A 56,621-nucleotide genomic window follows, 5' to 3' on the forward strand; every position below is an offset into this window, starting at 1 on the left:
GTTATCCAGGACAAAACTCATGCGCGCCCCTCCTCGATGAGCGCCTTGATATTCACGCCACGCACCGGATCGGCTAACATGAATGCCTTAAGCTTTTCCGCTGCCGCAACTTTGTCCTTCACCCTCGCGCCTATGCTGGGCACCAGATCCGCAATAGCTTCTCCACGATTGGTGATGGTAAAGCTCTTGCCGGATTTGACCTGCCGCAGTAATTCAGGGAGCTTGGTTTTCGCTTCATACGAACCAATTTCAATCTTCATGATCTTCTCCTGCAATGTGGATTTACTCTATAGACCAGTATATAGACCAGCCTGATAAAAAAGCAAGTGGGGATTGCCTAAATGTCAATAGTCAAGTCTGACCCTGTTCTTCTGCTGTTCGTCCTATTTTTATTCTTAATTTTTATTCTGCTTAGATGAAAAATATAAAGCTATTGTGGGGATCACTACAAAAATAAGCGGTGGAATAGTCCAGAACCATATATCAACTTCACTACGATAAACAGGGCTTGCCCCTATGATATTCTCAAATATAATATCTGGAATTGCTGAGAGAAAAATAAATAAATACGCTCCTAAGTTATAGCCAATATATGTACCTATCAAGTAAACCTCTACCACAAAAGATGAAGATATAATTCCCCATGCTTTCCAGCTACTAAGTCCTTTCCTCATCAATATGACGGTCAATATTATTCCCCATACAGGAAAGGCAAGCTCTATAAAGCTGAACATTACAGATATTATTATTAATATTTTATCCATGCTTACTTTCCCGTGCGTTGCCTGATCGCTTCGTAAAGTATCACAGCAGTTGCGGCTGAAAGATTTAGTGAATCTGTCTCGCCTTTCATCGGGATCATGACCTTCATATCCGCCGCGTTCAGCAGTGCGTTATGCAGGCCTTCATGCTCGCTTCCCATCACGATGGCGCAGGCTTTGTTCAGGTCAGCGTCAAAGTAGATCGTTTCTGCATCGGGCGTGGCTGCTATCATGCTTATCTTCTTATCTTTAAGCCATTGGATTGTTTCTTCAGTTGTTGATTCGACTACCGCTACGGTAAAGAGGGCGCCCGTGCTTGCCCTGACGACATTCGGGTTATAGATATCAGTGCTCTTTCCGCATACGATAACGCCGTCAACTCCTGCTGCATCAGCAGAGCGCAGTATCGCTCCGAGGTTGCCGGGTTTTTCCGCACCTTCGACAACGATTAAGAGGGGAGGATTACTTAACGAAATATCACCAAATTTCTTTTTATCTTGACGTGCAACTGCAAGAATGCCGGATGAACCTTCTCTGTAGACCATCTTTTGAAATACCTTTGCGGTAACAGGTATAAGCTCAGCGCCTTTGTTTAAAGCAGCCTCAACTATTCTGCCTGCCTCATCATCTCTAAAGTGCTCTTCACAATAAAATAGTCTGTAGAGCGCAGTGCCGCCTTTGATAGCGAGTTGTAACTCTCTTGCGCCTTCGATGAGAAATAGCCCGGTCTCTTCACGGTGCTTTCTTTCATTCAGCTTAACAGCATCCATGACCTTCGGGTTCTTCAGGCTCGTTATGATCTCCATTACTTTGATGACCACCTTGCATAGCATCCGCAGGGCAGAAGCCTTCCTGATCCTGACTCAGTGATAATCATCTCCGCGCCTGATGATATCCCTCCAGCTTTTTTCATCATATCATCCACAAGGTTTTGCAATACTATCGGAGTGAATCCGGAAGAGTGGCAGCTCAGCAAAACAAATAGAGGGTTGTCGCTTAATATCTCCCTACAGTCGCGCAGCAGTTTCGGCAGGTCATCCTCTATCTTCCAGACCTCTCCTTTATTCCCGCGTCCGAATGATGGAGGGTCAAGTATGATAGCGTCATATCTCTTGCCCCTGCGGATCTCTTTGCTGATGAACTTTGTCACATCATCAACTATCCAGCGTATTGAACGATCGCCTAAACCTGAAAGAGCCGCATTCTCTCTTCCCCAATCCACAATACCTTTGGCAGCGTCTAAATGACAGACATTCGCGCCTGCTGACGCGGCAGCCAGCGTGCTTCCGCCTGTGTATGCAAAAAGGTTCAATACATTGATTTCTCTATCTGCTCTTTTTATATTTTCTGTAATCCATTTCCAGCTATCTTTCTGCTCAGGGAAAATTCCGAGATGTCCGAAGCCTGTGGGCTTTATGATGAATCTGTAGCCTTCATATTCTATCTCCCACTTTTCAGGCAGGCGGCGGTTGAACTTCCACTTGCCTCCTCCTGACGAACTCCTGATATAGACGGCATCTGCCTCATTCCATTTATTTTCAGGCAGTGAAGGCAGCCAGACAGATTGTGGAGAGGGACGGACCAGCAGGTGTTGGCCAACGCGCTCCAGCTTGTTGCCGCTGCCCGAATCAAGGAGCTGATAGTCAGAATGTTCTGATAGTTTTTTCATTTTATAATTATAACAATTTAATTTATTTACTATGTTAATATTTCTTGCAGTATAAATTCTTAAGGTAAAGGACACAGTTATGCCGGATAAGATACATAAAAAGACGCTTGTCAATGTGCTGGGAGTCGTGTATGTCCACTATAAATCAAGTGACAACGGCGACATCTACTTGACCAGGTTTGCGAGAGAGCATGAGGAGCATCTGGATATACGGAACTGGTATGAAAAGGGGTGGTTCAATAAATACAAAACAAGACTCAAAGGCACAGGTTCTGTATTCAAGCTCCCTACAAAAAAAGTGAACGGCAAGAGCATTGACCTTGTTGTCAAGAATTGCCGTGTAGGCGAGGATGTGCCTTTTAATACTCATACACTGCAGGAATTCTGCGACGCTGAATTCAACAGCCCGTGGGAGGAGTTCTCTCTTGTCATGGAGATGCGTGAAGGCAGATTCGGCCCGCAAGATTTGAAGATAAAGACCCAGCATCCGCTTGCGATATATGTGCCGCCGGAAAAGATGCAGATATGGCAGAGCGGGAGGTCCAAGGCAAAGATAAACCGGATAAGGGCGAAACACCCCGGCATTGACCTCGACATATTAAAACAGTACAAACTTATTTATGGATGGATAGAGGGCTACAATATCCCTGAAATCTTTGAGCATATAGATGTCAGCCATGATGAGCTTATTCATCATATTAAAGCGCTTGATGCGGCGGTTACCGCGGACCTTAATAAGAAGGGATATCTGGTAGCTGACATGAAGCCCGAGCATATCATAATCAGCGTAAATGATACTGAACTGATCAAGGACATGGGAAAGGCAAAGGATCAGATTGAGCGGCTTTATGATCTTGTCAGCATCAAGAACTATTCAGTGGTTGACTATGAACTTCTTTTACCTACTCCTGAACATGAGGCTGAAGTAAAACAATTCAGAAGGCATTCCTATCTTGATGACCAGAGGGACCGTTTTACCCCGACGCCTCTGCCTGTGCATCTGTCGAAGATGGAGGTAATGGGAGTGCCTTATATTTACGGCCATGCGGAGAGCACCGGAGGGCATCTCTGGGTTGTCGGCAGCAATGCCCGTCTCTTCGACTATTTTCTGCCGGAAAGGTGGAGGAAGACCCCGTCCATAAGATTGTCCGATACACAGGAAGTTTATTATACGCTTACAAAGGACAATATACATCTTGTATGGGAGACCTCAAGGGTCGGCGAGATGCCGAGAGAAGATGAGGAAGGATACAACCCCAAGATACGCGAGTTCGGCATAAACAGCCCGTTTGAAGAGTTTGCCATTGCCCATGAATTGAATAAGCTCGGCATACCCTGTGTCTATGTGAGGGCTATCTATATGACAGGCAGCTCAAAGATAGAGTCATCATCAGACACGAGGCGCTATGAATCTCACAAGAATATTTTCGACCCTGAAGGCAATCCTGTTTTGCAGGAAGACCGTAATTACATCACCATCCGCGGTTATTATAACGGCCCTGACGATTGGGTGGCAGAGCAGACAGGCCCGTTATTTGAGCCTATAGATCTGAGAAAAGCTTCTGTAAAGGGCATTCTTAATGAAGCGCAATGCAGGGTGCTTCTGGAACAGGTCAAAGACGATCTCTGGAACGTGAACTATGACGGGTCATTATTAAAACTTGATGACCTGCTGCTCGCCATCAATGATAAGGGAGAGGTTGTTAAAGGAGCATCAGGCAGCACGTTAGTCCTCATCTGCAATTTCGAACATATATGGAAGCGCAAGTGAGGCCTGAGTTCAATCACAAAGTGCGCTTTTAGTTACGGTATTGACTTACAGAAGTATGGTGCTATACTTGAAATATCCTTAAGTTGAAGTGGATGTACCGGATACACAATGATTCATCCTTATCATAATAAACTGTCAAGCATAAAGGAGGAAAATTATGAAACTGAGGAATTTTGCAGCAGTGTTGTGCGCCACTTTTTTAATAGCCGCTTTTTTCGCCTTCGGATCACAGGCTGAGGAGAAGAAGGCCGGCAACACACTGAAGGGGACGGTACAGGACGCTTCAGGACAAAAGATCGGGAACGCATCTGTCTACCTTATCCCTTCGGCTGATGTTGAGGCGATGGGAAAGACCGCGCTTGAAGTGAAGCAGAACTCTCCCAATGATGAGCCTCTTGAGGATAACCTCTCCGCGAATATCGACAAGTATATAAACGGTTCCACTGACAAAAAGGGCCGTTTCACAATAACCGGTATTCCGGACGGCAAGTACTTTATCTTTGTCATGCCTTCCGAGAAGACATACCTTCCGGGCGGAGACAAGTCGAACGAGGCCATGACAACTGCCGATTTTGCCGGCAAAGATATAACTATCCTTGTCTCCGGCAGTGTCCCGGAAAACGCGGTTTATGTAGGATCATCAAAGTGCATCACCTGCCATTCCGCGTTTAAGACCGAGAAGAAGACCCTTCACAAACTCGGCATAAGCGTTATAGGAAAGCCGGGCAAGCTTCAGGACTATTCAAGGTTCCCGAACTTCAATGACGGGCTGAACAGGCTCATCGCCGGCACAAAGTTCTACTTCTACGGTTTTGATAAGGAGAGGGGCTTTGACAAATATATGATCTCTGAAAAGATGCCCGAGGATACCGCTTCAGTAAACTTTACGGCAACTTTCTTTAAAGACAGCGACGGCATGCTTAAATTCAGAACCGAGAATATGAAGGATGCTTCAGACACGGCAAGGACATATACGGTCGAGATGACCTACGGCGGCGGCCTCTACAAACAGAGATACCTCTACAGGTCAGGCGATTATCTCTTCCCATTTGTCCAGTTCAATTCAAATGGGGACGAGAGTTTTGCCGACAGGACGAGAAAACCCTTCAGGGATTACCACGCCGACTGGCTCTTTAACGCGGAGACTATGAAGCTGACCGACCCTCCGAAGAAGAAATCTTTTGAAGTGGAGTGCGCTTCCTGCCACTTCACAGGGTACAGCCTCACGCCGACTGTCGCGGGCGACTATGTTGCCGGCGCTGTGAACGACCCCAACGGCGAAGCTGACATTGACGGCGACGGGACGCCGAACGAGCTGAATATAGGCTGCGAGGTCTGCCATGGGCCCGGCTCAGAGCACGTAAAGGCCCCGAAGGCGAAAAAGGCATCAACCATTGTAAGCCCGCGCAAGCTTGCGCCTGAACGGGCTTCGGTTATCTGCGAGCAGTGCCACAGCAGGCCGCAGGGGAACCTGAAGAACGACCAGCCGGTAAGCAAGGACAATAAGATGATGACTCCTGGAACGAGCAGGAACGAGTTTCTCGTCAACTTCACGAGCAGGGAAGACGCCTCGCAGAAAGATTTCTGGCCTGACGGCATCCACTCCAAGTCCCACCACCAGCAGGGTACGGACTTCATTAAGTCTAAAAAGTACAGGAACGGAAACCACATCATGATATGTGTTGACTGCCATGATCCTCACGGAGTCACTGAGGTTAAACACCAGTTGAAGGCAGAGGTGAGAGATGAAAACAACTCTCTCTGCACCGGCTGTCATAAGGATAAATCTGACATAAAGGCGCACACCAAAGACAAGGTGAAAGAAGAGCACAGCAACATCTACTGCATCGACTGCCATAACACAAAGACGATGGTGACAGGCGCGGGCTTTGGAAAGGGCCTTGTGCGTAAGGACGGAAAGAATTACTGGGTCAATGACATTACGTCACATATCTTCGATGTGCCGAGGAAGGACAACGCCGGGGTTAAAGGCATAGACCCTGGAAAAGCAATGCCGGTTCCGTACACCAATGCCTGCGGCGAATGCCATGATGTAGAAGGGCTATAAACTTTTTAAATTCGGGAAGGGGCGGGGAAACCCGCTCCTTTTTCTTTTAAGCCTGTTCCGTCTTCTTCATGACGCAGAGGTTCTTGCCTATCTCAAGCTCTTTCTTCTTTGCTTCGTCAGGTGAAATGATGCCGAGGTTCGCCTTTCTCATCTCCTGATAGCTTTCAGGATTTTTCGGCAGGCTCTCCAGGATGTACATTATGAACTCTCTGTCATCCGTAAGGCTGAAGAGCTTGCTGTCGCGTCTTGCTTCGCCCAATGTGAGCGAGACGATATTGCTTTCGCCCTGCTCCTTGATGGAGTCAGCATGTGACGGCAGGATGATTATATCGTCGCCAAGACTTTTGAGCTTATTAAAGAGCGTATTGTAAAGCATGCCTGCCCATTCCTCAGCCTTGCCACCAAGGTCAGGGCGCCCCATGTCAGTCTTCATTATCGTATCGCCTGTGAAAAGATATTTGCCGTTTAAGAGCAGGCTTGTTATCCCGGGAGTGTGGCCGGGCGTGTGTATCGCAAAGAAATTGTTATCACCTGATATTATCTCCATGCCGTCTGTAAGCGGCTCGAATTTAAATGTCGCTCCTTCGGCATCTATGGGATTCATGAAGAACTTCGCCCCGGCCTTTTGCGCAAGATCCCTTGCGCCTGATATATGGTCTGCGTGAAGGTGAGTGTCAATTACATGCGTGATCTTTGCGCCCAGCGAATCAGCGAAGGCGATTATCTTTTCAATATGCCTTCCCGGGTCTATGACAACTGCCTCATTGCCGGAGACTGTCATATGACACATGCAGCCTCTTGAAGTCCTGTATATCTGATAAATGACCGGCGCGTCCGATGCCTTGTGTATCTCGTAGTATTCGCTCCACGCGTCCATGCCGCCCTCAAGGTTCACGGCATTGAAGCCTTTCCCGGTAAGAAGTTCCGCCTCATAAAGCGATGAATCGCCGTGCGCGCAGACCGCGATTATCTCCTTGTCTTTCGGAAAACGATTCAAGTGGCGGGTTTCTTCACCGACAAAATCTATCTGAGGTATATTCAGCACAGGGAAATCTTCCTTGCCCTCAATCCGCCATGCCTTGAATTCGTCTTCATTCCTGAGGTCAAAGAGAAACTCGACCTTCAGTTCATCAAGGCGCTTCTTAAGCTCAGCAGGGGATATGCTCTTCGTATCTGACATCGCATGCTCCTTTTCTCAAGTGTTAAAATTGTTGGTTTCTTTTCTTATTATATATCAGTGATGATGCGCTTGAGCTTTTCAGAATGATGAAGTGACGCCGCCTTAACCAGTTGTTCCGCTGCCGATAAGAGGCAGTATCTTCTCAACCTTGAAATGCACGAGATGCTTCGGGCCTTTTGCCTTGTCCTCCTCAGGCGTGAGGCTGCCTCTCGTCATCTTTGCAATGAGCGGTGACTCTGTCTCTTCCTTTATCTTCTTCAGGTAAAGCCTGATCCCGCTGTAACCGGGCGCGCTTTCGTGAAAGAGGAACATGGCATATGGATTGGATTGAAGATTATGGTGTGTCAGCTTCTGACGCATTAAGAAGGCGATGGTGCCGTCATCAAAAACATGCGGACGGCCGTAGATGGCTGCATTTACCTTTCCATCTGAATCAGCGGTAGAAAATACTCCTGTGCCCTTTGCATTTTCAAAATAGTTCTTCAGATCCATTTATATCACTCCTTTTAAGTATTTCATTCTTCTTTCTTCAGGCATTTTTTCTATTGCGTACCTGAGCATGGTGCGCGGCATTATCTTCAGATGGCTCTTGAGAAATCTTTCCGCGGCCTTTGTATCTCTCTTCCATATCTCACGCAGCATCCAGCCTGTCGCCTTATGTATCAGGTCTTCTTTATCCTGAAGAAGGAGTTCTGCCAGCTTCAGCGAGTCATCAAAATCATTCTCCCTGATGAAATAAAATGTTGCCATGACAGCGATCCTCCGCTTCCACAGGCTCTTTGATCTTGCAAGGTCATAGAGTATCTTTCTGTCGCGGTCATACAAATGACTGCCGATTATATTCGGTGAAGAAAGGTCTATCAGATCCCAGTTGTTTATATGCTTCGAATTTTTCAGGTAAAGCTTGAAGATATTTTCCCTGACCGCCTCATCTGATATTTTGTATAACGCTACAAGAGAGAGCAGGGCGAATAACCGCTCTTCGTGAAATTCTGATGACAGGAGTTTTACGCAATCATCGATCGTTATCCCGCGATGCTTATTTACCATTTTCCGAATCACCGGCACTCGCAACCCGAGGAATTTATCGCCTTCCGCGTATTCACCCTTGCCGGTCTTAAAATATCTCTGCGAATGCTCAGCGATGATCTTATCCCCGCAACAGCGTAATTCCTGCTGTATCTTTTTGACTGTCTCTGCGCTCATGGTTATCTCTTTGATGGCTGTGTTCTTAGCGGTCTTGAGGGATTATAACATGGGGTAATATCTGATTTTTTGTTCTTGCTAAATAAATCTTTTGTTTGATATGATTAAGCATGCTCGACAGAATAACTATAAATCCTGATATTTGCGAAGGCAAGCCTGTCATCAGAAATCTCCGCATCACTGTAGATTTTATCCTGAAACTCTTGGGCGATGCTTATGATGCTGATGAAATCGTCAAGAACTATCCGGAGCTTGAGAAGGAAGACGTATATCAAGCCGCAAAATACGGGGCATGGTTAGCCAGCGAGAAGACTATTGCCATTGCATGAAAATTTTGGCTGACCTGCATATCTCGCCCGAAACAGTTTTTTTCCTCAAAAGCCTTGGCCACGATACAGTCCGCGTAAATGAAATAATGCCGCCGACTTCCTCTGACAAAGAAATCGTTCAAGCTGCCATAACCAACAATAGAGTAGTTCTCACACAGGATCTGGATTTTTCAGAGATAATTGCTCTCTCCGGCAAAACCAAGCCTTCGCTCATTTCATTGAGGTTGTCTTCTTCACGCATCGAACATGTGAATTCTGTTTTGGATAAAATATTGCCCATGGTTATCTCTTTTATGGCTGTGTTCTTAGCGGTCTTGAGGAATTATAACATTAGGGGGTGAGTTTGGAGTTTTTGCATTTTTAATACTACATAACAATTTTATGACCACATACATTACACTTATAATCTATAAATTCTCCAAGATTAAATTTCGGTGAGAAATTTTCAGTATTTGTTCCAAAATATATTCTATTAGTATTTGTTGAGTCACATGGAACAGAATAATGAGTACACGCTGCAGAGGATGATCTAATATCAGTAAAACCTTTAAACATTTCAGAGTCTTTAGGTGGCTGCGATGGTGATTTATCTTCTACATATGTTCCATTACACCCATTATTTCTACACTTTGTGTCCATAACTTCCTCCTTTCATTAGAAAAACTTCAAAGTCTTCATCAATATAATATTTGCCTTGTTTGATTTTGATATCAGGTTTATTCCATTTTTCTTTTGACCAATTAATATGAGCTATGAATCTTAAAGGGTCAGAATTCTCAGCATTTATTATGAAATGTATTTTTATCATTCCTTCTTCATAATGCTTTGAGGGCACTCCTCTTTCTTCTGGGTTCATTATCCAAACATTCCAGAATATGTCATCTTCAATTTGATTTTCCGCTATCCAACTCATTAATGTATCATCCGGCAAGAATCCATAAAATCTTTTATTAACATTGTACACAGCTTCCTTTGTTTCATTAATGGCAAAGAAAATATCTAAGAAGTAAAATGATTTTGGAATAATATCAACCGGACTGTAATCTGGTAAATTATTTATTTCTCCAGACCATTTAACTTTTGAAGGGTGGTAGTATCTAGTGGGAGAAACCTCTCCGCTTCCATCTTCTGTTAAAAACTCGATTTTCTCTATCATAGCCTGCGCTTTCTTGGCAGTAGCATTGCCCTTATTATAAACATATAATCTTACGCTAAGGCCTGGCTTGAATAATGATAGTTCTTTGCCTTTATAAAGTTTAACTCCACGGTATGGATTAAACTTTAACTCATGAGTGTAAGGATAGCCTTTGTTTTCTTTATAAAAGAGTTTTAACTTAGGTTTTATCCAGAACTCTTTCGCACTAAATAAAAGAGCAATAAATGCAGTAATCGCGGTAAAAATCCCTCCAACAGCTCCAATTAATGAGGCATATTTATTAAGTATATCTAAATAAGTATTTTCTGATTCAAGCTCATCTATTTCCTTAGTAAGTGCTGTAGGTTCAGATGTATTAGGTGAAAGTGTTGTGATTTTAGATTCAACGGTATGAACAGAAAATACAAAAATGATTACTAAAATAAACGTTGTAATATTTTTCATATGCATTTCTCCTCAATTAACACAAACGCAATATTTGCTTTTGTCTCACATCAAAACCGACTAATGATAATACTTATATCTGTCAAAGACAAGCATTTTTTTACTTTTGCATTTTTTTACTTTTAGGAACTTTGTGAGAGTTATAAGACTCCTGTGATACAATAACTTCAAATGTCCAAATTAGGAATAAGCATATACAACATACTACTTGCTCTGTGGGTAAGGAGAGATTGCGATTGCGGATGGGAAGGGGTAAAATAAGGCATTAAAAGGAGGGCGTTATGGGAACTATCAGTAAAGAGCTTTCAGCGAAGATTAAATCTTTGCCGGACAATGAGAAGATTGAACTGGTGGATTCTATCCTGATGCAGCTCGATAAGCCAGACCCTGAAATTGACCGCATCTGGGCTGAAGAAGCTAAAAAAAGATGGGAAGCGTATAAGGCTGGTAAAGTAGAAACTGTTTCTTACGAACAGGTAATGAAAAAACATAGCGCCAGATGAAGGTTCGTTTCTTAAAACCTGCACAATCTGAAGTTGATGATGCAGTCGCATGGTATGATTCTCAGTCACGCAATCTCGGTACACAATTTTTGGATGATCTTGACCGCGCAGTCAGAAGAATTGTGGCGTATCCCCTATCAAACATAAAAATCGAAGAAGATATTCGGCGCTGTCTTTTATCAAGATTCCTATATGGCATAATCTACGGCATTGATTCTGAAACTGTTGTGGTTATCGCAGTTGCCCATCTGCACAGAGAGCCGAGATATTGGATTGACAGACTGCTTGATTCTAAGATCAAATGAAAATGTCCAGATTAAAAATACGCAGATACAACATACTGCTTGCTTTGTGGGTAAGGAGAAGATTGCCATTGCGAAGGGGAAGGGGTAAAATAAAGCAATTATACGATTCCATGATGTTCCTATGAGCGAAGGAGAGAAATGCTTACAAGAGAAGCCGTTAATGAAACTCTGAGAAAAAACAAACAAGACATTCAGTTGCAATTTCATGTTGTGCAGCTCGGGCTTTTCGGTTCATATCGGAGAGATGAGCAAAATGCCGGCAGCGACATTGACATCCTTGTTGAATTTGCAAGAGGGCATAAAGACCTTTTCAATTATCTTCATCTCAAAAACTACCTTGAGGAGATTTTAGGGACGAATGTTGATCTTGTTATGAAAGAAGCTGTCAAGCCGAAATTGAAGAATGCAATATTGGGGCAAGTCAGCTATGTCTGATGTGAAGCGCGATTATACTCTTTTTATTGATGACATCATTGAGGCGATTGAAAAAGTTGAGAGATAAGCCGGATTTAGAAATGTTCTTATACATGAATATTTTGGTATAGAGATAGAATCGGTCTGGGATACTGTGCAGAAAAATATATCTGTGCTGAAAAAACATATTCTGGATATGAAGGCGGATTATGAGCTGGCAACAGAAGATTGAGTTGGTGGATTCTATCCTGATGCAGCTCGATAAGCCAGACCCTGTAATTGACTGCAAATGGGCTGAAGAAGCAAAAAAAAGATGGGATGCGTATAAGGCGGGTAAAGTAGAAACTGTATCTTACGAAGAAGTAATGAGGAGGTAAAAAATGATAGAAGTAAAAGTGCCGATATCATCTGATGAGATTATTGAAGCTGTAAAAAAGATGAAAAAACATGAAAGAGAATCTTTCATAGAAGACTTACTTGCCGTGACCTCTCCTGATTATCTTAAAAGCGTCAAGGAGGCACGGGTTGACTACAAAGCTGGCAAGACTAAATCGCATAAAGAGATCTTCGGAGAATGAGCCACAAACTGGTCTATACCCGCAGGGCGGAAAAGGATATCAAGAAATTTGATCCTTCCATAAAACTTCATATCGGCAAAGCCATTCTGAAATTGCAGAACAATCCTTTTGAACATTCTGAAAAACTGACAGATCCTAAAATTGGAACCTACCGTTTTCGCATCGGTGATTACAGGGTCATTTTTGATATACAAGGTAAAGATATTGTTATCCTGAGAGTCGGCCACCGCAAGGAAATCTATAAGAGGCTTTAAACTTCAAATGTCCAGATTAAAAATAAGCATATACAACATACTGCTTGCATTGTGGGTCGGAGGGATGGCGATATTTACTTTCCTCATAACACCTGTCATATTCAAGGGCTTTGAACGCGATACAGCAAGCGCGATCGTGGACAAGCTCTTTCCTTTTTACTTTCCGTACAACCTGATCATCTCTCTAACTGCGCTGGTGAGCTTTCTTCTTGTCGCAAAATTTCAGACTGGCATCGCCAGACAATTATCCCTTGGACTGATCATAGCTGCCATCGTGATCAACGCCTTTATCACATTTAAGCTCTACCCTGACGTCAGGAAGGTAAAGGCAACGATAACCTCTTTTGAGCAGACATCTCCGGAGTCATTAGAAAGGAAGGAGTTCAGAAAACTTCACGGGATCAGCGCTGTCTTGAACCTTTTGCTGCTGATCGACGGCGTTACACTTATCGTTATCAACTCAGTACCGAGGGAATAGGCTTCAGGGATACGCTCCATTAATATTGTTTACATTATTAAGGATTGGTTTGGGATGTCTATCAGATTAAAACTTACTATCACATTTCTGCTCTTTGTCCTGGTACCTTCACTTTTTGGCAGCGTCCTGACCTTCACTAATTATAAAAAATCCCTGGAGACCGTTCGCCTTGCAAACGTGCGGGATATCGCAGCTTTTAAGGCGGACAAAATTGAAACATATTTTGCCGGGCTGAAGGCCAATTTAGAGCTCTCACAGGGCTATTACAACATCAGGAAAAATCTTCCCGTAATGATCCGCCTTGCCAAAGCTCCGGACAATCCGGAATTTGTTCTCTCCCGAAAAATACTCGATGCTCAATTGCAGCATATGCAGTCGGTCTTGTCCCTTTCCGATATTATGCTTGCCAATCCCATGGGCGAGATAGTTTACTCAAGCAATCCTGAACACAAACTGAAAGATTTTTTGGGCATGCTTCATGACCCGCAGCAAAAGGCCTTTGCGGAAGGGAAGAACAAGGTTTATTTTTCCGATATTTTTTTAGATAAAGCGCAAGGCAATAAGCCGTCAATGCTGGTTTCCGGCCCGGCCTTTGATCTTGACGGCGTTTTTATCGGGGTCATCGCTTTTGAGGTGGACATGAACTCCATTTATGAACTTATTCAGGATATAACGGGGCTTGGCAATACCGGTGAGGTTTTGCTCGGGAAGAGAATTGGAAACGAGGTGGTATATTTAAATCCATTGAGGCATGACCCGGCAGCTACTCTTAAGAGGACTATAAGTATCGGAGGGGAGCTTGGAGTCCCCATACAGGAGGCGGTGCAGGGCAGAAAAGGGGCCGGCCGGTTGATCGATTACAGTGGCAGGGAAGTTATAGCAGCCTGGCGGTATATGCCTTTCTTAGACTGGGGAATGGTCGCCAAGATCGATACTGAAGAAGCATTCGCCGATGTGACAAATCTGAGACGCATGGTGATCGTTGTTCTCTCATTCATTTTTTTACTGTGCGGCACTATCGCATTTTCAATCGCCCGGTCTATTTCCGCTCCAATTAAGACCCTCTCCAGGGGCGCGGAGATCGTGGGAAGCGGAAACCTGGACCATAAAGTCGGAACCGGACTGAAAGATGAAATAGGCCAGCTTTCAAGGGCATTCGATAGAATGACAGGGGATCTGAAGAAGATCACCGCATCGCGCGATGAATTGAACAGTGAGATCGCCGAACGCAAACGTGCGGAGCAGTTGCTGTTGGAAAGCGAAGGCCGCCTGAAGCGGGCACAGGAGATAGCTCACCTCGGAGGCTGGGAACTTGACCTTGTCAATAATAACCTTACATGGTCTGATGAGGTCTACAGGATATTCGGATTGCAGCCGCAGGAATTTGCCGCTACCTATGAGGCGTTCCTTGACGCGGTGCACCCTGATGACCGCGCGGCGGTGGACGAAGCTTATTCCGGTTCGCTCAGAGAAGGGAAAGATTCCTATGAGGTCGAGCACAGGGTGATACGGAAATATTCAGGCGAGATACGTTATGTCCACGAAAAATGCGGGCATGTCCGGGACGGCTCCGGCAGGGTTGTGCGTTCAGCGGGAATGGTGCATGACATCACTGAACGCAAGCTTGCGGAGGCAGCTGTCATACGCGCCAAGGAAGAGTGGGAGCGCACCTTCAACAGCGTGCCCGACCTTATCGCCATTTTAGACACTAAGCACAGGATCGTCAGGGTCAACAAGGCGATGGCCGAAAAGTTGGGACTCAATGCAGAACAGTGCATAGGCCTGCCATGTTACAAATATGTACACGGCTTGTCCGAACCTCCTGATTTCTGCCCTCATAAACATACCATGAAAGATTGCCGCCAGCATGTCAGAGAAGTTAATGAGCCCCGCCTTGGGGGCGATTTCCTGGTAAGCACAACACCGCTCTTGAACGAGAAGGGGGAAATGACCGGTTCAGTGCATGTGGCTCGCGACATCTCCGAGCGCAAGCGGGCTGAGGAGGCGATCAAAAAACTGAATGAGGACCTCAGGCATCATGTCCTGCAGCTTGAAGCCGCCAACAGGGAGCTTGAGGCCTTCAGCTATTCCGTGTCCCACGACCTGCGCTCTCCGCTCAGAAGCGTTGCCGGCTTCAGCCGGGCGCTGTTTGAAGACTATGCGGATAAACTCAATTCGGAGGGCAGGGATTTCCTTGAACGCATACTCGCCGCCACCCAGAAGATGGGACAGCTCATTGACGATCTGTTAAACCTCTCCCGCGTGTCGCGGTCGGAGATGAGGCGCGAAGAGGTGAACCTGAGCGGGCTTGCCGGAAATATTGCAGACATGCTCAGGAAGACGCATCCTGAACGGCAGGCGGAGTTCATCATCACCGAAGGCCTTGCAGCGCGCGGAGATGAGCATCTGCTGACTATCGTGCTGGAGAACCTTCTCGGCAACGCATGGAAGTTCACAGGTAAAAACCAGCGCGCGGTGATAGAATTCGGAGTTTACCACCCCTTTCACCCCCCTGCGTCCCCCCTTAATAAGGGGGGAATTAAAGAGGGGTCAGGAGGGGAGCAAGGGGTAGCAGGAAAGGACGTGTATTTTGTAAAGGACAACGGCGCGGGTTTTGATATGTCATACGCGGGCAAGATATTCAGCCCTTTCCAGCGGCTGCATTCTGTGAGTGAATTTCCAGGCACCGGCATCGGCCTTGCCACGGTGAAGCGGATCATAAACCGCCACGGCGGAAACGTCTGGATAGAGGCAGAGGCGGGGAAGGGAACTACGGTTTATTTTACGGTATAATAAAAAATATTTTTAAGGAGAATGAAATGAGATCAAAGATTATTCTTTTGGTGGAAGACAATCCTGATGACGTAAAACTGACGCTGAGGGCGCTTAAAAAAAACAAAATACTGAACGAAGTGATCGTCGCGGAGGACGGTGTCGAGGCGCTTGACTACCTTTTAGGAACGGGCAAATTTGCCGGGCGCGACACGTCGCTGCAGCCGCAGGTGATCCTGCTCGACCTTAAGATGCCGAGGATGGACGGGCTTGAAGTATTGCACCGCATACGGGCGGATGAAAGAACAAAACTTTTGCCCGTTGTGATCCTCACTACATCAAGCGAGGACAAAGACCGTATCGAGAGCTACAAGTTCGGGGCCAACAGCTACATTCGCAAGCCCGTGGACTTCAATCAATTTACAGATGCCGTTCAGCAGCTGGGGCTTTACTGGCTGGTGCTTAATGAAGGGCCGCAATAACCTATGAACAAACTACTCCACGTTTTAATTATCGAAGACTCGGAAGATGACGCCTTTCTTCTGCTTCGTGAGCTGAAGCGGGGCGGATATGAGCCTGTCTTTGAGCGGATAGAGACTGCCGCAGCCATGAAAGAGGCGCTTGATAAGAGGAGATGGGATGTCATCATCTCGGATTACAGCATGCCGCAATTCAGCGGGCTTGCTGCCCTGAACCTGCTTCAGGAGACCGGCCGGGACATCCCCTTCATTATTGTATCCGGCAAGATCGGCGAAGATGTCGCAGTTGAGGCGATGAAGGCCGGTGCGCACGATTATATTATAAAAGGCAATCTGGCAAGACTCCTTCCAGCCGTTGAACGGGAACTTCGGGAAGCTGAGATGCGCGGCGACCGGAAAAGGATAGAAGAAGACCGTGCGCTCCTTACGGCAGCGGCGGAATCAGCGCCTGACGCCATCATAATAACCGATGCAGCAGGGAAGATCCGGTATATGAACCCTGCCGTTGAACGCATAACAGGTTATTCAGAGGAAGAGGCTGTTGGAAATGACCTTCATATCTTCGACAGCGGCAGTAACGGCCAGGCTGTTTATGAGGCGGCCAGAGAAGCGATGGATCAGGGGCAGGCATGGAAAGGGCTGCTCATCAGTAAAAAGAAGGACGGCACAACGTATCATGAAGATTGCACGATCTCGCCGGTCAGGGATATTACGGGAAAGATATCCAACTATGTGCTGGTAAGGCGCGATGTGACGGATAAGCTCAGGCTTGAATCTATCGCAGAGGCGGTCAATACCATGAATAATATCGGATATGTTTTTTCCGGGATCAGGCATGAAATAGGCAATCCGGTAAATTCAATTAAGATGACGCTGAATGTCCTGAAGAAGAATATTGATAAATTCGGGAAGGAGAATATTCTGGAATACATCGGCCGGGCGCTCAGCGAGTCTTCGAGGATTGAATATCTCCTGAAGAGCCTCAGGAACTTCAATATGTTTGAAAGGCCTGAAATGCAGGATGTGGAGATAGGCCCATTTATGTATAATTTCTATTCATTGATCCTCGGTGATTCCATGAGCAAGGGGATCACCGTTACAAGGTCAGTATCAGAGGATGCCGGGGCTTTTTATGTGGACCCGAGGGCGCTGCAGCAGGTGCTTCTGAACATATTCACCAATGCAGTGGACGCATGCGAAGAGAGAGAGGCTCCGGCAATAGATATCAGCGTATCAAAGATACCGGACATGATACGCATACGCATAAAAGACAATGGAAAAGGTATGACTGCGGAAGAGCAGAAGGATCTCTTCAAGCCTTTTCATACAAGCAAGCGTCATGGGACAGGCCTCGGCCTTGTTATATGCAAAAAGATGCTCTCGAATATGAACTGTCTGATTGAGATACAGAGCATGAAAGGTACAGGCACGGCAACGGACATACTCATTCCTGAGAAAAAGCCGGAGTAAATGCAGTTACAGGCTATATTCAGCCTGAATTTTATGTGTATAAGGAGGATTCAATGGCTTCGCGTAAAAACATACTGCTGGTGGATGATGAGAAGACTTTTTTGATGAGCCTGTCAGAAGGCCTCTCTATGTTAAATAAAGGCCTGAACGTGTTAACAGCAGAGAACGGAGAGGAGGCTATCGAGACCTTAAGTTCATCAAAGTGTGACCTGCTTGTCACCGATGTGAGAATGCCTAAAAAAGACGGCTTTGATGTGCTGAAGTATGTATTGAAAAATATCCCGAATATGCCGGTTATTGTGATGACGGCACATCACGATAAGGCCATGTTTGAAGGCCTGAATATAATCGGTTGGCACTGTGTGGAGAAACCTCTCGACTTTAACGAGCTTTCCAAACAGATATTCAGTATATTGGAGATAGAGGGATAAAGCCTGTTATATACTCTCCCCAAGCACGCCCATAACCCAGAGAAGGTTCACTTGTGACGCGAGGTAGTCTCTCCATGCCTGTGAAAGATTAACCTTTGCCTGCCGGAGATTGAGTTCGGCATCTTCTACTTCAAGCCTGATCTTCACTCCCAATTCGTACCCTTTTTCAGACAGGAACAATAATTTTTCAGCCTGCTTCACCGTTCCGGAAAGCGCGTCTACGATCTCCTTTGATTCCTGTACGGCGTTCAGAGCCTCGCGCGCCTGCAGCGCGATGGAGTCGGCAAGCTTTTCCTCGTCAATCTTAATACTGCTAAGGTCGCTTTCAGCCTGTGTTACTTTTCCTCTGGCCTCCATTCCGTCAAAGAAGGGGAATGAGAGGAATATGCCGGCGCTCCATACATTGCCGTTTATGTCCATGCTTCTGCTGTTCATATCCTTCAATCCGTACGCACCCCTGAATTCAAGCTGCGGTTTGTCTTCTGAGTTCGCCATGGTGACGAGTTCACCTGCTATGTTGATGCGAAAGCGCAGGTCTTTCACTTCAGGACGGTTCTCAAGCGCTTTATTGTATACATCTTCATAAGTCTGAACTGCCGGCATATTCCCGGGTTCAAGGCTGCCTGTGACATCTATGCCCTTATCTTCAGATGCAAGAAGAAAACGCAGCCTGTCGAGCGCTTCGCGTATGCGGTTCTTTGAGCGTATGGCATCAGGCCGCGCATTCTGGACAGCGACTTCAGCTGCCAATACTTCATAGTCAGTTGCAACTCCTGCGCTGTATTTGCGGCGCGCTTCTTCAAGATGCCGTTCTTTCTGCTCAAGGTTCTGCAGCGCGATGGCATGCAGCTCTTTTGAATAAAGCACATCATAGAATGCGATGGAGACATCTCTGAGAGCCGCCTGGCGGTAAAGCCTCAACTGCTCATCAGCGGTCTTAAGCCCTTCCTTTGCAGCCCTTATCGCAGCGCCGAGCTTGCCCCATGTGAAGAGCGTCTGTGTAACTCCGATCTCGCCGGAATAGCTCTTCATCCTGTCAGGATATAACCCGGTATCATCCTTACTGAGAAGAGCTGAACCTGTAACACTGAAGTGCGGCAATGCTGCAGCCCGCTCTTCCACATATTTACCATGTACCCAGCGTGAGTACTCCCGCGCCTTTTGAATATCAAGATTCTTTTCAGAGGCTATATCAAGAGCCTGCCTCAAGGTCAGAACTTTCGCCTCATCAGCCATTGCGGCAAGAGGCAGCATAAGTGTGATCAATATTAATACGAGAAGAGAATAATATTTCTTCATGTTGTCACCGCCTTTTTAGAGCTGAAGCGTTTCCCTATCCAGGCGCTGAAATCATCCAGCACCGTGTACACAACAGGCACGACGAGAAGTGTCAGCACCGTTGAAGTGAGAAGCCCGCCGATCACTGCACGCGCCATAGGCGCGCGCATCTCTGAACCTGAGCCAAGCGCAAAAGTAAGCGGCATCATGCCGAAGACCATGGCGAGCGTTGTCATAAGAATCGGGCGGAGCCTCGTCCTTCCAGCGGTGATGACCGCCTCGCTTCTCTCCATGCCCCGGCCGCGCAGCACCTTTGCATAGTCCACAAGAAGTATCGCGTTCTTTGTGACAAGCCCCATCAGCATTATCAAACCTATAAGCGACATGATATTTACGGTATCGCCTGTCATAAAGAGCATCCCAGCCATGCCGACGATTGAAAGGGGGAGTGAAAGCATAATGGCAAACGGTTCCAGAAATGATTCGAACTGCGCCGCCAGTATGAGATAGACAAGAAGCACGGCAAGTATGAGTGACTCTCCCATATATCCGAATGATTCAGCCATGTCCTCAGCCTCTCCTGAAAAGATTATCTTATAGCCCGGTTCCATACTGATATTCTCTGAAGCCTTCTGTACATTGCTCATCGCAGTGCCTATTGGCACGCCGTCGAGATTCGCGGTTATCACCACCTCGCGGGTCAGTGCCTGACGGTTGATCTCAGAAGGCGAATTGCTCACATCATATGATGCGATGTTCGAAAGCGGCATGAGAGCAGAAGGCCGATTGCCCCTCTGCACTGCAAATCTCAGGTTCTGCACCTGAGCAGGGTCCCGGCGCAGATGTTCAGGCAATCTTACCCGCACATCAACTGAATCGCCGTCTTCGTCTTCATAAGTTGTCACAGCCTCGCCGCCGACAAGCGCGCTTACGGTGCGTACGATGCGGTCGGTCATGATGCCTGCGTTCACAGCCTTTTCCCTGTCTACCGTCAGACGATATTCGGGGATGTCGCTTTCGAGCGTGGCTTCAATATCAACAATGCCGGGGATGCCGTACATCTTGTCCTTCAGCTCGGCTGAATACTTTTTCAATAAAGCGATATCCTCGCCTCTTACATTCACGACGAGCGGCTTGATGCTGCTTCCAACCCCGCCTGCCTCTTCAATTGATATCTTGATCCCGGGAATGCGCTGAAGCCTGTCCCTGACATCCTGCTGGATAGCATCCTGTTTCCTGTTCCGCTCGGAGCGTTCCTTGAGCTTTATGTAGACAACGCCGCTCTGCACAGTTCCGCTGTCGCCTGCGCCTACAGTTGAATAGGTGTGATCGATCTCAGGGATATTATTCAGCGCAGTAAGCATTGCGTTCAGGCGGCCGCGGCTTTCATCAAGCGATGCGTCAGGCGCTGTCTTGAAACTTATTTGAAATTCACCCTTGTCGAAATTGGTCATGAAGGATGATTCGAGCATTCCGAATATCATTATCCCGCCGGCAAATGCGGCTAATGCGGAGAAGAGAACTGTCTTCCTGTGCGCCAGCGCCCAGGCGATGAGATGGCGGTAGCGGTCAGCCATATCTTCAAAAAAATCATTGAAGCGGTCAAGTATGCGCGAGATGAAACCGCGCCTTCCTTCCCTGTGTATCGACGGGTCGTACCAGCGTGAAGAGAGCATCGGGTCAAGCGTGAAGGATACAAGCAGAGATACAGAGACCGCGAAGGCAACGGTGATGCCGAATGAGAAGAAGAAACGGCCGACGATACCTTTCATGTAAGCCACCGGCACGAATACAGCAAGAATGGACATGGTCGTGGCAAGAACAGCGAGCCCGATCTCGCTCGTGCCGTTGCGCGCCGCAGTAAAGTGGTCTTCACCGCGTTCAAGATGGCGCACGATATTCTCCCGCACAACTATGGCATCATCTATCAGCAGGCCTATCGCAAGCGAGAGCGCCATGAGCGTCATGATATTCAGAGTCATGCCGAGCGCGTTCATGATGATGAATGATGATATGACAGATATTGGCAGTGTAAGTCCTGTTATCACTGTAGAGCGCCATGAGTTGATGAAGCAGAAGACTATCAGGATAGTGAGAAGGCCGCCGATGATCATCGTCTCCTGTACGTCCTTGAGAGAATCCCGTGTCATTGTCGAAGCGTCTCGCACAACATCCAGCGTCACGCCCGAAGGAAGTTCGGCCTGGAGCTGGGCAACGCGCTTTATGATCGCGTCAACAACCTCAACCATATTCGCGCCTGACTGTTTCTGAATATCAAGCGCAACTGCGGGGATACCGTTCACAAGTGCAAGTGAACGCTCCTCTTCAATGCCGTCCACAACCTCTGCCACCTCACCAAGCCTGATCGGCCTGCCATCACGCTCCCCTATGACCATAGAGCGGAACTGCTCCACGTTGTCCGGTTTTCCAGCTATTCTGAGAGGGTACTCTGTGTTTCCCCGGTGCAGCCTTCCGAGAGGGGTATTCACATTCTCAGACCTCAATCCGTTTATCACAGTATCTACACCGATGCCGAGGGACTCGATACGGCCCGGGTCTATGACAACATTGACCTCTCTCTTAGCTGATCCGACCAGATATACCTTGCCCACTCCGGAAACGGTTTCAAGACGGCGTTTGATCTTCTTTTCCACAAGAAGGGTCAGGTCGCGGTTTGAAAGCGAAGATGAACGTACTGCAAGAGATATGACAGGCAATGCGTTGAAATCGAGCTTCTGTATAATAGGGTCTTCGATGCCTTGAGGAAGTTCGCCTCTGACCGCGTTTATCTTCGCCCGTGCCTCCTGAGCGACTTCATTGATCTTCTCCTCAAGCCGGAACTCCACAACAACGGTTGATACGCCCTCGCGTGAGTATGAGATGACGCGCTTTACACCAGCTATAGGGTTTACAGCCTCCTCGATCTTTTTGGTCAGCTCCCTTTCAACGCTTTCAGGAGACGCGCCCGGGAACTTTGTGATTATGGAAACAACAGGTATCTCGACATTCGGATACATCTCCACAGAGAGCTGGCGGTACGAAAAAATGCCTAATACGACAAGGGTCAGCATTATTACCGCTGCAAAGACAGGCCGCTTTATGGAAAGGTCGGAAATAAGCATTTACTATTTTTCCTGTCCGCCAGAGACAATCACTTTGTCATTGTCCTTCAGGTTAAAGCTGCCGCGCACAACCAGCAGCTCGCCAAGATTCAATCCTGAAACGATCTCCACCTGATCTCCAGCGATAACGCCGATTGCGATCTCCCTGTAATGCGCAATGTCATTCTCAATTATGTATGCGCCTGCCTTCTTGCCGGCAACATTAAGGCCTGTGAGAGCTGAGCGCGGAACCTGTATGACAGACTTCGTGGTACCTGTCTGGATGGTTCCTTTAGCAAAAAGCCCTGTTTTTAATTCTCCGGATGAATTCACAACTTCAGCGGTCACTTTTATTGATCTGTCAGCTTCATCAACTGAAGGGTTTATATACATGACCTTGCCTGAAAATATTTTGTCAGGAAGCGCGTCAACAGTGAAGGCCAGAGGGTCGCCGACTTTTATGGCAGCCATATTTACTGACGGAACCGTTACGGTAAGTTTGAGCATCCTGTTATCAACGATCTTGAAAAGCGGCTTTGCCGCACCTGTGTCGCTGGTAAGGTCGCCCACATTCACATCACGCAGTGAAACGATCCCATCCATAGGGGAAAGTATCAGCCCTTTGGCAAGGCGCGCCTGAAGCGAGCGCAGTTCTCCTTCTGCCGCGCTGATCCGGGCTCGAGCCGCTTCAACTCCTGCATTAGCCGCCTCTGCCTCTGATACGGCATCTTCATAATTCTGCTGTGTGGCAAGGCCGAATTCTTTGAGCTTCTGCACGCGGGCCTTTTCTCGATCTGCCCGCTGCGCTGCGACCTGTGTCAGAAGGTATTCTGCCTTTGCCGATTCAACGGAAGCCTCTGCCCTTTTTACAAGAGCATCTGTCTCGCTCAGGTCTATCCGGGCAAGCGGCTCATTATTCTTTACACTCACCCATTCAGTAACATAAACATCACTTATGAGCCCTGGGATCTGTGCCTTTACAACCGCCTCGTATTTTGGAGTGAGGTCGCCGACCACATCGATACCCTCTGTCAGTTCTGATGCTGTAACCTTTATGGTTTCTACTGCTACCGCAGGACGGGCAGCCTTGTCCTTATTTGCTTCATCAGTCTTTTTTGAAGTACAGCCGGATGTCCAGAGTAATGAAATGGAAATGATAAATAATAATAGTATCTTCCTGTTCAATGGAGTTCACCTTCGCTTAAATTTTTATAACAGATTTATGCAGATAATATTATACAATTAAGCAGGTTTTGTTTGGGTAATTGAACAAAAGAAGGGGAATGCAGTGTTTCTAATATTTCCTTATAGTGCCGAATGTTCCTTTTTGTTGACATAATAATAAATCTATAGGCATAATATACCAATACAAATGAAAGCTCAACTGATAGAGAATACAAAGGTCATTGACGGATCGGGAAATATCATTGAGGTAAAATTATGGAAATTGCCGGAAGCTACAGAAGACCGGCCGCACGGTTACAAATATTCACTGGTTTATATTGTTGACGATGCCCGAGTAATAGGTTATGACAACGCAGAAGGCAAGGGAGACCATAGGCATATCAGAGGAAATGAGAAACCGTTCAAGTTTACCAACATAAGAAAATTGATCCATGATTTCTACAGAGATATTGAGAAATATAAGGGAGGCGAACTATGAGAGTCAAGAAGATAAAAATAGGCTTTAAAGAAGTAAAGACAGCCTTAGAAGAATTCGCCGGAAGGGCAGAGGCTATAGAGCGTGGCGAAAAAGTTAAGAAAGAGACCGGTGTTTATTTCACCAGCTTTGAGGCATTCAGAAAGGTATTTACACCCAAGAGGCTTGAACTCCTGCACACGATAAAGATCATGAAGCCTTCATCCATCAATGAGCTTGCACGCATGGCAAAAAGGGACGTTAAGAACGTTGCAGATGATGTTAAGTATCTTGAACAGATAGGGCTGATCGAGAAGAAAGAGACAAACAATAAAACAGCGCCGGTAATCAAATATGACAGGATAGCCTTAGAAATAGCGGTATAGCAAGGAAATCAAATGGAGCCACCGAGCGGAATCGAACCGCTGACCTGCTGATTACGAATGAGTGAAGGAAGGGTGATGGGGTTTTCCTAATCCTTCCTAATATTGCTTAATTTTCAGTAGGTACCACAAGAAGGGGAGGGAACTTTTCCCTCCCCTTCTTTATTTCCCCCTGTGACTACTATACAAAAACTATACAGTTCATAACATATCAGTGGATTATTTATCTTGAATTAATCCCACCTTTTTTCTATTATTTAGCATACACATTGGAGAAAAGGCATTATGAAAAATGAACTCAATATTTTTAAGAGATTAATGATAAAAAATATTTTACTATTTATTGCCACTGCAACTCTTTTGAGTTGTGCTTCTACGAATAGAAATTATGCTTGGGTTAATTCTGCCCCCGAACTACACAATCAGAATGTGTTAAATCGTGACTTAGCATTTTGCGATGAATATTCAATTAATGCAAGCATGGGCATGCCTACTACAACCCAACCAAGTGGATATAACATTGACTATTATAATGTTGGTGGAATAGGGTATGGTTCTGTTACACCTAAAAAGACCTGGGGTGACTCCGTAGCAGAAATTGGAATGGAAATTGATAAATCAAGCAGAAAGAGAAGTGCCTTCAGTAATTGTATGACTTCAAGGGGATGGAGCACCGAATATGCTGATGATTCTTCTGGTCAAGAGATAAATGGCGTGGGGGATGGACAAGGGACAATGACATGGGCAAATGGAGATGTTTATGTTGGTCAATGGAAAAATGACAAGTTGCATGGACAGGGAACAAAGACATGGGCAAATGGCGCTAAATATGTTGGTCAATGGAACAACAGTCAAATGCATGGGCAGGGTACTTATACATGGGCAAATGGGGAAACGTATATAGGTCAATGGAAAAATGGTCTAAGGGAAGGAATAGGAACACATACATATTTAAATGGCAAAAAAGATGTTGGGCAATGGGAAAATAATAATTTTATAAAATAGATTTCTTTCTAAATAAATGCACAAGACTATGCGGATAGATTCTTAACTTTAATTATTAATTAATGAAACTTAATATCATGTTTCTTTGTTTCACCTGGTTTTTTAAAAACTAAAATAGTTAAGTAGCACATTTAATATGTAAATAATCTTTAGCGGCTTGGTTGATTCCAAGCTCTTTTTTCTGTTGACATAATAACTACATTGATGTAATCTTAATTATCATAACCGTTTAATATGGGAGATAATAGATATGAACTTTAACAGTAAAACTGTATCAAAAATCACAGGTTTAAGTTTCAGGCAGGTTGATTACTGGGATAGGACTCATTTTATAAAACCGTCAGTCAGTGAGGCTTCCGGCTACGGCTCTGTGAGACTTTACTCTTTCAATGACCTAATACAGTTGAAGGTTGCAAAGACTCTCATGGATAAAGGCATCAGTCTTCAGCAGATAAGAAAGGCTGTTATTTATCTTAAAAAGAACATGCCTGAAATAATAAAACCTCTACTGGAACTCAGATTCTTAACGGACGGAGAGACGATCTTTGTGATTACAAATGATAAGAAAGAAATCATTGATACACTGAAAAGCGGTCAGCTTGTCTTCTCAATTGCGCTTGGAGAGATTGTAGAAGAACTCAAAGGAGAGGTTGTAGACTTGCAGAAAGAGAAGAAATACTCTGTTTTTGTTAAAGGTAAAAAATATGGGGTTGTCTTACATCCAGACACAGAAGACGGTGGATACTGGATAGAATGTCCCTCACTTCCCGGATGCGCCTCACAGGGTGAAACTATTGAAGAAGCCCTTGAGATGATCAAGGACTCTATTGAGGGACATCTTGAGGTTATTAATAAAAAGAGAAAGGTTAAGAAGGCTTCATGAGCAGCCTGCACAATCTGAAATCTCAGAGGGTAATAAAGGCATTTGAAAGAGCCGGCTGGAAGGTTGAAGTGCAAAGAGGCAGTCATGTGAAACTGACAAAAGAAGGAAGCCAGTTTATCCTTTCAATCCCGATGCACAAAGGCAAGCCAGTGAAACAGGGATTATTGAGAGACCAGATAGCAAAGGCAGAGCTGACGGTAGAGGAGTTTTTGAAGTTGTATAGATAGTGTAGGCATACAAAGCTGATAAGCGGGTATTTCTGCCGGTATCGATCTAAGAAATCTCTTTGCATCTCCATAAAGCAAATGGAGCCACCGAGCGGAATCGAACCGCTGACCTGCTGATTACGAATCAGCTGCTCTACCAACTGAGCTACGGTGGCGCTTCTCTGAAAAGAGGCTTTATATTCTATACCAGAAATACGATTTATTGCCAGAGCAGTATTAAAGATTTTTGACAGGATATATGTCACAAGCGGGCATGGAAGTAATGATGCTGATCATCACGGAACTGCTTGTCTTATGAGGATGCCGAGAGAGGGTATGCCGGAAGAGCGTGGGGCTACATTCCTTTTGATATACGCTCTTCTTCTTCCTGCTCGGTCTTGCAGTCAACGCATAAAGTAGTTACAGGCCTGGCCTGAAGGCGCTTGATGCCTATCTCTTCGCCGCAGGCTTCGCAAAACCCGTAGGTCTTTGTTTTGATGCGCTCTATCGTCTGGTCGATCTTCTTCAGAAGGCCTCTGTCCCTGTCCCTGAGCCTGAGCATGAAGTTCCTGTCAGTCTCCGCGGTTGCCTGGTCCCCCATGTCAGGGTAGTTAAGGTCTCCCGGCAGGAGATGAAGTGTTTCTGAGGCCTCTTTAAGCAGGGCTTCTTTCTGCAGCTGAAGGTTATGCTGTATATCAAGAATGGCTTTTTCTCTATTTGTTGGCACTGGTTTTTTACCTGATCCTTTTTTTACCGGAGTTGTTTTGACGACAGCCTTCTTTGCGGCTGCTTTCTTTACAGCCTTTACAGCGGCCTTTTTAACCGCAACTTTCTTCTTTACGGGAGCAGCAGCCTTCTTTGCAGAGGCCTTTTTCTTTATTACTGTCTTTTTCTTAGCTGTCTTTTTAGGAGTATTTTTATTGACCGGTTTTTTTGCCATTTTAATATGCCTCCGAATTCAGCATGATATTTATGTAAGAACAGCATGTACGATAACAAATTTATTTTTTCAAGTCAAACATTATAAAAGACGGTTAACTGAGGATGCTTGACAAAGATAATGTATTTATATAACTTACAATTCAAGTGCGAGTCCCACTATATAAAGGAATACTATTTTGCTCATGAATGACGCCCTTCTTTCTGTTGAAGGCCTCAGTGTATCTTTTCAAACAGATGCCGGACATATCAAGGCGGTTGACGGAGTAACGTTCAGTGTCGCGCAGGAAGATACCGTAAGTATTGTCGGCGAAAGCGGTTCCGGCAAGACATTGACCGCCCTCTCGATAATGAACCTGCTGCCGTCAAATGCTGTGTCTTCAGGCAGTGTGGTATTTAAGGGAGATGAGATATCTTCCTGGAGAGAAGACAGGATGCGCGGCATAAGGGGCAGGGATATCGCGATGGTATTTCAGGAGCCTATGACCTTTCTCAACCCGGTCTTTACCGTCGGGTATCAGATCGCCGAGGCGCTCACCACTCATATTGATATCTCCATGAAGGATGCCATGTCTCAAGCGGTAGAGCTTTTGAGAAAGGTGAATATCCCGTCTCCGGAATTAAGGATAAAGGAATATCCCCACCAGATGAGCGGCGGCATGAGGCAGCGGGCGATGATCGCGATGGCGATAGCATGTAATCCCTCGCTTGTTATCGCGGATGAACCGACCACGGCGCTTGACGTCACGATACAGGCGCAGATACTTGAGCTGTTAGGCAGGCTTAAAGAGAGCAACAGGATGTCGCTCCTCCTTATCACTCATGACCTCGGGATAGTTGCTGAATGGGCATCACGGGTTGTTGTGATGTATGCAGGAAGAATAGTCGAGAACGCTCCTGTCAAAGATATCTTTCTCAATCCCAAACATCCTTATACGATCGGGCTTCTTGAATCGCTTCCGGGCAAGAAGGGTGTAAAGCTGAATCCTATTCCCGGCCAAGTGCCTGCGCTTGACGCGTTTCCGCCGGGATGCAAATTTTCAACACGATGCAGATATGTTATGAATGAATGCCTTAAGAAGGAGCCTGAACTTATTCCGGCAGGAAACCCCGGCCATCTCAGCAGGTGCATAAGGGCTATGGAACTGTAATGGAACTTCTGAGAGTCGAGGGGCTGAAGAAATATTTTCATCTGAAGGGCAAGCGCTTTGTTAAGGCGGTTGATGATGTCAGCTTCTCTGTTTCAAAGGGCGAGGTCTTCGGACTTGTCGGTGAGAGTGGCTGCGGCAAATCTACTGTCGCTAAAATGATCCTGCGGCTGATCGAGCCTACTGAAGGGAAGATCTATTTTAACGGGATCGATGTTGTCATTGCGGGGAGAAGTGAACTCTCAAAGATAAGAAAGGGGCTTCAGATAATTTTTCAGGATCCGCTTGCCTCTCTTAATCCGAGAAAGAATATAATTGACGCTGTCGGAGAGGCGCTTATAATTAACAACATGGTTAACAGAGGTGATGTTAAGGAACGCGTCGTTCATCTTCTTGAGAAGGTCGGTATAGATCCTGACGCGCTTTACAGGTATCCCCACGAGTTCAGCGGCGGGCAGAGGCAGCGAATATGCATAGCCAGGGCTCTTGCTGTTGAGCCGGAGCTGCTGGTTGCGGATGAGGCTCTTTCCGCTCTTGATGTATCGATACAGGCGCAGATAATGAACCTGATGCAGGACCTTCGGAAAGATTCAGGGTTGTCATATGTCTTTATCAGCCATAACCTGCTTGCGATAGAGCACTTCAGCGACAGAGTGGCGGTGATGTATCTCGGGAAGATAATCGAGCTCTCAAAGACAGATGAACTTTTTGAGAGGCCTCTGCATCCATATACCGAGGCGCTTCTTTCAGCAGTGCCGAAGCCTGAGGTTACAGATAAGAAGGAGAGGATAATACTTGAGGGCGATGTGCCGAGCCCTGTGAATATACCAACAGGCTGTCCGTTCCATCCACGCTGCCATAAAAGGTTCGGGCCGTGCGATAAGGAGGTTCCGTTACTTATAGATCAAGGCAACGGAAGGCTGGTCTCGTGCCATTTGTGGGGATGAGAAAAGAGTTAAGAGTTATGAGTTAAGTAGGCGTCATTCCGGCTTGTCCGGAATCATTTTTAAGAAAGATACTGGACAAGCCAGTATGACAGAACCATAAAATTTATGGAGGTCTAAATGCTTTTAGGTGTTAATGTTGACCATGTTGCAACTTTGAGAGAGGCGAGGAAGGGGGAATACCCTGATCCTGTTATCGCTGCAAATCATGCCATTAAGGGCGGGGCAGACGGCATTACCGTGCATCTCAGGGAGGACAGGAGGCATATACAGGACAGGGATCTGAAGCTTCTGGTGAATAGCATCAATGTCGAGCTTAACCTTGAGATGGCTGCGACTGATGAGATGATAGGTATAGCGATCAAGCTGAGGCCTGACATGGTGACGCTCGTTCCTGAAAAGAGGCAGGAGCTTACGACAGAGGGCGGGCTCGACCTTGTAAAGGGGAAGAAGAAGATTAAGAAGGCGATAGACGCGATCCAGAATGCGGGCATACCTGTAAGCCTATTTATCAATCCGTCAGAAGCTGATGTCGCTGCCTCAGAGAGCATGGGCGCTGCAATGGTGGAGATACATACAGGCCGATATGCCGATGCAAAGGGAAAGCAGAGAACTCTTGAACTGAAGCGGGTAAAGGATGCGGTCAGAAAAGGGCTTGAGCTCGGCCTCTTTGTCAATGCCGGACACGGGCTGAACTCCGGGAATGTGAAGAGCATCGCGGCCATCAAAGGCATACGAGGGCTTTACATAGGCCACGGCATAATATCGGATTCAGTATTTGTCGGGCTTGAGAAGGCTGTGAGAGGGATGAAGAAACTTATAAAGGAGAGCAGCAAATAGTTGGTGTTTTGCAGTTCCTGACTGCTGACCGCTGACAACTGACTACTAATTATGATCTACGGAATCGGAATAGACCTGGTCAAGGTTGACAGGATGAAAGAGGTCTCTGAGAAGTGGCAGGAGAGGTTTTATAAAAGAGTCTTCACTGACAGTGAGATAGCTTATTGCCGTGAAAAGGGCAACCCGTATCTTTCTCTTGCTGTCCGCTTTGCCGCCAAGGAGGCTGTGATAAAGGCCATCGGTTCAAGGGCGTTAATTGACCTGACTGATATAGAGGTGGTTAACAGCGATACAGGCAAGCCTTATATAAAGATAGAAGGGAAGCTTGGTGAATTTTTTAAAAAACATGGTATCAAACACTGCCATCTTTCACTGAGCCATGAGAGAGAGTACGGCATCGCATCAGTTGTACTGGAGAAGTAAAAGGGAAGGAAGTATGCCAGAAGAAGGCTGTATCCCTATGTGTGTGTATGCATAAAAAAAACCGGCAGGAGAATTTCCCCTGCCGGCTATATTTAGATAATATTATGGCTGTGGATTATCCTCGCAGGTAAATGAAGCGATAAGCTCGTCAGCCTGTTCAAGCATTCCATCACCAGTCTTTCCGTTGATGTCGCCTGTCTTGATATACTTATTTACATACATCTTGAACTGTTCGATATATCTTACGGCATAGTTGAGCGACCTGATGTCCCCGTCAATCGCGGCAGGCATTTTATTGTAGCAGCTGTCCAGAGTGGTTTTAAGGCGTAACCTGATGGTTCGCTGAGCAACATCTGTGTTAACAGAATCATAGAGATCGTTGATTATCGCATACGGGTCAGGGCAGGAATCGCCTATACTGCATACCGCATCCCCTCCGGTATAAGCGGCAGATTGGCCATAAGTGTTATCCCCGTAACAGTTAACATTCCCGTCCGATTTGAGAATACATGTGTGTATGTATCCGGCAGTGACACCGACTGCGTCCCCTCCGCTATAATTTACAACCTGGCCGTTATTGTTCGATCCATAACATCCTACGTTCCCGTTAGATTTAATAATGCACGTTTGAAGCAATTCCGCAGAGACTCCAATGGCATCCCCGCCGGTATAATCATTAGCTCGACCGTCACCATTGTATCCATAACAGTCAACATTCCCGTTTGTTTTAAGCACACATGTGTGATAATATCCTGCAGAGACTCCTATGGCATCCCCTCCGGTATAATCTGCAGCTTGGCCATAATCGTTCCATCCGTAACAGTCTACATTCCCGTTTGACTTAAGAACGCATGAGTGCCAGGTTCCTGTAGAGACGCCTGTTGCGTCGCCTCCGAGATAATCTGCAGCCTGGCCATAAGTGTTGTCTCCATAACAGTCTATATTCCCGTCAGATTTGAGAATGCATGTGTGATAGGCTCCTGCAGAGACGCCGATCGCGTCCCCTCCGGAATAGTCGTTAGATTGGCCGGAATTATTGTCTCCATAACAGTCTGCATTTCCGTCTGAATCAAGAACGCATGTATGCGTCCCTCCGGCAGAGACGCCTGTTGCGTTCCCTCCGAGATAATCTGCAGCCTGGCCATAAGTGTTGTCTCCATAACAGTCTACATTCCCGTCAGACTTGAGAACACATGTATGCCAGTATCCTGCAGAGAGTCCTGAACAGGCATCTCCGAATTCAGGTGAAAACGCGTGTGCGCTTCCGCTTAACGCGATGATAAGGCTTAAAACAATTGCAGCTACTGAAAATAAGGCTAATATCCTCTTCACTGTTTTTCCTCCTTTGTTTAATCTGGGATATTTATTAATGTTCTTTAAGTCAGCTACTTCGTGATTATACAAGATTCTTATTAAATATATTTAAGTTTTTTTGTTGCTTAAGAAGGGAATATGGTAAAAATGTAAGTGCTAAACTTAATTGATAATTGTAAGGCTCTAATTTATACTGGGTTAATACATATGAGGAGAGTATGATAAAGGTTACAACCGCGCATGAGATGATGGATATTGACCGGGCTGCCATAAACAGATACGGCATTGTCGGAACAGAACTTATGGAGCGGGCAGGGCTTGCCTGCGTCAAGAAGGTAAATGAGATATATAAAGTCCAAAACATCTATGTTCTATGCGGCGGCGGCAATAACGGCGGAGACGGATTTGTCATAGCACGGATACTTCATGGCGAAGGCAGAGATGTAAAGGCATTTATCTCAGTTCCTGCATCAAAACTTAAAGGCGATGCAAAGACGAATTACATCAGAGCTAAGAAAGCAGGCGTTGAAATATTTCCGATAAAGAGCTTATTAACTCTTAGCTCGTCGCTATTTCATAAGCGTTCTTTAATCATTGACGCCCTATTCGGTACAGGACTAAGCAAAGATATAAGGTCTCCGCTTTCCGACGTTATAAATAAGGTGAACAGACTCTCATCTCCTGTACTTTCCGTTGACATTCCTTCAGGCATATCTTCAGACACAGGGCAGGTCATGGGCTATGCGATAAGGGCTGACCATACAGTGACCTTCGGGCTTCCAAAGAGGGGGCACCTGCTTTATCCGGGCGCGGAATATACTGGCAGTCTTTCTATCGCTGATATAGGTTTTCCTCAGAAGTTATTAACGTCGTCAAAGATAAAGGTTGACCTAATTCAAAAAGCTGACGCGCTTTCACTTATGCCGCAAAGGCCTAAGGATTCTCACAAGGGGACTTACGGACACGTTCTTATAATCGCAGGTTCAAGAGGCAAGACAGGCGCTGCGCTTATGGCGGCAAAGGCGTGTCTGAGGACAGGCGCAGGGCTTGTCACTATCGGAATACCTGATTCTCTTGTCGATACATTTCAGGCGAGGGTGACTGAGGAGATGATACTGCCGCTTCCTGATAAAGACAACGGCACACTCTCATCTGCCGCAGTTCCGGTCATTCTTAAATTCTTAGAGAAGAGAGGCGATGTACTGGCAATTGGGCCGGGGATATCAAATGATAAAGAGATATCAGCACTCGTATGCGAGCTTATCAAAAGGTCAAATGTGCCGATCGTCATTGATGCCGATGGATTAAACGCTATCGCAGGTGATACATCCGTCTTAAAGAAGTCAGGCGCGCCTGTTATCATTACGCCTCATTCAGGAGAGATGGCAAGGCTTTTAAATGGGAAGGCAGAAAATTTACAGGATGACAGAATTAATACAGCTATCTCATTCGCGAAGAAGACAAAGACTTATCTTGTTCTTAAAGGAGCGCCGACCATTATCGCTGCTCCCTCAGGTGACTCGTTCATTAACTCTACAGGCAATCCCGGAATGTCCACCGCAGGTACAGGAGATGTTCTTACAGGCATGATATCAGCCTTTCTCGCGCAGGGATTGAGCCCGTTGGATGCTTCTATCCTTGGCGTATATATGCACGGTCATGCTGGTGATATTGCTGCCGAAAAGAAAGGCGAGCACTCACTTATCGCATCTGATATCATAAAAGCGATACCTTCTGTCTTTAGATCAATAATAAAATGAAGAACTTTATATTGCCTTCAAACATCGCATTGCCGGAGGTCATGGCATTCTTTTCAACCAAGACCGCATCAGATATCAATCTTGAAAAGTTATTGCTTGAGGAGTTGTGTATTGAGGCGGATATATATATCCCGATACAGAAACATACTGACAAGGTGCATGTGCTTGAGTCAGGAATGGGAAGGGTGGTCGCCGATGCTGTTATAACATCAAGGAAGAATGTTCTTATCGGGATAAAGGTGGCTGACTGTGTCCCAATACTTCTGTTTGACATAGAGGCCGGGGTTATAGGCGCAGTACATGCAGGATGGAGAGGCACAGCATCCGGCATACTGAAACGTTCTATCGAAACTATGCAGAGAGAGTTCAATTCACTTCCTGAAAACATAATGGCAGCGATAGGCCCCAGCATAAAGGGCTGCTCTTATGAGGTTGATGATAATGTCATGAAGGCTGTCCGTTCTGCGTCAGGCGAGGGCAGCTATATTAAACAATCCGGTGAAAAATTTTATATCGACCTTCCCCATGCCAACAGGCTTCAGGCTGTATCATCAGGAGTCCCTGCGCAGAACATCTGGCTTTCTGATGAATGTACCTTCTGCAATGCTGAAAAGTTCCATTCATACAGGCATTCAGGGGAGAATGCAGGGCGGCAGGGCGGTTTTATTATGATGTGGTAATATAAATTTATGGAAACTACAAAAATCGCTCTGTTTAAAGGCAAGAAAATCAGAAAAACACTTTATAAAAATGAGTGGTGGTTTTCGGTGATTGATGTGGTAGAAGCACTTACCGATAGCGCTAAACCGAGTGTTTATTGGAGCGCGATGAAGGCGCGTGTGAAAAATGAGGATGGAATTCAGTTATCTACAATTTGTAAACGACTGAAATTAGAGGCTTCGGACGGTAAAAAGTATGAAACCGATTGTGCCGACACGGAGGGCGTTTTTCGTATTATACAGTCTATCCCTTCTCCTAAAGCAGAGCCTTTTAAGCGCTGGCTGGCAAAAGTTGGTTATGAGCGCGTGCAAGAAATAGAAAATCCCGAATTGGCTACCAAAAGAACGAGAATTCTCTATAAGCTCAAAGGTTATCCCGATGACTGGATTGAAAAACGGATGCGAGGAATTGCCATTCGTGAAGAACTGACCGATGAGTGGGGGAAAAGAGGAGCCAAAGAACAAAAGGATTATGAAATTTTGACTGCCGAAATTTCCAAAGCCACTTTTGGCGTAACGCCGGGCGAATATAAAAAACTTAAGGGTTTAAAAAGAGAAAACTTAAGAGATCATATGGATGATTTTGAATTGATTTTTACTATGCTGGGAGAAAGATCAACTACAGAAATTCATCGCATAGAAGATTCGGAAGGAGTGTCCAAGCTAAAGAAGGATGCCAATAGGGGCGGGAAGATCGCTGGCATCGCAAGGAATGAACTGGAAAAGGAAATAGGCCATTCGGTGGTTTCTAAGGAAAATTATTTACCAAAGAAAAAATCAAAAAAAATATTAACAGATTAAATCATGGAGGCTGAATGCTGAAAGTAAAAGATTTCATGACCAAAGATGTCATAACGATAAATCCTGATGCAACTGTTGAAGCGCTTGCGAGGCTCCTGATAGAGCATAAGTTCAGCGGCGTGCCGGTTGTGGATGAAAACAACAACCTTGTGGGCATAGTCACTGAGAATGACCTCATCAGCAAGAACAAGAGGCTTCACATCCCGACCATTATCAGGCTGTTTGACGCGTACATCATGTTAGGCTCCGGCAAGATGGAGGATGAGATAAAGAAGATGGCAGCTACTATTGTTGATGAGATATGCGTTAAGGATGTCGTATCCATAACTGAGGAGACGACGCTGGAAGAGGCTGCCACTATCATGTCTGAGAAGAGTATCCATCTCCTGCCTGTGCTGAGAGGCAAGGTTGTTGTGGGCATAGTCGGCAAGGCGGATATTGTCGGTGCGATGACAGGTGATAGTTCAAAGTAACAGCGATGCGGAGACAAGAGAGATAGGCCGCAGAATAGGGGAGCGGCTGAGCCCCGGCGATGTGGTCTGTCTTTACGGCGAACTTGGCGCTGGCAAGACAACTATGGTGAAGGGCATCGCCTCTGTCTTCGGCATTATGGAGCGGGATGTCACGAGCCCGAGCTTCACTATAATAATAGAGCATGAGGGTGAAGTACCGTTCAACCATATTGACCTTTACAGGCTTTCTGAAAATGATACGGCAGACCTCGGCCTGCATGAATATTTCAACAGGAAGAGCATATCTGTCATAGAGTGGGCGGAAAGGGCGGAGAGAGAGATACCTGATGATGCCATAAAGGTTCGGCTCAGCTACTCAGGCGAAGACAGAAGAGAGATATCAATAGAGGGAATTACTATATGAAGAATGTTGGGATAATCGCAAAGAAGAGTGTTCCTGAGGCGATAGACGCGGTAAGGGATGTCCTGCAGTGGCTCAAGGGCAGAAAGTACAAAGTCGCTATTGATTCTGTGACAGCCGCAGCCCTGAAGATGAAAGGGTGCCCTGTAGAGAAGCTCCCTTCAAGGTCTGACATTATCCTCGTCTTTGGAGGCGACGGCACACTCCTGAGCGCTGCGAGGCTCGTTGGCAATAAAGGCGTTCCGATCCTCGGCATAAACCTCGGCACTCTCGGATTTATTACTGAGCTTGGAAGGGATGAGATACTCAAGAATATTGATAAGGTCTTTTCAGGCAAGTACAGGCTTGAGGAGAGGATAAGGATATCTGCTGATGTTTATCGTAAGGGGAAAAAGATATCGCAATACAGCGCGCTTAATGATGTGGTCTTGAACAAGAGCGCGCTTGCGAGGATGTTTGAACTGGACATCAGCATTAATAAGCAGTATGTGACCACATTCAGAGCTGACGGGCTGATCGTATCAACACCTACCGGTTCTACAGCACATTCACTCTCAGCAGGAGGCCCTGTGTTGTACCCGACAGTTGAATCATTCCTCATGACACCTATCTGTCCGCATACGCTCACAAGCAGGCCGCTTGTGATACCTGATGATTTTGTTCTTGAGGCGATCGTTAAGTCTGGTGATAATGTGTATCTCACCGTTGACGGCCAGGTGGGGCTTCCTCTAAAGGTCAACGACAGCATAAGGATGAAGAAGGCTGACTTCACCACAAAGTTCATTCATCTGCAGGACAGGGATTATTTTTATATTCTCAGGTCAAAGATGAAGTGGGGAGAATGATAAAACAGGGTTTAGGGAATAGGGATTAGGGATTAAGGCCGATGATAACCAGGAATGAAATAATCAGAGATATGAAGAATGCTATGGAGTTCTATAAGGAGCTCGGATTCGAGTATCTTCCTGTAAAGAGCGTAGATCTCTCCATTCATCGCCCTGCTGTAGCTGAAAAAAAGACCGAATATCGTCCTGCTCCTGCCGCATCATCCTTAAGCAAGGAAGAGATGCTGAAGTCGCTTAGAGAGGAGATCGGGGAATGCAGGCGCTGCAAGCTTTGTGAAGGAAGGACGAATATCGTATTCGGTGAAGGCAGCGCGGACGCGAGGCTTATGTTCATAGGCGAGGGGCCGGGCAAGGATGAAGATATTCAGGCAAGGCCTTTTGTTGGTGAGGCAGGGCAGATACTTAACAACCTTATAAATAAAAGAGGATGGAAGCGTGAAGAAGTATATATCGCAAATATCGTGAAATGCAGGCCTCCGGGCAACAGGGCGCCGGAAGATGATGAGATAGCGGCATGTATGCCTTTTGTCCAAACGCAGATAGAGATAATCAATCCAAAGGTGATAATGAGCCTCGGGAATGTTGCGACTCAGTCGCTCCTCAGGATCAAGGTTCCGATAAGCAAAGCAAGAGGGAATTTCTACTCTTATAATAATATACCTGTGATGCCGACATTCCATCCCGCGTATTTTTTGAGAAATCCAAAAGAGAAACACCTTACATGGGATGATTCTGCAAAGGTGCTTGAGAAGCTTAAATAAATACTGTTAGTGTCATAAATAATTTCACATAGGCAGTCATTCCGGCTTGTCCGGAATCTTCCCATTATACACATGAAAGATAGATTCCCGACAAGCGGGAATGACAAATTAGACTGGAGGATTAAATGAAAAGACTTTGGGCGCCGTGGAGAATGGAATATATACTTGATGATCATAAACTTGACACCTGCCTTTTTTGTCATATATCACAGGCAAAAAAGATCAATGATAAAAAGAACCTGATCTTATACAGGAGCGCGCACTGCTTTGTCATGCTCAATAAATATCCCTACAACAGCGGCCACCTCATGGTCGTCCCATATTTTCATACGCCGTCTTTTGACGGGCTTTCTGATGAGGCCCTCTTTGACCTGATAAAGACGATTGACAGGTCTGTGAATGTCCTGAAGAAGGCGCTCAATCCTGACGGCTTTAACCTCGGCCTCAACTTCGGCAAGGTCGCGGGGGCAGGCATGGGCTCGCACATGCACAAGCACATCATCCCGCGCTGGACAGGCGACACAGACACCATGCCTCTCATATCAGAGACAAGGGTCATGCCCGAGCACCTGATGGCGACCTATGCAAAGCTGAGTAAGGCATTTAAAAAGTAGTTCTTCATATCGTGTCCATGCAGATCAATATCTCTGAGATTAAAAGATCACGAAGAAAGTCCATTGCGGTAGAGGTGCGCCATGATGCTTCAGTCATAGTGCGCGCTCCCGGCTGGGTTTCTCAAAAGGCAATTAATAATTTTGTCGAGTCAAAGAGCGCATGGATAATTAATAAACAGAAAGAGGCAGGAGAAAGGGTCTCTAAATCGCCCAAGCGTAATTTTGCTGACGGTGAGGAGTTTTTTTATCTTGGCGATAAATATAATTTGAGAGTGATAGATGATCAGGATGAGCCGCTGAAGCTGGACGGATGCTTCATGATGTCAAATAAACATCGTACACGCGCTAGAGAGATATTTACAGACTGGTACAGGGATGAGGCAGCCCGGATAATTTTAAAGAGGGCTGAGCTGATCTCAGGCATGTCAGGCCGTGAATATAAAAAGATGAAGATAACATCTGCAAGGAGACGCTGGGGTTCTTGTACTACAAAGGGAAATATTAACTTCAGCCTTTTTCTTGTGATGGCGCCGCTGAGGGTCATAGACTATGTTGTTGCTCATGAGATATCACACCTGTCTGAGCTAAACCACTCTCCGAAATTCTGGGACAAGGTCGGGTCATTGATGCCTGATTTCAAGGAGCAGAAGGTCTGGCTCAGAGAGAACGGGCACCTGCTCGTCATATAGCTGATTCCCCCACTTTAACAAAGGGGGGCAAGGGGGGATTATCCTAACAATTTGATTATGCTATAATTCATCGTCCCGAAAGGCTTAAATTATGTCTGAACTTACCCCTTTAATGAAACAATATCAGCAGGTCAAGCGCAATCATCCTGACGCGATATTATTCTTCCGCCTCGGGGATTTCTATGAGATGTTCGGCCAGGACGCTGTCATAGCATCAAAGATACTTCAGATAACCCTCACCGCCAGAAGCGCGGGCAAGGACGCTAAGATGCCGATGTGCGGCATTCCTCACTTCGCGGCTGACAATTACATAGCAAAGCTGATCAATGCAGGCCATAAGGTCGCTGTATGCGAGCAGGTCGAGGATGCCAAGGACGCAAAGGGTATCGTGAACAGAGAGGTTGTAAAGGTCATCACTCCGGGGACATTTCATGCTGATAATCCGAAAGAGAACAATTATATCCTGTCATTCTTTCAAAAAGAGAGCATCTTCGGCATAGCAGTCGCTGACATCACAACAGGCGAGTTCTTTCTTTATGAGACCTTTGACAATCTGGAAGATGAGATAAACAGGTTCCAGCCGAAGGAAGTGCTTTATCCTCTGGGCTTAAAGGACAGCGCAACTGTAGGAACCAGCCTTGATGATTACTACCTCACGCCTTACGATGACTGGTACTTTGATTATATAGAGGCGTACAGGAAGCTCCTGAAACATTTGAATGTGGCATCTCTTGAAGGCTACGGATGCGAGGGTATGATCGTTGCAATATCAGCAGCCGGCGCACTGATGAACTACCTTGAGGAGACACAGAAGGATGCTGTCTCATTCAGTAAATTAAGCGTGCTGAGACGCGACTCATGTATGCTGCTTGATGCAGCAACGCAGAGGAACCTTGAAATAACAAAAAATATGAAGAGCGGTGACATTGAGGGCAGCCTGTTAGGCGTGCTTGACGAGACGCTCACTCCGATGGGAGGCAGGCTCCTGAGGACATGGATCGTGAATCCGCTTCTCAGCCCTGATGAGATAAAGATGAGGCAGGGTGCTGTCGGCGCGCTTTTAGAAAGCGGGGCGAAGCTTTCTCAGATACATAATCTTCTTGACAGAACAGCGGACATCGAGAGGATAGCTTCCAAAATAAATAATGAAAGCGCCAATGCGCGCGACCTTACTGCGCTGAAGTCTTCTCTGAAGAGTTTTCCCGAACTGAAGGAAGTTATCGGCAGTATCAGCAATAAGAGAATGGCGGTTCTTTCAGCAAACATTGATGAACTCGGTGAGCTGATGTCATTGATCGATAATGCCATTAATGAAGACGCGCCAATGAGCATGAGGGACGGCGGGCTTATCAAGCACGGCTATAACGCCGGCATAGATGAACTGCGGGAAATAAGCGGAAGCGTCAAGGATTTTATCGTAACGCTTCAGAAGAGCGAGAGGGAGAAGACCGGCATCTCATCTCTCAAGGTGGGCTTTAACAGGATATTCGGCTACTTCATAGAGGTCACAAATACAAACCTCCCGCAGGTTCCTGAACACTATATAAGAAAGCAGACGCTGGTTGGCGGCGAGAGGTTCATAACGCCTGAGCTGAAGGAGTATGAGACAAAGATTTTAGGCGCTGAAGAGAGGCTCAAGGTGCTGGAGTATGACCTCTTTGTTGAGATAAGGAATGAGGCTGCGAAAGAGGTAGCCCGGCTTCAGAAGAGCTCTTCAGCCATAGCCGAGCTTGATGTGCTTTACTCTCTGGCGCGTGTTGCCAAAAAATACAGCTATGAGTGTCCCGTTGTTGATGAAGGCGACAGGATAGAGATAACTGACGGCAGGCATCCTGTGATCGAAAGGCTCGCGTCTGATGAGAGGTTTGTTCCCAATGACGTACTGCTTGATAACGGCGCGAACAATGTTCTGATAATAACCGGCCCGAACATGGCTGGCAAGTCAACATATATGAGGCAGGTGGCGCTCATAGTGCTTATGGCGCAGATGGGCAGCTATGTCCCTGCCGCTTCAGCAAGGATAGGCGTTGTTGACAGGATATTCACGAGGATAGGCGCATCTGATGTGATAACAAAAGGCCAGAGCACATTCATGCTTGAGATGCTTGAGACCGCTAACATACTCAATAACGCGACTGACAAAAGCCTTATCATCCTCGATGAGGTCGGCAGGGGAACGAGCACATTTGACGGCATAAGCATCGCGTGGGCTGTTGTTGAGTACATAGCGAACAGGCTTCATTCAAGAACTCTCTTTGCGACGCATTACAATGAACTCACGGAACTCTCTATAGTTTTAGACGGGATAAAGAACCTCAATGTCGCAGTAAAAGAGTGGGGCGAAGAGATAATCTTTTTGAGAAAAATAGAAGAAGGCCCGGCTGACAAGAGCTACGGCATACAGGTAGCGAGGCTTGCGGGGCTTCCGCAAGATGCTATTACAAGGGCGAAAGAGATACTCTCAAACCTTGAGAAGTCGGAGCTGAACGAACTCGGCGCGCCGAAGCTCGCATATTCATCTGACGCTGATCGCTCTAAAAAAAGTTCCGTCGGACAGCTTGACCTCTTCACCACACAGGCAGACCCTGTAATGAAAGAAATACTCGGGCTTGACGTCATGAGCATGACGCCGATCGATGCGCTTAACAAGCTGTATGAGATAAAGAGAAGGCTTTCGGATAAGGGTTGAAAGGTGTCGTGAAATTAGCTTTTTCCTCTAATTCCTGTTTCCGCCTGCTTAAAGCACCTGTTGGTCTTAGTTTAAGGGGAGGGGCTATAAGGGTTGTCTTGTGCAATGCTTATGATATAATGGTGCATAAGATATGCACAACAAGGAGGGAATTATGCGTGCAACAGTTACGATAGAAAAGGATGTTCTTGATGCTCTGATCAAAGAGACAAAGACCAGAAGCAAGGCATCTGCGGTAAGGATAGCGGTTGAAGATTACCTTAGAATAAAGAAGATCTAAAAGATACGTTCCATGAAAGGTAAACTGAAGTTCGATATGACCGCTGATGAGATAAGGCATCGTGAGAGATAAGATACTGATTGACACTTCCGTCTGGATCGCCTACTTCAAGGCATCTGATACTGCATTGGTTGAGCGGGTGGACGATCTCCTGACTGTTGCAGAGATCTGTGTGCCGAAGGTGGTCATAGCCGAACTCATGCAGGGCGCCAAATCTGAGCAGGAAGTCGTGGTTATCGGGGAATTCATCGGCGCCTTCACGATTCTTGACCAGCAGAATGAAACATGGGAGAAAGCAGGAAGGCTTTCATTTCAGATGAAGAGAAAAGGCATTACAGTACATCTTATAGACTGTTATATTGCCATGATTACAGATGAACACCGATGCAGACTCTTCACTCTTGATAAACATTTCAAGGATATAAAACGTTTCCTTAAGATAGAACTATTCGGGTGAGCATGACTCCGATCGATGCGCTTAACAAGCTGTATGAGATAAAGAGAAGGCTTTCGGATAAGGGCGGAAAGGTGTCGTGACAAATACGTGGGCGGCGACCGGGTCAACCTCAGGAGCCGCTACTCCGGGTTCCGCTTCGCTAAGGATAAGTAGTTTTTCAGCTCCCCTCCTAAAACAGGACCAAAAGTAGGTGACTTAAGCAGGGTAGCAATGAAGAGAGTGCAGCTTGCAATGCCCCCGCTGTAATTCACCAGATTGATAAAAACAATATGTTATGCTATTTATATAGCTGTAAGATGTGGAGGTATCTATGAAAACATTATCAATAAATTATCCTGAATCTGTCCTTGCCACCCTCAACCTTAGTCCTGAGACTTTTGAGCAGGAAGCTAAAACAGCGCTTGCAGTAAAACTGTATGAGTTAGGACGGTTGACCTCAGGTCAGGCATCTGCAATGGCCGGCATATCACGAGTTGCTTTTCTGCTTGGCTGTCCCCGCTATGGCGCAAACGCTGTTCAATGGGATCAGGAAGAGCTTGATGCCGAGTTTTCAGATATAGAGTAATGACAGGCCGTCTGATATCAAATACCGGCCCTATTATCGCCCTCGCCCTCATTGACCGCCTTGATATTCTTCAGACAATGTTTCAGCAGGTTATTGTTCCTGATGCTGTTCATAAGGAATTACTCGATGGCGGGACTTCAGGTCATGGCCTTCAATCCTACGGGAAGGCATCATGGATTCAGGTTCAATCTTTATCTGCCCCGATAGATTCATTGCTGCAAAATGTTCTTGATAAGGGTGAGGCGTCAGTTATTCAGCTCGCCCGTGAGATGAGAGCAGATTATCTGCTCATAGATGAACGTAAAGCAAGAAAGATTGCCCGTGATATATTCGGTCTTCGGGTAATCGGCACAGCCCGTGTGCTTGTTGAAGCAAAGAAAAAGGGGAGCCTCGACAACGTTGGAGATGCTCTTGATAAAATTCGTAACAGCGGGTACTGGATACATGACGACATTGTCCAGTTTGCCTTAAAAAAAGCCAACGAGATATAGATAGAGAAAAATATCCACATGATAATGCTGTCATCCTTTATGCCTCAACTTTAATTCTCCCCCAAGCCTTATTGATATTTTAATGTTATTATATTAAGCTTTTTTTGGTATTCTGCTATAGGTTTTAGAGCCATATATTAAAGGAAACTAACCATGATAGATAAAAGATATAACCCTGAAGATGTTGAAAAGAAGTGGTATAAGGAATGGCTTGAGAAGGGATACTTCACGGCCGAGTCAAAGAGCGACAAGCCGTCATATTGCATCGTCATTCCGCCGCCGAATGTCACCGGCTCTCTCCATATGGGCCATGCGCTTGATATAACGCTTCAGGACATAATGATAAGGTGGAAGCGCATGTCAGGCTTCAATACCCTCTGGCTTCCCGGCACTGACCACGCCGGCATCGCAACGCAGAATGTCGTTGAGAAAGACCTTGTGAAGCACGGCACTAACAGGCACGCGCTCGGGCGCGAGAAGTTCATTGAGAAAGTATGGGAGTGGAAGAAGCTTCACGGCGACAGGATAATCAGCCAGCTCAAGGGCATGGGCGCGTCATGCGACTGGAGCAGGGAGAGGTTTACCCTTGATGCAGGACTCTCAAAAGCTGTAAGGGAGGTCTTTATCAGGCTCTATGAAGAAGGCCTTATTTACAGGGGAGAGTATCTTATCAACTGGTGCCCGAGATGTCATACAGCGCTCTCTGACCTTGAGGTCGAGCACGAGGACAGGCAGGGGAAGCTCTATTACATAAGGTATGACCTCGTCGGGGAAGAAGGTCATCTTGTTGTAGCTACCACAAGGCCTGAGACATTCCTCGGCGATACCGCCGTAGCTGTTAATCCTGATGACGCACGGTATATGAAGCTCATCGGCAGAAAGGTGAGGCTTCCGATAATCGGCAGAGAGATAATTATCATAGCGGATGAGTTTGTTGATTCATCATTCGGCACAGGCGCGGTAAAGGTTACGCCTGCGCATGACCCGAATGACTTTGATATGGGACAGAGGCATGGCCTTCAGTTCATTAATATCCTCAACGGCGACGGCAGCATGTCTCAGGAGGCTGGCCCTTACAAGGGGCAGGACAGGTTTGAGTGCAGGAAGAATGTTCTCAAAGACCTTGAAGCCGCGGGCCATCTTGAGATGGTCAAGGATCACGGCCATGCGATAGGCCACTGCTACAGGTGCAGGACGGTTGTTGAGCCGTTTCTCTCAAAGCAGTGGTTCGTAAAGATAAAGCCTCTTGCTGAAGAAGCGATAAGGTCTGTTAAGGACGGCAGTGTAAAGATCATCCCTTCAGGCTGGGAGAACAGCTATTTCGACTGGATGGAGAATATCAAGGACTGGTGCATATCAAGGCAGATATGGTGGGGACACCGCATACCTGTCTGGTACTGCATGGACTGTAATGAGGTTATCGTATCAGCTGATACTCCTGCACAGTGTAAGTGCGGAAGCGCAAAGCTGAAGCAGGATGAGGATGTGCTTGATACATGGTTCTCGTCAGCGCTCTGGCCATTCTCAACACTCGGCTGGCCTGATAATACTGATGACCTTAATACATTTTATCCCACAGATGTTCTGATAACAGGTTTTGACATTCTCTTCTTCTGGGTAGCCCGCATGATCATGATGGGAAATAAGTTCATGGGCAAGGAGCCGTTCAGGCACACATACATCCACGCGCTCATCAGGGATGAAGAAGGCAAGAAGATGAGCAAGTCCAAGGGTAATGTTGTTGACCCTCTTGAACTGACAGGCGAATTCGGAACGGATGCGGTGCGCTTTACGCTTGCGGCATACGCAGCGCAGGGCAGGGATATAAAGTTCTCAAAGAAGAAGGTTGAAGGCTACAGAAACTTCATAAACAAGATATGGAATGTTTCGAGGTTCATATCGATGAACATCAATGATGAGACCGTCATATCGCCTGTTAAAGAACTAAATAACCTCAGCCTCCCGAGCAGGTGGATATTGAGCCGGGTCTCTGCTGTGAGCGATGAGGTGAACAGATTGCTTGACGAGTACAGGTTCAATGATTCAGCAGGCATACTTTATCAGTTCGTTTGGCATGAGCTTTGCGACTGGTATGTGGAGATGATAAAGCCTGAACTCTACAGTGATGATATCGAATCGAAGAACTCAGCGGTCAGTGTCCTTGTTCACACCTTTGAGGCAACTCTGAGGCTTATGCACCCGATCATGCCTTTTCTCACAGAGGAACTCTGGCAGGATTTGAGTGTGAAAAACAAGAAAGAGAGCATCTGCATCAGCAGTTATCCGGCAACCGGGGACGGCATCCCGGATACAGAGGCTGAAAGAAAGATGAAGGTGATAATGGATGCGGTCACAGGCATAAGGAATATAAGGGGCGAACTCAACCTCTCACCGAACCTTCAGCTTACGGCGATGATCAGGACTATGGAAGGCGCAAAGGCTGTGATAGATGAGAACATAACTTATATAACAAAACTTGCAAAGGCTGATATTGAGACCGGAGATGATATTGTATCGCCCGAAGGAGCGGCAACTTCAATAAGGCCGTCCATGGAGATATATGTCCCGCTCAAGGGCTTGTTTGATATTGATGCTGAGATAGGCAGGTTGAGTAAGGAGATGGCCAAGGTACAGGAATCATTGGCCTTTATTGATAAGAAGCTTTCGAATGAGGGATTTGTCAGAAAGGCGCCTGATGCAGTCGTTGAGGAAAATAAAGCTAACCACGCTGAACTAAAGAATAAAATAGATTTAATAAAAGAGAATATCAATAAACTTAAAGAGTTAAAGAAGTCTGATGGCTAATGGTTTAAAAAAGAATTCGGATAATATTGATGTTCTCATCAGGAACGCGCTTAATGAGGATATCGGCTCTGGTGATGTGACAACATCTGCTGTTATACCAGAAGGGCATAAAACAAAAGCTGTCTTTATCGCCAAGGAGAACTGTATAATCGCCGGGCTGCCTTTTGCTAAAAGGACGTTTGAACTATTAGATCCAGGTGTTAAGTTCAGCGTTATTAAAAAAGAAGGGAGCAGGCTGAAAAAGGGAACCGCATTTGCAAAGGTAAGCGGAGACACCTCGAGCATACTCATGGGTGAGCGTGTAGCTTTGAACCTTCTTCAGCGCATGTCAGGCATAGCCACGCTCACAGACAGGTATGTGCAAGCTGTGAAGCGGCACAAGGCCAGGATAGTGGATACCAGAAAGACAGCGCCGGGGCTGAGGTTCTTTGACAAATATGCCGTAAGGACAGGCGGAGGGCAGAATCACCGCTTCGGCCTCTTTGACGCCGTACTGATAAAGGACAATCATATCGATGCCGCCGGAGGAGTGAGCAGGGCGGTTGAGCTTGCGAGGCTGAATGCGGGCAAGTCATTAAAGATAGAGGTTGAAACAAGGAATATCACTGAAGTCAGGGCGGCATTATCAGCCGGGGCGGATATCATAATGCTTGATAATATGCCGCTCCATAATATGCAAAAAGCGGTAGATTTAATACGTTCAAAAAAACCTGAAACCATCATAGAAGCATCAGGCGGCATCAATTTAGAGAATGTAAATTCAGTGGCCGCAGCCGGTGTGGACCTCATATCAGTAGGCGCCCTCACTCATTCCGCGCATGCCGCTGACATTAGCATGAAGGTCCTGCCTCGTTGACAATCAGCTGAAGCAGACAATATAATTAATACCACTTTTATTTTATAGGCGTTGCAATGAAGATCCTTGTATCTGACATACCTTCCGAAGGGTTGGAAAAAGAGTTTGATATTCCGATCTCTCTTGAGGAGGGCGGAATAGAGAAGGCCGTTCATGTAAGTATGAGGGTCATGAAGTACGGGGCCAGTGTCGTTGTCGAAGGGCATGCCGGCATGACGGCAACGCTGTCGTGCAGCCGCTGCCTGGAAGATTTCCCTTATTCCATGGAAGTGGATTTCACGGATGAGTATGTGCCTGATACCGAGATCGCCCGTGCCAGCGAGCATGAACTCGGCAGTGACGAACTGGATATCGGATATTACAGCAACGATGAAATAGATGTTAAAGAACTTATCAAGGAGCAGATGCTCCTGCAGGTTCCCATAAAGCTTTTATGCAAACCTGACTGCAGGGGGCTCTGCCCCAAATGCGGCAAAGACCTCAATACCGGGTCATGCACATGCAGAGAAGAGGAAGTTGACCCGAGATTAGCCAAGCTCAGCGAGCTGAAGAATAGATTAAAATAATGAAAGGAGTATAAAATGCCAAATCCAACATCCAGACACAGTAAAGCCAGAAGAGACAAAAGACGCGCCAACTGGAAGCTGACACTGTCCAGTATCGCTCTTTGTCCTGAATGCCAGGAGCCTACTCTCCCTCACAGGGTCTGTCAGAGCTGCGGTAAATACAAGGGCAAGAAAATAATTGAAGTAGTTGAAAAAGAACTTGCATGAGGATATCCCTTGACGCAATGGGCGGTGACCACGCCCCTGCCACAACAGTTCAGGGAGCAGTAGAGGCGGTCAGAGAGTGTAAAGACCTCACAGTGCTGCTTGTCGGCGACAAAGATGAACTGGGCAGAGAGATTGCGAAGAGAAAATTCAGTTCCGAACGGATAATCATCAAACACGCTTCGCAGGTCGTAGGAATGGGCGAACCCCCTATGACTGCGGTCAGGCGCAAAAAGGATTCATCGATCAGTGTCGCTCTTGAGCTTGTAAGGGACGGAGAGGCAGATGCCATGGTAAGCGCGGGTAATTCCGGAGTTGTCATGGCGACAGCGCTTTTCAAGCTTGGCAAGATCCCCGGAGTTGACAGGCCTGCAATTGCAACCATTATGCCCGCGTTAAAGGGAAATTTTTTTCTGCTTATCGATGCAGGCGCCAATGTTGACTGCGACCCTCTTAATCTTTACCAGTTTGCGATCATGGGTGAGGCTTATATGAGGAAGGTCTTTCATATAGAGAACCCGAAGGTCGGGCTGCTTGGTATCGGCGAAGAGGACGCAAAGGGGAACGAACTGACAAAAGAGTCTTTCAAGCTCCTGAAGAATTCAAATTTTAATTTTATCGGGAATGTAGAGGGCAAGGAGATATACAAGGGCGAGGCCGATGTTGTGGTATGCGACGGCTTTGTCGGCAATATAGCACTTAAGATAAGCGAAGGCCTTGCTGAGGCGATATCCAAGATGCTGCAGCACGAGATATCTATCAGCCTGTCAGGCAGGATAGGCTATCTTTTTATGAAAGGTGTATTTGCCAAATTCAAAAAGAAGACACACTATGCCGAATACGGCGGCGCCCCGCTATTGGGGCTGAACAAACCCTGCATCATCAGCCACGGCCGTTCAAGCGCCAAGGCTATAAAGAACGCGATAATAGTCGCGGCAGAATATTACAACACCGGCGTATCTGATCTCATATCACAAGAATTCAGTTCCAGGATCTCCAGGGAGGAGAAGCTTGCCTCTGCGGAGTAGGATCACCGGAACAGGTTCATACCTGCCTGAAAAAGTCCTCACCAATTTTCAGCTTGAGAAGATGGTTGACACATCTGACGAGTGGATCACGGAACGGACGGGCATAAAAGAGCGGCATATCGTAAGCAAGGATGAGGTCACTTCCGATCTATGCCTCAAGGCTTCAAAGATAGCGCTCAAGAGCGCGGGGCTGAAGCCCTCTGATATCGACATGATAATAGTCACGACTATGAGCGGCGATATGCCTATGCCTTCCACCGCCTCTATACTTCAGGGCAAGCTCGGCGCGAAGAACGCGGCGTCTTTTGATATTAATGCCGCATGCAGCGGTTTTCTTTACGGGCTTTCAGTTGCTGACAGCTTCATAAGAAGCAAGACATCCAAAAAACTTCTCCTTGTCAGCGCTGAGGTCAACTCGAGATTCCTTGACTGGGAGGACAGGTCAACATGCGTTATCTTTGCTGACGGCGCAGGCGCTGTTGTGATGGAGCCGACTACAGGCAAGCACGGGATATTATCAACCCGCCTTTTCTCTAACGGCGAATTATGGGACCTCATAACTATTCCCGGCGGAGGTTCACAGCATCCTCCCACAGAAGCGAGCGTAAAGAAGAAACTTCACTATATACAAATGAAGGGCAATGAGACCTTCAGGGTCGCGGTCAAAACCCTGGAGCAGCTGGTCATTGATACACTTGAGGCTGACAAGATAAAGGCTTCCCAGCTCTCTCTGCTCATACCGCATCAGGCGAACATCAGGATCATACAGGCAACCGCCAAGAGGCTCGGCCTCTCTATGGATAAAGTATTCGTCAATCTTGAAAAATACGGCAATACCTCAAGCGCCTCCATCCCCATAGCCCTTGATGAGGCGCTCAGAAGCAACAGGATAAAAGAGGGCGATTATATTTTGCTTGAGGCCTTCGGCAGCGGTCTTACATGGGCATCATCATTGATCAGGTGGTAGGCTGATCATCACTTCAAATAATTGTGGAAGTATCTGACTGAAATGATATAAACTATACACGTTTGTATCTTTATTATATGCACTATATACATCTGAATTTTGCGGAGGAAATTTAATGAACTATTTTTTGAATGAAGAGCAGGAGATGATCAGGGACCTTACGCGCCGTATCGCAGAGGAGAAGATAGTTCCTGTCAGGTCGGAGCTTGATGAGAAGGAAGAGTTCCCGTGGGAGATAATGAAGGTGCTTGCGCAGTCAGACCTCTTCGGGCTTTTCATTCCCGAGGAATACGGAGGGCTCGGCAAGGGATCTCTTGAGCTTGCGATAGCTATCGAGGAACTCAGCAGGGCGTGCCTTGGTGTTGCGACTTCCTATTCAGCAAACGCGCTTGGTTTTCTCCCGATAATCCTTAACGGTTCTGATGAGCAGAAGAAGAAGTTCCTTCCTGCAATAGCGGCGGGCAAGAGGATGGTTGCTTTTGCGCTTACCGAGGCCAACGCCGGCAGCGATGCCGCAGGTGTTCAGACAACAGCGGTCAAAGAAGGAAATGAATATGTGCTTAACGGCACGAAACAGTGGATCACTAACGGCGGAGAGGCTGAGGTCAATACAGTCGTTGCGATGACCAACAAGAGCAAGGGCACGCGCGGCGCGTCTATGTTCATTGTTGAGCATGGCACCAAAGGCTTCACTTACGGGAAGAAGGAGAACAAGCTCGGCATAAGGGCTTCGTCCACAAGGGAGCTTGTCTTTGACAACTGCCGTATACCGGAAGAGAACATCATAGGAAAAGAGGGTATGGGCTTTATAATCGCCATGAAGACCCTTGATATCGCAAGGAACGGAGTCGGGGCGCAGGGTGTCGGTGTTGCGCAGGGCGCGCTTGATGCTGCTCTTGCATTTGCCGTTGAGAGGAGGCAGTTCGGCCAGGCGATAAGCAGCTTCCAGGCGATCCAGCACATGCTCGCGAATATGGCAACAGAGATAGAGGCCGCACGTTCGCTTGTCTATTCAGTGGCAAGGCACATTGACGGCGGTGAAAAGGATATAAGCAAGGTCTCTGCAATGGCAAAGCTCTTTGCAAGTGACGTTGCGATGAGGGTGACAGTTGACGCCGTTCAGGTCATGGGCGGTTCCGGATATATGAAAGAGTATCCTGTTGAGAAGATGATGCGCGACGCGAAGATACTCCAGATATATGAAGGCACGAACCAGATACAGCGCAATGTTATCGGACAGGCTCTGGTAAAAGAGACGAATAAGAAGAAGTAGTCAGGTTCACGGCTGCAGCACAGCGCCGTTATAGAATACATCGCATCTGCCGCCCTGAACAAAGCTTTTAGCCTTTCTGAAGAGGTCGAAGATCGGTTCGGCAATGGACTTAACAGCGCTAACCGCGCCGATTTCGGGATTATCAAATGGGCCGCTGATCCTTTGTTTGAATTTAGCGCATCCCTTGTCATCAAGAAGCGCCACACTTACATCTTCATACCGTTCTCTGACAAGATCGAGCCTGCCTTTAAGCGCAAGCCGGTTATGCTGCGTCGCAAGGGCTACGTCTTCAGCGTCTGCCGCACCGTCTCTGATATTCCAGTTTGAGATCAACTGTGTGATAGCGCCTTTTCCTCCCTGCGCATTGACGTAAACATCACCGTAACGGTATCCCTTGAGAGCAGCGTTGCCGAGAGGGCCTGCTATGAAGAAAGCGCCTATATCCACGAGATCGACCTTCTGGCTCGTTTCATATTTTGAGAGAACCTTATCAAGGTCCATAGTGTAAATGATGAGATTCTCACCTCTGAGAGAAAAAGAACCGTCCATGCCGCTCATCAAATTACGATCTGTTTTCTCTTTAATCGTTATCGAAGCGTCAAGATCACCCTTTCCGCCGATTACCTTTTTTGCGCCGAAAGACTCCTGCAGTTTTTCAAAGTCCAGCTTTGATACCTTCAAATTGATCTTATATGCAGTATCGGCTGCTGACATATCTGCCGTAACATCTCCTTCAGCCTTACCGCCGAAGATGTCCATGGTAATCGGCATCAGGTAGAACACACCTTTCTGCGCATTTATATCACTCTTGACATTGTCGATGATGAGGTTATTATTCTCTACCTTCTTGCTGTCAAAGTTTCCTGTGAACGAGGTGTTCTTTATGATTTCAGATGCGGTATCTTTTATCGTGAGCCCTTTAATAGAAAGATTAAAATCTTTTAACTCCGTCTTTTCACCTGTCTTCTCGTCAAGATAGACAAATAAACCTTTGGACAGCTTGAGTTCATTCAAACTGAAGGCTGCTCCCGGCTGCACATGATCCGGTTTCTTTTCAGAACTTTCAAAATTATATTTTCCATCGGGATGCTTTACGATTGTGATAACCGGTTTTACAATCTCGCAACTGGTGACTTTAAGCTGCTTCTTCAGCAACGGCATCAGCTCAGCACCCAGCTTCAGGTTGTCGAGAGAAAGAATATCACTTCCGTTGTTGGTGATATGTATGTCTTTTGCCGATACGCCGAAGGGAAAGAAAGAGAAGTTCATCATTCCTTTGATACTGACATCCAGTCCTGTCGCGTCTGAAACAGCGTCCTCGATGCGCGGTTTGTAGTAATTTATGTCAAAGGTGAGGGTGAAAATAACTGCCGCGAGAACAAGTGCTGCGCAGTTGCCGCCAATGACATAAAGGACTTTTTTTATCGTTGCATTCATTGTAGAAATTTTACACTGTAAGGCGAAAAAAATATATGCTATGATAAATAAAAAGGAGGGTGAAATGGGATTACTGATTTCAGTTGTGGTACTTGTCGTTTTAGTGGTTGTTATTATTCACTTAGCAAACAAAGTTTAAGAAAGGAGGGTGAAATGGATTTTGTCATCGGAGTTTTGGCCGTAATAGTTTTAGTCTATGTCATCGTTTATTTAGTTCAGAGAACATAAGAATCTTATGCAGAAGTCTTATATTACCATTGGTCATGTTGTCTTATCTTCTGAGGGATGACAACGTCTGATGAAGTCATTCGTTGCCATCCCTCCATGCCAATGTTCTTGATTGCTATGTTGCCTGTTACTAAAACCATTTGGACGTCAGTTGTTTTAGTCTAATATCATAAAAATATTTTATGCAGATAGAGATCCAAAATATCACAAAAATATATAAAGAAAAAAGAGGGCTTCTGCCAGCCAGTTTTGAGGTTGAGAAAGGGGAGCTTATTGCCCTCGTCGGCCACAACGGAGCTGGCAAATCCACTCTTTTGAAGATGTTAGCCAGCTGGCACCTTCCCGACAGCGGACATGTCTTAGTGGACGGCATCGACCTGAAGAACAGATTGGATGTTGTGAGGAAGATCGGTTTTGTGCCGGAAACCCCTAATCTCTTTGATCTCTTTTCTGTTGAATATAACCTCAAACTGTTTGCCGGTCTTTTTGGAGTCCCTTTTGTGCGGATAGAAGAGATCCTGAAGGAATTCGATCTGCTGCCTTTTCGTAACAACAAGATACAGGTCCTGTCAAAAGGGCTAAGACAGAGAGTCAGTATAGGGCGCGCTCTTTTATCAGATCCGCCGGTGCTTCTTTTTGATGAACCCACATCTGGCATAGACTTTGATATGACGAAAGAGATTTATAGATTGATGAAAGATTTTCATGCTTCAGGAAAAACTATCATCTTTACATCCCACCGGCCTGAAGAGATAAAGACCCTTGCAACACGCATCATTGTCCTGCATCAGGGCTCTATTGTCTTTGATGGCTCACCCCAACAATATTTCCAGTCAGAAATTCATGAAAAGCTATATCAATGATGATAAGAAATATAATCACATTAACTCTGAATGATCTGGCCATTGCATTAAAGAATAAGACATTCTTTCTCATCCTCTTTATTCCTTTCTTTGTTTTTTTCTCTTTGAAGTTAGTTGATATGGCAGATACAAACTTTAAAAAGATCAATATCGGACTTATTCAAAATGAGATGTATGCCCCTGATATTATTCAGGCCATTGAAGCAGCCGATAGTTTATTTACAGTATCCCGCGTTTCTAATGAGGAAGAAGGCAAAAGATGGTTAAAAGAAAAAAAGATAGACGGCCTGTTGATACGATCTGTAAAAGAAGAAAAGAGTTTAGTCCTTGTTGTTTTAAAAAAGGAGTCCCTGCTGACACTTTCGATTGTCGAGACCTTTTCAGCATTACAAAAAGCAGCAGAAGGCAATAGCATAAACTGGCTATCTGATATTCAGCCGATTCAGAAAGGCGGGATTCAAAAACAGACTCTGCCTACCTGGATACTGATGTTAGTTTTACTCGTAAGCTTCATTATAATGCCTGCACAGGTTGCCGAAGAAAAAGAAAAAAAATTACTTCTTGCTCTTTTACAAACCCCCATGCGCGAAATTGAGTGGCTTATTGCCAAATTGTTTTTAGGCATGATTTTAATAATCACTGCGGTCATATTCCTCCACCTGCTGGGTCAGTTTGACCTTGGTAACGGCTTGAGCTATATTCCATTCATACTGATTGGCAGTTTCTGTTTCAGCTCATACGGGATATTATTGGGTTTTTTATGCCGCAATCAGGCGAGCGCCAGAACTTTAGGTGTTATATTCTATCTGCCGCATCTGCTTCCTTCCGCGTTATCGGATTTTTCACAAAAATTAACCGCTGTTGCTCCTTTTCTGCCTTCCTATCAGTTTTATGAGCCTATAAGATCGATACTCTTAGAGGATGGTAGAATATCAAACCTCTCTTTTGAATGGATATATCTTCTCATCGTAGGACTTTTAACCTTTTTATTCTCATATCTGCTGATGAAAAAACGCTGGCTGATGTAAGTCTTAACATCGTATGTGTACTGAATTTATTTATCCTCTTTACACACTTCAGCTTAAATTCGTATAATAACAACCAAATATTTCTAATTTATTTGCCGCACATAGTATGAAATCAGAAAGGTTGAAAACTTGAAGATCGTTGTATGTATTAAACAGGTTCCTGACACTGCTGACGTTAAGATAAATCCTGAGACCAATACTCTTATCAGGGAAGGAGTGCCGAGCATTATCAACCCCTTTGACCTCAATGCGATAGAGGCAGGGATTCAGATCAGGGATCAGGTCGGCGGCGAGGTAGTAGCGCTCACAATGGGCCCTCCGCAGGCAGAAGATGCGCTGAGAGAAGTTATTTCTCTGGGAGTGAATGAGGCTGTGCTTCTTTCTGACAGGGCATTTGCCGGAGCTGATACATGGGCGACGGCATACGCGCTTGCCGGCGCTGTTAAAAAGATCGGGGCTGATATTATTCTCTGCGGCAAGCAGGCCATTGACGGAGACACTGCGCAGGTCGGCCCTGAGATGGCTGAATTTCTTGACATCCCTCACATCGCTTATATCAGGAAGATCGAAGAGATAAAAGACGGTTATATCAGGGTGCAGCGCCTCATGGATGAGGGTTATGATGTTGTTGAGTCATCGCTTCCCGTGCTGCTTACAACTGTCAAGGAATTGAATATTCCGAGAATGCCTTCTCTCAAGGGCAAGATGGCTGCCAAGAAGGCTGAGATAAAGAAGATGAACAGGCTTGATATCGGGATAGAAGAAGCTGACCTCGGGCTTAAAGGCTCGCCAACACAGGTCAAGAGCATCTTTGCTCCTGAGATAAAGGCTGACAGAAGGATGTTTGAAGGTTCTGCCGATGAGCAGGTCAAGGCGCTGGTTGATGAGATGAGAGGTGTCAAGTGTATATAGTAGTCAATCGTGATAAATGCACAGCGTGCGGTGAGTGCATAAACACATGCCCATATGATTCAATCGTGATGAAGGACGGAAAGGCATTTATCACTGAATTCTGTCAGCTCTGCGGCATGTGTATGTCCGCCTGTCCTGAAGGCGCGATATCAGAGAAGAAAGAGGCTGGTGATGAGGTTGCGGCAAAGGACCTTACCGCATATTCAGGTGTGCTGGTCTTTGCAGAGCAGCGCGATGGTGAACTTGCCTCTGTAGCTTTTGAACTTCTCGGCGTCGGCAGAAAGCTTGCTGATGATCTTGGCGAAGGACTTTCTGCTATCCTTCTTGGCGCTGATGCATCTGCTGCCAAGGAGTTGATAGAGTGGGGCGCTGATAAGGTATACCACTGCAATGACGCGGCATTTAATAAATTCAACGATGAACCATACTCGATAATTCTTTCCAAACATATTGATAAATATAAACCTGCGGTTGTGCTTGCAGGAGCAACGCCTATCGGAAGGTCATTCCTCCCGCGTGTTGCAGCGCGTTTAAGAACA

65 protein-coding genes and 1 tRNA gene (2 of these 66 running past the window's edge) are annotated in these 56,621 nt (G+C 46.2%); 49 read left to right on the forward strand and 17 right to left on the reverse strand.

Annotation, left to right across the window (positions count from 1 at the left end):
- The 5 genes from HY807_06560 to HY807_06580 form a co-directional block, all read right to left on the reverse strand.
- Positions 1-21: the 5' end (the start) of a type II toxin-antitoxin system VapC family toxin gene (locus tag HY807_06560; GenBank protein MBI4826068.1), read on the reverse strand. Its footprint begins 399 nt before the window's first position; 21 of the gene's 420 nt are visible here — the first part of the coding sequence; its start codon is at positions 19-21; the stop codon falls past the left edge of the window.
- Positions 18-260: a type II toxin-antitoxin system prevent-host-death family antitoxin gene (locus tag HY807_06565; GenBank protein ID MBI4826069.1), complete on the reverse strand. Its 243-nt coding sequence runs from the start codon at positions 258-260 to the stop codon at positions 18-20. The genes HY807_06560 and HY807_06565 overlap by 4 nt, the downstream gene beginning before the upstream one ends.
- 135 nt (positions 261-395) lie before the next feature.
- Complete coding sequence (locus HY807_06570; protein ID MBI4826070.1) at positions 396-764, reverse strand: hypothetical protein; 369 nt, start codon at positions 762-764, stop codon at positions 396-398.
- 2 nt (positions 765-766) lie between these two features.
- Entirely contained in the window at positions 767-1,582 is an 816-nt protein-coding gene (locus HY807_06575; protein ID MBI4826071.1) for an RNA methyltransferase, read from the reverse strand.
- Complete coding sequence (locus HY807_06580) at positions 1,567-2,430, reverse strand: class I SAM-dependent methyltransferase (GenBank protein MBI4826072.1); 864 nt, start codon at positions 2,428-2,430, stop codon at positions 1,567-1,569. Before HY807_06580 ends, HY807_06575 begins: the two co-directional genes overlap by 16 nt.
- A gap of 79 nt (positions 2,431-2,509) precedes the next feature.
- On the opposite strand from HY807_06580, the gene HY807_06585 reads away from it, so the two are divergent.
- The gene (locus HY807_06585; GenBank protein MBI4826073.1) at positions 2,510-4,201 is read left to right on the forward strand and encodes a hypothetical protein; all 1,692 of its coding nucleotides are present in this window, start codon (positions 2,510-2,512) and stop codon (positions 4,199-4,201) included.
- A gap of 157 nt (positions 4,202-4,358) precedes the next feature.
- Entirely contained in the window at positions 4,359-6,269 is a 1,911-nt protein-coding gene (locus HY807_06590) for a hypothetical protein (GenBank protein ID MBI4826074.1), read from the forward strand.
- A 46-nt stretch (positions 6,270-6,315) separates the two neighbouring features.
- On the opposite strand, the gene HY807_06595 is transcribed toward HY807_06590, so the two are convergent.
- From HY807_06595 to HY807_06605, 3 genes are all read right to left on the reverse strand, one after another.
- Entirely contained in the window at positions 6,316-7,449 is a 1,134-nt protein-coding gene (locus tag HY807_06595) for an MBL fold metallo-hydrolase (protein MBI4826075.1), read from the reverse strand.
- Between the two features lie 102 nt (positions 7,450-7,551).
- Positions 7,552-7,941 carry a pyridoxamine 5'-phosphate oxidase family protein gene (locus HY807_06600; protein ID MBI4826076.1) on the reverse strand — a complete coding sequence of 130 codons (390 nt, stop codon included), beginning with the start codon at positions 7,939-7,941 and terminating at the stop codon, positions 7,552-7,554.
- Positions 7,942-8,655, reverse strand: a complete 714-nt coding sequence (locus HY807_06605) for a DNA alkylation repair protein (GenBank protein ID MBI4826077.1) — start codon at positions 8,653-8,655, stop codon at positions 7,942-7,944.
- A 110-nt stretch (positions 8,656-8,765) separates the two neighbouring features.
- On the opposite strand from HY807_06605, the gene HY807_06610 reads away from it, so the two are divergent.
- Both HY807_06610 and HY807_06615 read left to right on the forward strand, forming a co-directional pair.
- Positions 8,766-8,984, forward strand: a complete 219-nt coding sequence (locus tag HY807_06610; GenBank protein MBI4826078.1) for a DUF433 domain-containing protein — start codon at positions 8,766-8,768, stop codon at positions 8,982-8,984.
- Positions 8,985-8,989: 5 nt separating this feature from the next.
- The gene (locus HY807_06615; protein ID MBI4826079.1) at positions 8,990-9,325 is read left to right on the forward strand and encodes a DUF5615 family PIN-like protein; all 336 of its coding nucleotides are present in this window, start codon (positions 8,990-8,992) and stop codon (positions 9,323-9,325) included.
- Positions 9,326-9,350: 25 nt separating this feature from the next.
- Here the strand turns inward: HY807_06615 and HY807_06620 are convergent, their stop codons facing one another.
- Both HY807_06620 and HY807_06625 read right to left on the reverse strand, forming a co-directional pair.
- Positions 9,351-9,623 (reverse strand): hypothetical protein, encoded by a 273-nt coding sequence (locus tag HY807_06620; GenBank protein ID MBI4826080.1) that lies wholly within the window; start codon positions 9,621-9,623, stop codon positions 9,351-9,353.
- Positions 9,607-10,584 carry a hypothetical protein gene (locus HY807_06625; protein ID MBI4826081.1) on the reverse strand — a complete coding sequence of 326 codons (978 nt, stop codon included), beginning with the start codon at positions 10,582-10,584 and terminating at the stop codon, positions 9,607-9,609. Before HY807_06625 ends, HY807_06620 begins: the two co-directional genes overlap by 17 nt.
- Positions 10,585-10,865: 281 nt before the next feature.
- Between HY807_06625 and HY807_06630 the strand changes: the two genes are divergently transcribed.
- The 12 genes from HY807_06630 to HY807_06685 all read left to right on the forward strand — a co-directional run bounded on the left by HY807_06630 (position 10,866) and on the right by HY807_06685 (position 18,268).
- A complete protein-coding gene (locus HY807_06630) occupies positions 10,866-11,087 on the forward strand; it encodes an addiction module protein (GenBank protein ID MBI4826082.1) in 222 nt (73 codons plus the stop codon).
- Positions 11,084-11,392: a type II toxin-antitoxin system RelE/ParE family toxin gene (locus HY807_06635; protein MBI4826083.1), complete on the forward strand. Its 309-nt coding sequence runs from the start codon at positions 11,084-11,086 to the stop codon at positions 11,390-11,392. The genes HY807_06630 and HY807_06635 overlap by 4 nt, the downstream gene beginning before the upstream one ends.
- Before the next feature lie 138 nt (positions 11,393-11,530).
- Positions 11,531-11,827: a nucleotidyltransferase family protein gene (locus HY807_06640; protein ID MBI4826084.1), complete on the forward strand. Its 297-nt coding sequence runs from the start codon at positions 11,531-11,533 to the stop codon at positions 11,825-11,827.
- An 88-nt stretch (positions 11,828-11,915) separates the two neighbouring features.
- Positions 11,916-12,038 (forward strand): hypothetical protein, encoded by a 123-nt coding sequence (locus tag HY807_06645; protein ID MBI4826085.1) that lies wholly within the window; start codon positions 11,916-11,918, stop codon positions 12,036-12,038.
- Complete coding sequence (locus HY807_06650) at positions 12,016-12,183, forward strand: addiction module protein (GenBank protein ID MBI4826086.1); 168 nt, start codon at positions 12,016-12,018, stop codon at positions 12,181-12,183. Before HY807_06645 ends, HY807_06650 begins: the two co-directional genes overlap by 23 nt.
- A gap of 3 nt (positions 12,184-12,186) precedes the next feature.
- Entirely contained in the window at positions 12,187-12,384 is a 198-nt protein-coding gene (locus tag HY807_06655) for a hypothetical protein (GenBank protein ID MBI4826087.1), read from the forward strand.
- The gene (locus HY807_06660) at positions 12,381-12,638 is read left to right on the forward strand and encodes a type II toxin-antitoxin system RelE/ParE family toxin (GenBank protein ID MBI4826088.1); all 258 of its coding nucleotides are present in this window, start codon (positions 12,381-12,383) and stop codon (positions 12,636-12,638) included. The genes HY807_06655 and HY807_06660 overlap by 4 nt, the downstream gene beginning before the upstream one ends.
- A 7-nt stretch (positions 12,639-12,645) precedes the next feature.
- Entirely contained in the window at positions 12,646-13,116 is a 471-nt protein-coding gene (locus HY807_06665) for a DUF4149 domain-containing protein (protein MBI4826089.1), read from the forward strand.
- 54 nt (positions 13,117-13,170) lie between these two features.
- Positions 13,171-15,909: a PAS domain S-box protein gene (locus HY807_06670; protein MBI4826090.1), complete on the forward strand. Its 2,739-nt coding sequence runs from the start codon at positions 13,171-13,173 to the stop codon at positions 15,907-15,909.
- A 26-nt stretch (positions 15,910-15,935) separates the two neighbouring features.
- Positions 15,936-16,370, forward strand: a complete 435-nt coding sequence (locus tag HY807_06675) for a response regulator (protein MBI4826091.1) — start codon at positions 15,936-15,938, stop codon at positions 16,368-16,370.
- Positions 16,371-16,373: 3 nt separating this feature from the next.
- A complete protein-coding gene (locus HY807_06680; GenBank protein ID MBI4826092.1) occupies positions 16,374-17,837 on the forward strand; it encodes a PAS domain S-box protein in 1,464 nt (487 codons plus the stop codon).
- A gap of 53 nt (positions 17,838-17,890) precedes the next feature.
- Positions 17,891-18,268, forward strand: a complete 378-nt coding sequence (locus HY807_06685; GenBank protein ID MBI4826093.1) for a response regulator — start codon at positions 17,891-17,893, stop codon at positions 18,266-18,268.
- Between the two features lie 6 nt (positions 18,269-18,274).
- Here the strand turns inward: HY807_06685 and HY807_06690 are convergent, their stop codons facing one another.
- The 3 genes from HY807_06690 to HY807_06700 are packed head-to-tail and all read right to left on the reverse strand — an operon-like array spanning position 18,275 to position 23,832.
- On the reverse strand, positions 18,275-19,567 hold the full coding sequence (locus HY807_06690; GenBank protein MBI4826094.1) for a TolC family protein: 1,293 nt from the start codon (positions 19,565-19,567) through the stop codon (positions 18,275-18,277).
- Complete coding sequence (locus HY807_06695; protein MBI4826095.1) at positions 19,564-22,668, reverse strand: efflux RND transporter permease subunit; 3,105 nt, start codon at positions 22,666-22,668, stop codon at positions 19,564-19,566. Before HY807_06695 ends, HY807_06690 begins: the two co-directional genes overlap by 4 nt.
- Positions 22,669-22,671: 3 nt before the next feature.
- A complete protein-coding gene (locus HY807_06700; GenBank protein ID MBI4826096.1) occupies positions 22,672-23,832 on the reverse strand; it encodes an efflux RND transporter periplasmic adaptor subunit in 1,161 nt (386 codons plus the stop codon).
- 187 nt (positions 23,833-24,019) lie between these two features.
- Between HY807_06700 and HY807_06705 the strand changes: the two genes are divergently transcribed.
- The 5 genes from HY807_06705 to HY807_06725 all read left to right on the forward strand — a co-directional run bounded on the left by HY807_06705 (position 24,020) and on the right by HY807_06725 (position 26,784).
- Positions 24,020-24,310, forward strand: coding sequence for a hypothetical protein (locus HY807_06705; GenBank protein ID MBI4826097.1), 291 nt, complete (start codon positions 24,020-24,022; stop codon positions 24,308-24,310).
- Positions 24,307-24,672 (forward strand): hypothetical protein, encoded by a 366-nt coding sequence (locus HY807_06710; protein ID MBI4826098.1) that lies wholly within the window; start codon positions 24,307-24,309, stop codon positions 24,670-24,672. Before HY807_06705 ends, HY807_06710 begins: the two co-directional genes overlap by 4 nt.
- 282 nt (positions 24,673-24,954) lie before the next feature.
- Complete coding sequence (locus HY807_06715) at positions 24,955-25,674, forward strand: hypothetical protein (GenBank protein MBI4826099.1); 720 nt, start codon at positions 24,955-24,957, stop codon at positions 25,672-25,674.
- Positions 25,675-25,924: 250 nt separating this feature from the next.
- A complete protein-coding gene (locus HY807_06720; protein ID MBI4826100.1) occupies positions 25,925-26,557 on the forward strand; it encodes a MerR family transcriptional regulator in 633 nt (210 codons plus the stop codon).
- Positions 26,554-26,784 carry a type II toxin-antitoxin system HicA family toxin gene (locus tag HY807_06725; protein MBI4826101.1) on the forward strand — a complete coding sequence of 77 codons (231 nt, stop codon included), beginning with the start codon at positions 26,554-26,556 and terminating at the stop codon, positions 26,782-26,784. Before HY807_06720 ends, HY807_06725 begins: the two co-directional genes overlap by 4 nt.
- Before the next feature lie 79 nt (positions 26,785-26,863).
- Here HY807_06725 and HY807_06730 read toward each other — a convergent pair.
- Positions 26,864-26,939 (reverse strand) — tRNA-Thr (locus HY807_06730).
- 179 nt (positions 26,940-27,118) lie between these two features.
- Positions 27,119-27,703 carry an RNA polymerase-binding protein DksA gene (dksA, locus tag HY807_06735; GenBank protein ID MBI4826102.1) on the reverse strand — a complete coding sequence of 195 codons (585 nt, stop codon included), beginning with the start codon at positions 27,701-27,703 and terminating at the stop codon, positions 27,119-27,121.
- Positions 27,704-27,887: 184 nt separating this feature from the next.
- Between dksA and HY807_06740 the strand changes: the two genes are divergently transcribed.
- The 4 genes from HY807_06740 to acpS all read left to right on the forward strand — a co-directional run bounded on the left by HY807_06740 (position 27,888) and on the right by acpS (position 31,057).
- On the forward strand, positions 27,888-28,853 hold the full coding sequence (locus HY807_06740) for an ABC transporter ATP-binding protein (GenBank protein ID MBI4826103.1): 966 nt from the start codon (positions 27,888-27,890) through the stop codon (positions 28,851-28,853).
- Positions 28,853-29,797 carry an ATP-binding cassette domain-containing protein gene (locus HY807_06745; protein MBI4826104.1) on the forward strand — a complete coding sequence of 315 codons (945 nt, stop codon included), beginning with the start codon at positions 28,853-28,855 and terminating at the stop codon, positions 29,795-29,797. The genes HY807_06740 and HY807_06745 overlap by 1 nt, the downstream gene beginning before the upstream one ends.
- Positions 29,798-29,914: 117 nt before the next feature.
- On the forward strand, positions 29,915-30,634 hold the full coding sequence (locus HY807_06750; protein MBI4826105.1) for a pyridoxine 5'-phosphate synthase: 720 nt from the start codon (positions 29,915-29,917) through the stop codon (positions 30,632-30,634).
- 51 nt (positions 30,635-30,685) lie between these two features.
- The gene (acpS, locus tag HY807_06755) at positions 30,686-31,057 is read left to right on the forward strand and encodes a holo-ACP synthase (protein MBI4826106.1); all 372 of its coding nucleotides are present in this window, start codon (positions 30,686-30,688) and stop codon (positions 31,055-31,057) included.
- Between the two features lie 102 nt (positions 31,058-31,159).
- On the opposite strand, the gene HY807_06760 is transcribed toward acpS, so the two are convergent.
- Complete coding sequence (locus HY807_06760) at positions 31,160-32,389, reverse strand: hypothetical protein (protein MBI4826107.1); 1,230 nt, start codon at positions 32,387-32,389, stop codon at positions 31,160-31,162.
- Between the two features lie 200 nt (positions 32,390-32,589).
- Here HY807_06760 and HY807_06765 point away from each other — a divergent pair, with 200 nt between their 5' ends.
- From HY807_06765 to HY807_06860, 20 genes are all read left to right on the forward strand, one after another.
- Complete coding sequence (locus HY807_06765; GenBank protein MBI4826108.1) at positions 32,590-34,131, forward strand: NAD(P)H-hydrate dehydratase; 1,542 nt, start codon at positions 32,590-32,592, stop codon at positions 34,129-34,131.
- Positions 34,128-34,811: a peptidoglycan editing factor PgeF gene (gene pgeF / locus HY807_06770; GenBank protein MBI4826109.1), complete on the forward strand. Its 684-nt coding sequence runs from the start codon at positions 34,128-34,130 to the stop codon at positions 34,809-34,811. The genes HY807_06765 and pgeF overlap by 4 nt, the downstream gene beginning before the upstream one ends.
- A 9-nt stretch (positions 34,812-34,820) precedes the next feature.
- Positions 34,821-35,651 carry a Bro-N domain-containing protein gene (locus HY807_06775; GenBank protein MBI4826110.1) on the forward strand — a complete coding sequence of 277 codons (831 nt, stop codon included), beginning with the start codon at positions 34,821-34,823 and terminating at the stop codon, positions 35,649-35,651.
- Between the two features lie 14 nt (positions 35,652-35,665).
- Positions 35,666-36,124, forward strand: a complete 459-nt coding sequence (locus tag HY807_06780; protein ID MBI4826111.1) for a CBS domain-containing protein — start codon at positions 35,666-35,668, stop codon at positions 36,122-36,124.
- The gene (tsaE, locus tag HY807_06785; protein ID MBI4826112.1) at positions 36,108-36,527 is read left to right on the forward strand and encodes a tRNA (adenosine(37)-N6)-threonylcarbamoyltransferase complex ATPase subunit type 1 TsaE; all 420 of its coding nucleotides are present in this window, start codon (positions 36,108-36,110) and stop codon (positions 36,525-36,527) included. The genes HY807_06780 and tsaE overlap by 17 nt, the downstream gene beginning before the upstream one ends.
- Positions 36,524-37,369, forward strand: coding sequence for an NAD(+)/NADH kinase (locus tag HY807_06790; GenBank protein ID MBI4826113.1), 846 nt, complete (start codon positions 36,524-36,526; stop codon positions 37,367-37,369). The genes tsaE and HY807_06790 overlap by 4 nt, the downstream gene beginning before the upstream one ends.
- 41 nt (positions 37,370-37,410) lie before the next feature.
- Positions 37,411-38,130 carry a uracil-DNA glycosylase gene (locus HY807_06795; GenBank protein MBI4826114.1) on the forward strand — a complete coding sequence of 240 codons (720 nt, stop codon included), beginning with the start codon at positions 37,411-37,413 and terminating at the stop codon, positions 38,128-38,130.
- A gap of 125 nt (positions 38,131-38,255) precedes the next feature.
- Positions 38,256-38,744, forward strand: a complete 489-nt coding sequence (locus HY807_06800) for an HIT domain-containing protein (protein MBI4826115.1) — start codon at positions 38,256-38,258, stop codon at positions 38,742-38,744.
- A 17-nt stretch (positions 38,745-38,761) separates the two neighbouring features.
- Entirely contained in the window at positions 38,762-39,433 is a 672-nt protein-coding gene (locus HY807_06805) for a M48 family metallopeptidase (GenBank protein MBI4826116.1), read from the forward strand.
- Between the two features lie 91 nt (positions 39,434-39,524).
- Entirely contained in the window at positions 39,525-42,122 is a 2,598-nt protein-coding gene (mutS, locus tag HY807_06810) for a DNA mismatch repair protein MutS (GenBank protein ID MBI4826117.1), read from the forward strand.
- Positions 42,123-42,463: 341 nt separating this feature from the next.
- A complete protein-coding gene (locus HY807_06815; protein MBI4826118.1) occupies positions 42,464-42,859 on the forward strand; it encodes a PIN domain-containing protein in 396 nt (131 codons plus the stop codon).
- A gap of 310 nt (positions 42,860-43,169) precedes the next feature.
- Positions 43,170-43,424 (forward strand): UPF0175 family protein, encoded by a 255-nt coding sequence (locus HY807_06820; GenBank protein ID MBI4826119.1) that lies wholly within the window; start codon positions 43,170-43,172, stop codon positions 43,422-43,424.
- The gene (locus HY807_06825; protein MBI4826120.1) at positions 43,424-43,915 is read left to right on the forward strand and encodes a DUF3368 domain-containing protein; all 492 of its coding nucleotides are present in this window, start codon (positions 43,424-43,426) and stop codon (positions 43,913-43,915) included. The genes HY807_06820 and HY807_06825 overlap by 1 nt, the downstream gene beginning before the upstream one ends.
- A 153-nt stretch (positions 43,916-44,068) precedes the next feature.
- Positions 44,069-46,720, forward strand: a complete 2,652-nt coding sequence (locus HY807_06830) for a valine--tRNA ligase (protein ID MBI4826121.1) — start codon at positions 44,069-44,071, stop codon at positions 46,718-46,720.
- Positions 46,713-47,576 (forward strand): carboxylating nicotinate-nucleotide diphosphorylase, encoded by an 864-nt coding sequence (gene nadC, locus HY807_06835; GenBank protein MBI4826122.1) that lies wholly within the window; start codon positions 46,713-46,715, stop codon positions 47,574-47,576. The genes HY807_06830 and nadC overlap by 8 nt, the downstream gene beginning before the upstream one ends.
- 56 nt (positions 47,577-47,632) lie before the next feature.
- The gene (locus HY807_06840; protein MBI4826123.1) at positions 47,633-48,142 is read left to right on the forward strand and encodes a DUF177 domain-containing protein; all 510 of its coding nucleotides are present in this window, start codon (positions 47,633-47,635) and stop codon (positions 48,140-48,142) included.
- Positions 48,143-48,157: 15 nt separating this feature from the next.
- The gene (gene rpmF / locus HY807_06845) at positions 48,158-48,349 is read left to right on the forward strand and encodes a 50S ribosomal protein L32 (GenBank protein MBI4826124.1); all 192 of its coding nucleotides are present in this window, start codon (positions 48,158-48,160) and stop codon (positions 48,347-48,349) included.
- The gene (plsX, locus tag HY807_06850; GenBank protein MBI4826125.1) at positions 48,346-49,374 is read left to right on the forward strand and encodes a phosphate acyltransferase PlsX; all 1,029 of its coding nucleotides are present in this window, start codon (positions 48,346-48,348) and stop codon (positions 49,372-49,374) included. The genes rpmF and plsX overlap by 4 nt, the downstream gene beginning before the upstream one ends.
- A complete protein-coding gene (locus HY807_06855) occupies positions 49,364-50,341 on the forward strand; it encodes a ketoacyl-ACP synthase III (GenBank protein ID MBI4826126.1) in 978 nt (325 codons plus the stop codon). The genes plsX and HY807_06855 overlap by 11 nt, the downstream gene beginning before the upstream one ends.
- A gap of 115 nt (positions 50,342-50,456) precedes the next feature.
- Complete coding sequence (locus HY807_06860) at positions 50,457-51,614, forward strand: acyl-CoA dehydrogenase family protein (protein MBI4826127.1); 1,158 nt, start codon at positions 50,457-50,459, stop codon at positions 51,612-51,614.
- Between the two features lie 6 nt (positions 51,615-51,620).
- Here the strand turns inward: HY807_06860 and HY807_06865 are convergent, their stop codons facing one another.
- Positions 51,621-53,051, reverse strand: coding sequence for an AsmA family protein (locus tag HY807_06865; GenBank protein ID MBI4826128.1), 1,431 nt, complete (start codon positions 53,049-53,051; stop codon positions 51,621-51,623).
- Positions 53,052-53,461: 410 nt separating this feature from the next.
- Here HY807_06865 and HY807_06870 point away from each other — a divergent pair, with 410 nt between their 5' ends.
- From HY807_06870 to HY807_06885, 4 genes are all read left to right on the forward strand, one after another.
- Entirely contained in the window at positions 53,462-54,142 is a 681-nt protein-coding gene (locus HY807_06870) for an ABC transporter ATP-binding protein (GenBank protein ID MBI4826129.1), read from the forward strand.
- Entirely contained in the window at positions 54,139-55,170 is a 1,032-nt protein-coding gene (locus HY807_06875; protein ID MBI4826130.1) for an ABC transporter permease, read from the forward strand. The genes HY807_06870 and HY807_06875 overlap by 4 nt, the downstream gene beginning before the upstream one ends.
- Before the next feature lie 129 nt (positions 55,171-55,299).
- Complete coding sequence (locus tag HY807_06880) at positions 55,300-56,082, forward strand: electron transfer flavoprotein subunit beta/FixA family protein (protein MBI4826131.1); 783 nt, start codon at positions 55,300-55,302, stop codon at positions 56,080-56,082.
- Positions 56,073-56,621, forward strand: partial view of a 4Fe-4S binding protein gene (locus HY807_06885; protein ID MBI4826132.1) — the 5' end (the start) only. It continues 645 nt past the right edge of the window; the window shows 549 of its 1,194 coding nt (coding positions 1-549); the start codon lies at positions 56,073-56,075; the stop codon falls past the right edge of the window. The genes HY807_06880 and HY807_06885 overlap by 10 nt, the downstream gene beginning before the upstream one ends.

The sequence above is a fragment of the Nitrospirota bacterium genome (assembly GCA_016207885.1).
Taxonomy (GTDB): domain Bacteria; phylum Nitrospirota; class Thermodesulfovibrionia; order UBA6902; family UBA6902; genus JACQZG01.

What these genes read in the sequence shown, in the direction of transcription:
- HY807_06605 (MBI4826077.1), bottom strand. Translation starts at nt 8,655, where the DNA reads ATGAGCGCAGAGACAGTCAAAAAGATACAGCAGGAATTACGCTGTTGC.
- HY807_06780 (MBI4826111.1), top strand. Translation starts at nt 35,666, where the DNA reads ATGCTGAAAGTAAAAGATTTCATGACCAAAGATGTCATAACGATAAAT.
- rpmF (MBI4826124.1), top strand. Translation starts at nt 48,158, where the DNA reads ATGCCAAATCCAACATCCAGACACAGTAAAGCCAGAAGAGACAAAAGA.
- HY807_06870 (MBI4826129.1), top strand. Translation starts at nt 53,462, where the DNA reads ATGCAGATAGAGATCCAAAATATCACAAAAATATATAAAGAAAAAAGA.
- HY807_06655 (MBI4826087.1), top strand. Translation starts at nt 12,187, where the DNA reads ATGATAGAAGTAAAAGTGCCGATATCATCTGATGAGATTATTGAAGCT.
- HY807_06825 (MBI4826120.1), top strand. Translation starts at nt 43,424, where the DNA reads ATGACAGGCCGTCTGATATCAAATACCGGCCCTATTATCGCCCTCGCC.
- HY807_06745 (MBI4826104.1), top strand. Translation starts at nt 28,853, where the DNA reads ATGGAACTTCTGAGAGTCGAGGGGCTGAAGAAATATTTTCATCTGAAG.
- HY807_06625 (MBI4826081.1), bottom strand. Translation starts at nt 10,584, where the DNA reads ATGAAAAATATTACAACGTTTATTTTAGTAATCATTTTTGTATTTTCT.
- HY807_06690 (MBI4826094.1), bottom strand. Translation starts at nt 19,567, where the DNA reads ATGAAGAAATATTATTCTCTTCTCGTATTAATATTGATCACACTTATG.
- HY807_06640 (MBI4826084.1), top strand. Translation starts at nt 11,531, where the DNA reads ATGCTTACAAGAGAAGCCGTTAATGAAACTCTGAGAAAAAACAAACAA.
- HY807_06715 (MBI4826099.1), top strand. Translation starts at nt 24,955, where the DNA reads ATGAAAAATGAACTCAATATTTTTAAGAGATTAATGATAAAAAATATT.
- HY807_06765 (MBI4826108.1), top strand. Translation starts at nt 32,590, where the DNA reads ATGATAAAGGTTACAACCGCGCATGAGATGATGGATATTGACCGGGCT.
- HY807_06710 (MBI4826098.1), top strand. Translation starts at nt 24,307, where the DNA reads ATGAGAGTCAAGAAGATAAAAATAGGCTTTAAAGAAGTAAAGACAGCC.
- HY807_06585 (MBI4826073.1), top strand. Translation starts at nt 2,510, where the DNA reads ATGCCGGATAAGATACATAAAAAGACGCTTGTCAATGTGCTGGGAGTC.
- HY807_06570 (MBI4826070.1), bottom strand. Translation starts at nt 764, where the DNA reads ATGGATAAAATATTAATAATAATATCTGTAATGTTCAGCTTTATAGAG.
- HY807_06725 (MBI4826101.1), top strand. Translation starts at nt 26,554, where the DNA reads ATGAGCAGCCTGCACAATCTGAAATCTCAGAGGGTAATAAAGGCATTT.
- HY807_06740 (MBI4826103.1), top strand. Translation starts at nt 27,888, where the DNA reads ATGAATGACGCCCTTCTTTCTGTTGAAGGCCTCAGTGTATCTTTTCAA.
- dksA (MBI4826102.1), bottom strand. Translation starts at nt 27,703, where the DNA reads ATGGCAAAAAAACCGGTCAATAAAAATACTCCTAAAAAGACAGCTAAG.
- mutS (MBI4826117.1), top strand. Translation starts at nt 39,525, where the DNA reads ATGTCTGAACTTACCCCTTTAATGAAACAATATCAGCAGGTCAAGCGC.
- HY807_06630 (MBI4826082.1), top strand. Translation starts at nt 10,866, where the DNA reads ATGGGAACTATCAGTAAAGAGCTTTCAGCGAAGATTAAATCTTTGCCG.
- HY807_06600 (MBI4826076.1), bottom strand. Translation starts at nt 7,941, where the DNA reads ATGGATCTGAAGAACTATTTTGAAAATGCAAAGGGCACAGGAGTATTT.
- HY807_06820 (MBI4826119.1), top strand. Translation starts at nt 43,170, where the DNA reads ATGAAAACATTATCAATAAATTATCCTGAATCTGTCCTTGCCACCCTC.
- HY807_06650 (MBI4826086.1), top strand. Translation starts at nt 12,016, where the DNA reads ATGAGCTGGCAACAGAAGATTGAGTTGGTGGATTCTATCCTGATGCAG.
- HY807_06840 (MBI4826123.1), top strand. Translation starts at nt 47,633, where the DNA reads ATGAAGATCCTTGTATCTGACATACCTTCCGAAGGGTTGGAAAAAGAG.
- pgeF (MBI4826109.1), top strand. Translation starts at nt 34,128, where the DNA reads ATGAAGAACTTTATATTGCCTTCAAACATCGCATTGCCGGAGGTCATG.
- HY807_06590 (MBI4826074.1), top strand. Translation starts at nt 4,359, where the DNA reads ATGAAACTGAGGAATTTTGCAGCAGTGTTGTGCGCCACTTTTTTAATA.
- acpS (MBI4826106.1), top strand. Translation starts at nt 30,686, where the DNA reads ATGATCTACGGAATCGGAATAGACCTGGTCAAGGTTGACAGGATGAAA.
- HY807_06705 (MBI4826097.1), top strand. Translation starts at nt 24,020, where the DNA reads ATGAAAGCTCAACTGATAGAGAATACAAAGGTCATTGACGGATCGGGA.
- plsX (MBI4826125.1), top strand. Translation starts at nt 48,346, where the DNA reads ATGAGGATATCCCTTGACGCAATGGGCGGTGACCACGCCCCTGCCACA.
- HY807_06670 (MBI4826090.1), top strand. Translation starts at nt 13,171, where the DNA reads ATGTCTATCAGATTAAAACTTACTATCACATTTCTGCTCTTTGTCCTG.
- HY807_06775 (MBI4826110.1), top strand. Translation starts at nt 34,821, where the DNA reads ATGGAAACTACAAAAATCGCTCTGTTTAAAGGCAAGAAAATCAGAAAA.
- HY807_06610 (MBI4826078.1), top strand. Translation starts at nt 8,766, where the DNA reads ATGCTCGACAGAATAACTATAAATCCTGATATTTGCGAAGGCAAGCCT.
- HY807_06680 (MBI4826092.1), top strand. Translation starts at nt 16,374, where the DNA reads ATGAACAAACTACTCCACGTTTTAATTATCGAAGACTCGGAAGATGAC.
- HY807_06875 (MBI4826130.1), top strand. Translation starts at nt 54,139, where the DNA reads ATGATGATAAGAAATATAATCACATTAACTCTGAATGATCTGGCCATT.
- nadC (MBI4826122.1), top strand. Translation starts at nt 46,713, where the DNA reads ATGGCTAATGGTTTAAAAAAGAATTCGGATAATATTGATGTTCTCATC.
- HY807_06695 (MBI4826095.1), bottom strand. Translation starts at nt 22,668, where the DNA reads ATGCTTATTTCCGACCTTTCCATAAAGCGGCCTGTCTTTGCAGCGGTA.
- HY807_06565 (MBI4826069.1), bottom strand. Translation starts at nt 260, where the DNA reads ATGAAGATTGAAATTGGTTCGTATGAAGCGAAAACCAAGCTCCCTGAA.
- HY807_06665 (MBI4826089.1), top strand. Translation starts at nt 12,646, where the DNA reads ATGTCCAGATTAAAAATAAGCATATACAACATACTGCTTGCATTGTGG.
- HY807_06620 (MBI4826080.1), bottom strand. Translation starts at nt 9,623, where the DNA reads ATGGACACAAAGTGTAGAAATAATGGGTGTAATGGAACATATGTAGAA.
- HY807_06685 (MBI4826093.1), top strand. Translation starts at nt 17,891, where the DNA reads ATGGCTTCGCGTAAAAACATACTGCTGGTGGATGATGAGAAGACTTTT.
- HY807_06595 (MBI4826075.1), bottom strand. Translation starts at nt 7,449, where the DNA reads ATGTCAGATACGAAGAGCATATCCCCTGCTGAGCTTAAGAAGCGCCTT.
- HY807_06860 (MBI4826127.1), top strand. Translation starts at nt 50,457, where the DNA reads ATGAACTATTTTTTGAATGAAGAGCAGGAGATGATCAGGGACCTTACG.
- HY807_06580 (MBI4826072.1), bottom strand. Translation starts at nt 2,430, where the DNA reads ATGAAAAAACTATCAGAACATTCTGACTATCAGCTCCTTGATTCGGGC.
- HY807_06805 (MBI4826116.1), top strand. Translation starts at nt 38,762, where the DNA reads ATGCAGATCAATATCTCTGAGATTAAAAGATCACGAAGAAAGTCCATT.
- HY807_06830 (MBI4826121.1), top strand. Translation starts at nt 44,069, where the DNA reads ATGATAGATAAAAGATATAACCCTGAAGATGTTGAAAAGAAGTGGTAT.
- HY807_06675 (MBI4826091.1), top strand. Translation starts at nt 15,936, where the DNA reads ATGAGATCAAAGATTATTCTTTTGGTGGAAGACAATCCTGATGACGTA.
- HY807_06795 (MBI4826114.1), top strand. Translation starts at nt 37,411, where the DNA reads ATGATAACCAGGAATGAAATAATCAGAGATATGAAGAATGCTATGGAG.
- HY807_06790 (MBI4826113.1), top strand. Translation starts at nt 36,524, where the DNA reads ATGAAGAATGTTGGGATAATCGCAAAGAAGAGTGTTCCTGAGGCGATA.
- HY807_06720 (MBI4826100.1), top strand. Translation starts at nt 25,925, where the DNA reads ATGAACTTTAACAGTAAAACTGTATCAAAAATCACAGGTTTAAGTTTC.
- HY807_06800 (MBI4826115.1), top strand. Translation starts at nt 38,256, where the DNA reads ATGAAAAGACTTTGGGCGCCGTGGAGAATGGAATATATACTTGATGAT.
- HY807_06750 (MBI4826105.1), top strand. Translation starts at nt 29,915, where the DNA reads ATGCTTTTAGGTGTTAATGTTGACCATGTTGCAACTTTGAGAGAGGCG.
- HY807_06635 (MBI4826083.1), top strand. Translation starts at nt 11,084, where the DNA reads ATGAAGGTTCGTTTCTTAAAACCTGCACAATCTGAAGTTGATGATGCA.
- HY807_06660 (MBI4826088.1), top strand. Translation starts at nt 12,381, where the DNA reads ATGAGCCACAAACTGGTCTATACCCGCAGGGCGGAAAAGGATATCAAG.
- HY807_06865 (MBI4826128.1), bottom strand. Translation starts at nt 53,051, where the DNA reads ATGAATGCAACGATAAAAAAAGTCCTTTATGTCATTGGCGGCAACTGC.